47 protein-coding genes and 1 tRNA gene (1 of these 48 cut by a window edge) are annotated in these 57,099 nt (G+C 63.0%); 16 read left to right on the plus strand and 32 right to left on the minus strand.

The features are described 5' to 3' along the window. A protein-coding gene (locus OXH74_RS10430) for a LysR family transcriptional regulator (protein ID WP_375741143.1) crosses the window boundary here: on the minus strand, window positions 1–917 show its 5' portion. 7 nt of this gene lie to the left of the window's left edge; the window shows 917 of its 924 coding nt (coding positions 1–917); it begins with the start codon at window positions 915–917; its stop codon lies beyond the left edge, outside the window. Between the two features lie 111 nt (window positions 918–1,028). On the opposite strand from OXH74_RS10430, the gene OXH74_RS10435 reads away from it, so the two are divergent. Continuing rightward, the gene (locus tag OXH74_RS10435; protein ID WP_375741144.1) at window positions 1,029–2,108 is read left to right on the plus strand and encodes a polyamine ABC transporter substrate-binding protein; all 1,080 of its coding nucleotides are present in this window, start codon (window positions 1,029–1,031) and stop codon (window positions 2,106–2,108) included. Window positions 2,109–2,181: 73 nt separating this feature from the next. Then, window positions 2,182–3,144 carry an agmatinase gene (speB, locus tag OXH74_RS10440; protein ID WP_375741145.1) on the plus strand — a complete coding sequence of 321 codons (963 nt, stop codon included), beginning with the start codon at window positions 2,182–2,184 and terminating at the stop codon, window positions 3,142–3,144. 178 nt (window positions 3,145–3,322) lie between these two features. Here the strand turns inward: speB and OXH74_RS10445 are convergent, their stop codons facing one another. The 4 genes from OXH74_RS10445 to OXH74_RS10460 all read right to left on the minus strand — a co-directional run bounded on the left by OXH74_RS10445 (window position 3,323) and on the right by OXH74_RS10460 (window position 9,675). Beyond that, the gene (locus OXH74_RS10445; RefSeq protein ID WP_375741146.1) at window positions 3,323–4,582 is read right to left on the minus strand and encodes an OprD family porin; all 1,260 of its coding nucleotides are present in this window, start codon (window positions 4,580–4,582) and stop codon (window positions 3,323–3,325) included. A gap of 117 nt (window positions 4,583–4,699) precedes the next feature. Then, a complete protein-coding gene (locus OXH74_RS10450; RefSeq protein ID WP_375741147.1) occupies window positions 4,700–6,268 on the minus strand; it encodes an acyl CoA:acetate/3-ketoacid CoA transferase in 1,569 nt (522 codons plus the stop codon). Between the two features lie 160 nt (window positions 6,269–6,428). Further along, a complete protein-coding gene (locus OXH74_RS10455) occupies window positions 6,429–7,814 on the minus strand; it encodes a GntP family permease (RefSeq protein WP_375741148.1) in 1,386 nt (461 codons plus the stop codon). 397 nt (window positions 7,815–8,211) lie between these two features. After that, window positions 8,212–9,675, minus strand: coding sequence for a sigma-54 interaction domain-containing protein (locus OXH74_RS10460; RefSeq protein WP_375741149.1), 1,464 nt, complete (start codon window positions 9,673–9,675; stop codon window positions 8,212–8,214). A gap of 117 nt (window positions 9,676–9,792) precedes the next feature. Here OXH74_RS10460 and OXH74_RS10465 point away from each other — a divergent pair, with 117 nt between their 5' ends. After that, a complete protein-coding gene (locus OXH74_RS10465) occupies window positions 9,793–9,951 on the plus strand; it encodes a YqaE/Pmp3 family membrane protein (protein ID WP_003084988.1) in 159 nt (52 codons plus the stop codon). A gap of 105 nt (window positions 9,952–10,056) precedes the next feature. On the opposite strand, the gene OXH74_RS10470 is transcribed toward OXH74_RS10465, so the two are convergent. Further along, window positions 10,057–10,905, minus strand: coding sequence for an EamA family transporter (locus tag OXH74_RS10470; protein ID WP_375741150.1), 849 nt, complete (start codon window positions 10,903–10,905; stop codon window positions 10,057–10,059). Window positions 10,906–11,021: 116 nt separating this feature from the next. On the opposite strand from OXH74_RS10470, the gene OXH74_RS10475 reads away from it, so the two are divergent. Beyond that, window positions 11,022–11,888 carry a LysR substrate-binding domain-containing protein gene (locus OXH74_RS10475; protein WP_375741151.1) on the plus strand — a complete coding sequence of 289 codons (867 nt, stop codon included), beginning with the start codon at window positions 11,022–11,024 and terminating at the stop codon, window positions 11,886–11,888. Between the two features lie 184 nt (window positions 11,889–12,072). Here OXH74_RS10475 and OXH74_RS10480 read toward each other — a convergent pair whose 3' ends face one another. Genes OXH74_RS10480 through OXH74_RS10510 form a run of 7 tightly spaced genes read right to left on the minus strand, consistent with a single transcriptional unit; the run spans window position 12,073 to window position 19,390 of the window. Beyond that, the gene (locus OXH74_RS10480) at window positions 12,073–12,735 is read right to left on the minus strand and encodes a flavin reductase family protein (RefSeq protein ID WP_375741152.1); all 663 of its coding nucleotides are present in this window, start codon (window positions 12,733–12,735) and stop codon (window positions 12,073–12,075) included. A 12-nt stretch (window positions 12,736–12,747) separates the two neighbouring features. Then, window positions 12,748–14,250: an amidohydrolase family protein gene (locus OXH74_RS10485; RefSeq protein WP_375741153.1), complete on the minus strand. Its 1,503-nt coding sequence runs from the start codon at window positions 14,248–14,250 to the stop codon at window positions 12,748–12,750. Then, on the minus strand, window positions 14,247–15,443 hold the full coding sequence (locus OXH74_RS10490) for an amidohydrolase family protein (protein ID WP_375741154.1): 1,197 nt from the start codon (window positions 15,441–15,443) through the stop codon (window positions 14,247–14,249). Before OXH74_RS10490 ends, OXH74_RS10485 begins: the two co-directional genes overlap by 4 nt. Before the next feature lie 48 nt (window positions 15,444–15,491). Continuing rightward, a complete protein-coding gene (locus OXH74_RS10495; protein WP_375741155.1) occupies window positions 15,492–16,544 on the minus strand; it encodes an extracellular solute-binding protein in 1,053 nt (350 codons plus the stop codon). Between the two features lie 50 nt (window positions 16,545–16,594). Then, the gene (locus OXH74_RS10500) at window positions 16,595–17,386 is read right to left on the minus strand and encodes an ABC transporter permease (protein ID WP_215381176.1); all 792 of its coding nucleotides are present in this window, start codon (window positions 17,384–17,386) and stop codon (window positions 16,595–16,597) included. Then, complete coding sequence (locus OXH74_RS10505; RefSeq protein WP_375741156.1) at window positions 17,386–18,300, minus strand: ABC transporter permease; 915 nt, start codon at window positions 18,298–18,300, stop codon at window positions 17,386–17,388. Before OXH74_RS10505 ends, OXH74_RS10500 begins: the two co-directional genes overlap by 1 nt. A gap of 1 nt (window position 18,301) precedes the next feature. Further along, window positions 18,302–19,390 (minus strand): ABC transporter ATP-binding protein, encoded by a 1,089-nt coding sequence (locus OXH74_RS10510; protein ID WP_375741157.1) that lies wholly within the window; start codon window positions 19,388–19,390, stop codon window positions 18,302–18,304. 141 nt (window positions 19,391–19,531) lie between these two features. On the opposite strand from OXH74_RS10510, the gene OXH74_RS10515 reads away from it, so the two are divergent. After that, entirely contained in the window at window positions 19,532–20,221 is a 690-nt protein-coding gene (locus OXH74_RS10515) for a GntR family transcriptional regulator (protein ID WP_375741158.1), read from the plus strand. Between the two features lie 8 nt (window positions 20,222–20,229). Beyond that, the gene (locus tag OXH74_RS10520; protein ID WP_375741159.1) at window positions 20,230–20,991 is read left to right on the plus strand and encodes an aspartate/glutamate racemase family protein; all 762 of its coding nucleotides are present in this window, start codon (window positions 20,230–20,232) and stop codon (window positions 20,989–20,991) included. Here the strand turns inward: OXH74_RS10520 and OXH74_RS10525 are convergent. The 6 genes from OXH74_RS10525 to rpsU form a co-directional block, all read right to left on the minus strand. Continuing rightward, window positions 20,988–22,010, minus strand: coding sequence for a 1-phosphofructokinase family hexose kinase (locus tag OXH74_RS10525; RefSeq protein ID WP_375741160.1), 1,023 nt, complete (start codon window positions 22,008–22,010; stop codon window positions 20,988–20,990). The genes OXH74_RS10520 and OXH74_RS10525 overlap by 4 nt on opposite strands. A 57-nt stretch (window positions 22,011–22,067) precedes the next feature. After that, window positions 22,068–22,144 (minus strand) — tRNA-Ile (locus tag OXH74_RS10530). Window positions 22,145–22,159: 15 nt separating this feature from the next. After that, window positions 22,160–25,897 carry an EAL domain-containing protein gene (locus tag OXH74_RS10535; protein ID WP_375741161.1) on the minus strand — a complete coding sequence of 1,246 codons (3,738 nt, stop codon included), beginning with the start codon at window positions 25,895–25,897 and terminating at the stop codon, window positions 22,160–22,162. A 107-nt stretch (window positions 25,898–26,004) separates the two neighbouring features. Beyond that, window positions 26,005–27,858, minus strand: coding sequence for an RNA polymerase sigma factor RpoD (gene rpoD / locus OXH74_RS10540; protein WP_375741162.1), 1,854 nt, complete (start codon window positions 27,856–27,858; stop codon window positions 26,005–26,007). A gap of 67 nt (window positions 27,859–27,925) precedes the next feature. Continuing rightward, complete coding sequence (gene dnaG, locus OXH74_RS10545; RefSeq protein ID WP_375741163.1) at window positions 27,926–29,902, minus strand: DNA primase; 1,977 nt, start codon at window positions 29,900–29,902, stop codon at window positions 27,926–27,928. Window positions 29,903–30,094: 192 nt separating this feature from the next. Further along, window positions 30,095–30,310 carry a 30S ribosomal protein S21 gene (gene rpsU / locus OXH74_RS10550; RefSeq protein WP_003085057.1) on the minus strand — a complete coding sequence of 72 codons (216 nt, stop codon included), beginning with the start codon at window positions 30,308–30,310 and terminating at the stop codon, window positions 30,095–30,097. Window positions 30,311–30,516: 206 nt separating this feature from the next. Between rpsU and tsaD the strand changes: the two genes are divergently transcribed. Beyond that, entirely contained in the window at window positions 30,517–31,542 is a 1,026-nt protein-coding gene (gene tsaD, locus OXH74_RS10555; RefSeq protein ID WP_375741164.1) for a tRNA (adenosine(37)-N6)-threonylcarbamoyltransferase complex transferase subunit TsaD, read from the plus strand. 31 nt (window positions 31,543–31,573) lie between these two features. Here the strand turns inward: tsaD and plsY are convergent, their stop codons facing one another. Beyond that, on the minus strand, window positions 31,574–32,143 hold the full coding sequence (gene plsY, locus OXH74_RS10560) for a glycerol-3-phosphate 1-O-acyltransferase PlsY (protein ID WP_215380658.1): 570 nt from the start codon (window positions 32,141–32,143) through the stop codon (window positions 31,574–31,576). Window positions 32,144–32,194: 51 nt separating this feature from the next. On the opposite strand from plsY, the gene folB reads away from it, so the two are divergent. Next, on the plus strand, window positions 32,195–32,548 hold the full coding sequence (folB, locus tag OXH74_RS10565; RefSeq protein WP_375741165.1) for a dihydroneopterin aldolase: 354 nt from the start codon (window positions 32,195–32,197) through the stop codon (window positions 32,546–32,548). Continuing rightward, a complete protein-coding gene (gene folK / locus OXH74_RS10570) occupies window positions 32,539–33,081 on the plus strand; it encodes a 2-amino-4-hydroxy-6-hydroxymethyldihydropteridine diphosphokinase (RefSeq protein WP_375741166.1) in 543 nt (180 codons plus the stop codon). The genes folB and folK overlap by 10 nt, the downstream gene beginning before the upstream one ends. Here the strand turns inward: folK and OXH74_RS10575 are convergent. The 11 genes from OXH74_RS10575 to OXH74_RS10625 form a co-directional block, all read right to left on the minus strand. Further along, window positions 33,054–34,286, minus strand: coding sequence for a multifunctional CCA addition/repair protein (locus OXH74_RS10575; RefSeq protein WP_375741167.1), 1,233 nt, complete (start codon window positions 34,284–34,286; stop codon window positions 33,054–33,056). The genes folK and OXH74_RS10575 overlap by 28 nt on opposite strands. 506 nt (window positions 34,287–34,792) lie before the next feature. After that, window positions 34,793–36,358: a SpoVR family protein gene (locus OXH74_RS10580; RefSeq protein ID WP_375741168.1), complete on the minus strand. Its 1,566-nt coding sequence runs from the start codon at window positions 36,356–36,358 to the stop codon at window positions 34,793–34,795. Window positions 36,359–36,371: 13 nt separating this feature from the next. After that, window positions 36,372–37,643 carry a YeaH/YhbH family protein gene (locus OXH74_RS10585; protein ID WP_375741169.1) on the minus strand — a complete coding sequence of 424 codons (1,272 nt, stop codon included), beginning with the start codon at window positions 37,641–37,643 and terminating at the stop codon, window positions 36,372–36,374. A gap of 98 nt (window positions 37,644–37,741) precedes the next feature. Continuing rightward, the gene (locus tag OXH74_RS10590) at window positions 37,742–39,664 is read right to left on the minus strand and encodes a PrkA family serine protein kinase (RefSeq protein ID WP_375741170.1); all 1,923 of its coding nucleotides are present in this window, start codon (window positions 39,662–39,664) and stop codon (window positions 37,742–37,744) included. Between the two features lie 285 nt (window positions 39,665–39,949). Further along, a complete protein-coding gene (gene glpE / locus OXH74_RS10595) occupies window positions 39,950–40,279 on the minus strand; it encodes a thiosulfate sulfurtransferase GlpE (RefSeq protein WP_215380635.1) in 330 nt (109 codons plus the stop codon). Beyond that, window positions 40,272–41,099 (minus strand): symmetrical bis(5'-nucleosyl)-tetraphosphatase, encoded by an 828-nt coding sequence (locus OXH74_RS10600; protein ID WP_375741171.1) that lies wholly within the window; start codon window positions 41,097–41,099, stop codon window positions 40,272–40,274. Before OXH74_RS10600 ends, glpE begins: the two co-directional genes overlap by 8 nt. A 10-nt stretch (window positions 41,100–41,109) precedes the next feature. Further along, window positions 41,110–41,490, minus strand: a complete 381-nt coding sequence (gene apaG, locus OXH74_RS10605; protein ID WP_215380626.1) for a Co2+/Mg2+ efflux protein ApaG — start codon at window positions 41,488–41,490, stop codon at window positions 41,110–41,112. Between the two features lie 39 nt (window positions 41,491–41,529). Then, complete coding sequence (gene rsmA / locus OXH74_RS10610; RefSeq protein WP_375741172.1) at window positions 41,530–42,336, minus strand: 16S rRNA (adenine(1518)-N(6)/adenine(1519)-N(6))-dimethyltransferase RsmA; 807 nt, start codon at window positions 42,334–42,336, stop codon at window positions 41,530–41,532. Window positions 42,337–42,438: 102 nt separating this feature from the next. After that, on the minus strand, window positions 42,439–43,437 hold the full coding sequence (pdxA, locus tag OXH74_RS10615; protein ID WP_375741173.1) for a 4-hydroxythreonine-4-phosphate dehydrogenase PdxA: 999 nt from the start codon (window positions 43,435–43,437) through the stop codon (window positions 42,439–42,441). A gap of 83 nt (window positions 43,438–43,520) precedes the next feature. Beyond that, the gene (locus OXH74_RS10620; protein ID WP_215380617.1) at window positions 43,521–44,813 is read right to left on the minus strand and encodes a peptidylprolyl isomerase; all 1,293 of its coding nucleotides are present in this window, start codon (window positions 44,811–44,813) and stop codon (window positions 43,521–43,523) included. Continuing rightward, complete coding sequence (locus tag OXH74_RS10625; protein WP_375741174.1) at window positions 44,794–47,574, minus strand: LPS-assembly protein LptD; 2,781 nt, start codon at window positions 47,572–47,574, stop codon at window positions 44,794–44,796. Before OXH74_RS10625 ends, OXH74_RS10620 begins: the two co-directional genes overlap by 20 nt. 127 nt (window positions 47,575–47,701) lie before the next feature. Here OXH74_RS10625 and OXH74_RS10630 point away from each other — a divergent pair, with 127 nt between their 5' ends. From OXH74_RS10630 to OXH74_RS10640, 3 genes are read left to right on the plus strand one after another with little or no spacing between them, the layout of a single operon-like run. Then, entirely contained in the window at window positions 47,702–48,727 is a 1,026-nt protein-coding gene (locus tag OXH74_RS10630) for an aminoglycoside phosphotransferase family protein (protein ID WP_375741175.1), read from the plus strand. Continuing rightward, window positions 48,724–49,395 (plus strand): N-acetylmuramate alpha-1-phosphate uridylyltransferase MurU, encoded by a 672-nt coding sequence (murU, locus tag OXH74_RS10635; RefSeq protein ID WP_375741176.1) that lies wholly within the window; start codon window positions 48,724–48,726, stop codon window positions 49,393–49,395. Before OXH74_RS10630 ends, murU begins: the two co-directional genes overlap by 4 nt. 1 nt (window position 49,396) lies before the next feature. Then, the gene (locus OXH74_RS10640) at window positions 49,397–50,164 is read left to right on the plus strand and encodes a TerB family tellurite resistance protein (protein ID WP_375741177.1); all 768 of its coding nucleotides are present in this window, start codon (window positions 49,397–49,399) and stop codon (window positions 50,162–50,164) included. Between the two features lie 6 nt (window positions 50,165–50,170). Here OXH74_RS10640 and OXH74_RS10645 read toward each other — a convergent pair whose 3' ends face one another. Next, window positions 50,171–51,193, minus strand: coding sequence for an alpha/beta hydrolase family protein (locus OXH74_RS10645; RefSeq protein ID WP_375741178.1), 1,023 nt, complete (start codon window positions 51,191–51,193; stop codon window positions 50,171–50,173). 140 nt (window positions 51,194–51,333) lie between these two features. Between OXH74_RS10645 and OXH74_RS10650 the strand changes: the two genes are divergently transcribed. From OXH74_RS10650 to OXH74_RS10665, 4 genes are all read left to right on the plus strand, one after another. Then, complete coding sequence (locus OXH74_RS10650; RefSeq protein WP_375741179.1) at window positions 51,334–53,733, plus strand: PAS domain S-box protein; 2,400 nt, start codon at window positions 51,334–51,336, stop codon at window positions 53,731–53,733. Beyond that, entirely contained in the window at window positions 53,730–54,359 is a 630-nt protein-coding gene (locus OXH74_RS10655) for a response regulator (protein WP_375741180.1), read from the plus strand. The genes OXH74_RS10650 and OXH74_RS10655 overlap by 4 nt, the downstream gene beginning before the upstream one ends. 326 nt (window positions 54,360–54,685) lie before the next feature. Next, window positions 54,686–55,795 (plus strand): ABC transporter ATP-binding protein, encoded by a 1,110-nt coding sequence (locus OXH74_RS10660; protein ID WP_375741181.1) that lies wholly within the window; start codon window positions 54,686–54,688, stop codon window positions 55,793–55,795. 189 nt (window positions 55,796–55,984) lie between these two features. Further along, window positions 55,985–57,016, plus strand: a complete 1,032-nt coding sequence (locus OXH74_RS10665) for an ABC transporter substrate-binding protein (protein ID WP_375741182.1) — start codon at window positions 55,985–55,987, stop codon at window positions 57,014–57,016. Window positions 57,017–57,099: the final 83 nt, after the last annotated feature.

The following is a 57,099-nucleotide window of genomic DNA, read 5'->3' on the forward strand; positions in this document are numbered from 1 at the left end:
GAGAGGGCGGGGGAGAGGGCAGCCTCCCCGAATACCCCAATCAAGTCTTCCACGAACGCCACCTGCGCCTCGCTCGGCTGCCGGCCGCGATGGCGCGTCAGGTGGAATTGCACGCGAAATCCTGTCTGCTCCGGCAGCAAGGCCTGTAACCGTCCCGCAGCCTCCCAGGGCGCAGCGATGTGCTCGGGCAGATAGCCGATATGGGCACCGGAGAGGATGAATGCGAGGCAGCCTTCGACCTGCTCGGTGCGGGCGCTGCTGCTGGCGCTCTGGAAGGGTTCGTGGCTTTCGCCGAATCGGTAGGGGTGGTGCACGCGGTCGCAGGCGGCCAGATCATCCAGTTCGGCCGTTCCACGCCCGAACAGCGGATGCCCAACCCCGCAATACAATCGCTGCTGCTCACTGAACAGCGGCAGGTAGTCCAGCGCCGCCTGGCTGCCGGAGAAGTAGCCGATGGCCAGGTGCAACTGATCCTGCAGCAGCCGCCGTTCCAGCTCGGCGGGCATGGCGCTGATCAGCTCGAACTGCACCGCCTGGTTGCGCTGGCGAAAGCGCCCGATGGCCGCGCCCAGGCGTTGCAACACCTGATCGTCGAGCGATTCCGACAGGCCGATGCGCAGCTCCCCCAATAGCAGGTCAGCCATGCCTTGTGCCTCGCCCTTGAAGGTCTCGATGGCCCCGAACAGTCTACGCGTGGCGGCCAGCACCTGCTCGCCTTTGGGCGTCAGGCGGAAGCCCGCCTTGCCACGTTCGCAGAGGCGAAAGCCCAGGCGCGTCTCCAGCTTGGCCATCTGTGTGCTGATGGTGGACTGACCAATGCCGAGTTCGCCCTGGGCCGCACTGAAGCCGCCGCTCTCCGCCACACAGATGAAGATCCGTAACAGTTGCAGGTCAAGGTCATGGAGCTGGCTGAGCATGGTGACACCAAACATTGATGGCTGTAGATGCCAAAGTAGAACACTTCATATTTATTCAAAGCAAAGCCCGGCGCAGCATGGCTCCACCTGCCAGATACCAGGAGCTCCGCCATGCGTTTTCCCCTGTTGCTTGCCCTGTTCGCCTGCGTGCTGCCCGTGCACGCGGAAGACAAGGTCCTGAACCTCTACAGCTGGTCCGCCTACGTCCCGCCGCAGGCCCTGCAGCACTTCAAGGACGAGAGCGGCATCGAGGTGAAATACGACATCTTCGACAGTGCCGAAGCGTTGGACGCCAAGCTGCTGACCGGCGGCAGCGGCTACGACGTGGTCTTCCCCGCCAGCAGCGGCCTGGCCCGGGCGATCAAGGCCCAGGCCGTGCAACCGGTACAGCGCGAGCGGCTCAAGCACTTCGCCAACCTCGACCAGGAACTGCTGGCCAAGCTAGCCACGGTCGACCCGGATAACCGCTTCGGCGTGCCCTACACCTGGGGCACCGTGGGCCTTGGCATCAACAAGGACGCTGTGACCAAGCGTATCCCCGATGCGCCGCTGAACAGCCTCGACCTGCTGTTCAAGCCGGAATACGCCAGCCGCCTGAAGGACTGTGGCATCGCCGTGATCGATTCGCCGCAGGAGGTGATCAGCATTGCCCTGCATTACCTCGGGGAAGATCCCTACAGCACTGACAAGGCCGATCTCAAAGCCGTGCAGGCGCTGTTCGCCCAGTTGCAGCCGAACGTGCGCTACGTCGGCTCCGGCCGCCACATCAATGACCTGGCCAAGGGTGAGATCTGCCTGGCGCTGACCTACAACGGCGATGCCGCTATCGCAGCCGACCAGGCCCGCGAGGCGAAGATGCCGTTCGAGCTGATCTACCGCATCCCGAGTGAAGGCACGCTGATCTGGTTCGACACCATGGTGATCCCGGCCGATGCCCCGCACCCCGAGGCCGCCCATGCCTTCATCGACTTCATGCTGCGCCCCGAGGCCATTGCCGAACTGACCAACAGCCAGTTCTTCGCCAATGCGAACAAGGCGGCAACCCCGTTGCTCGACCCCGAGGTTTCCGGCGACCCGGACATCTACCCAAGCAAGGTCGTGCGCGACCGTCTGTTCAGCGAGCAGATCCAGTCGTTGAAAGACCAGCGCGCACGCACGCGGATCTGGACCAGTTTCCGTACCCAATATTGAGCAGCCTTCAATTACCTCGCACCACCCCACCCTTCGCCCTAGAGGGAGAGGGGAATCAATGGAGACCGATGAGATGGACCACGCCTTCGAAAACGACCAGGCCATTACCCGTGACAGCCTCTATGGCACGGCCGCCGAATCCACCTACGCCGGCATCACCAGCTTCATGCGCCGGCGCTACAGCCGCGACCTGCGCGGCGTCGACCTGGTGGTAAGCGGCGTGCCCTTCGACACCGCCACCACCAACCGCCCCGGCAGCCGCTTCGGGCCGCGTGCGATCCGCGCCGCCTCGGTGCAGATGGCCTGGGCTCGCCATTACCCCTGGGAGTTCGACCCCTTCGACCACCTCGCGGTGATCGATTACGGTGACTGCGCCTTCGACCATGGCACTCCGCAGGCCACCCCGGAAATCGTCCAGGCCCATGCCGCGCGCATTCTCGAGTCCGGCGCCGCCATGCTCACCCTGGGCGGCGATCACTTCATCAGCTACCCGCTGCTCAAGGCCCACGCTGCGAAGCACGGCCCGCTGTCGCTGATCCACTTCGACGCCCACAGCGACACCTGGCCGGACGAAGAGGTGAAGCGTATCGACCACGGCACCATGTTCTACCACGCCGCCCGCGAGGGACTGGTGGACCCGGCGCGCTCGGTGCAGATCGGCCTGCGCACCACCAATGACGACGTGATGGGCTTCCAGGTGCTGGATGCGCGCGAAGTGCACCGCCACACCCCGGAGCAGATTGCCGAACGTATTCGTGCGCGGGTCGGCGACAACCCGGTGTACCTGACCTTCGACATCGACTGCCTGGACCCCGCCTTCGCCCCCGGCACCGGCACGCCGGTGTGCGGCGGCCTCACCAGTCACCAGGCCCTGGAAATCCTCCGCGGGCTGCGTGGCATCAATTTGGTGGGGATGGATGTCGTGGAAGTGGCGCCGCCCTACGACAATGCCGAAGTCACCGCCCTGGCCGGCGCGACCCTGGCGATGGAAATGGTGTGCCTGTATGCGGCGCGGCATAAATTGGGGATGCGGTAGCGGCCATGCCGACGAGAATCACCCCTCTCCCTTTGGGAGAGGGGGCGGGGGTGAGGGCACTACGGATTGGCACGGTATTCCAAGTGAGGGGAAGCTGCCCTCATTCCAACCCTGGCTACGCGCCCCGCTCCTGAGGGAGTGGGAGCCGTCCGAGCCGCCGGCAAATTCAGATCCGGTCTCACCAAAGCGCCAACGTATAACTCAGGATCAACCGGTTCTCATCGATATCACTGCCGAAGTTGCTCCGCGTGCTCGCGTTACGCCACTTGATCCCGACATTCTTCAGCGGTCCGCTCTGCACCACGTAGGCAATGTCGGTGTTGCGTTCCCATTCCTCGCCTTCTCCGGCCACGCCGCGCAGGTCAACGTTGTCACCTGCCAAATAGCGGGTCATGAAGGTCAGGCCGGGAATCCCCAGGGCGGTGAAGTTGTAGTCGTAACGCGCCTGCCAGGAGCGTTCGTCTTCGTTGCCGAAGTCATTGATCTGCACCAGGTTCACCAGGTAGGCGTCGGTGCCGTTGATGTAGGCGAAGCCGGTGTCGCCGCTCATCCGCTGATAGCCGAGGCCGAACGCGTGGGCACCGAAGCTGTAGGTGAACAGCGCGCCGATTGCGGTGTTGTCCACGTTGCTGCCGCCATCGTCGGTGCTGCGTGCCCAGCGCAGGTCGGTCTTCAACGCCTGGCCATCGGCAATCGGCAACAGGTGGTTGAACGTCAGGTAATGCTGCTGGTAAAGGCCGTCGAGGCCGCCGTAGTGATAGGCGGTGCTGAGGTTCGGCGTCCACTTGTAGGTGGCGCCGGCGAAGTCGAACTGGTCGGTGGTCTTGGTCGAGCCCAGGGTAATGTTGCGGTTGCCGCCGTTGAAGACGGTCATCTCTTCGTTGTCGGAGGAGTTGCGCTGGTTGATGCGGTCGAAGCGGCCGAGGTCCAGGCTGAGGTTTTCCACCTCCGCCGAATTCAGCCAGGCGCCTCGGAAGGTCTGCGGCAGCAGGCGGCTGTCGTTATGCAGGGCCACCGGCAACTTGGGCAGCAAGGTGCCGACCTTCAGCGTGCTTTGCGAGGCGCGCAGCTTGGCGGTCAGGCCGAGTTCGCCATATTCGTCCTGGGCACGGTTGGGGGCTTCGCGGTCAGACTTCAGCAGCCCAGTGCCGACCCGGTCGGGGCTGGAGTCGAGCTTCAGGCCGAGCAGGCCAAGGGCGTCGGCGCCCACCCCGACCGGGCCCTCGGTGTACCCCGATTCATAGCGCAGCAGAAAGCCCTGGGCCCATTCTTCGGCCTTGTTCTGCTTGGCACCTTCCTGGCGGAAATCACGGTTGAAGTAGAAATTGCGTAGTTCGAGGCTGGCCTTGGAGTCCTTGATGAACTCCGCGCTGGCCGGGCCGCACAGGGCCAGGGCAGCGGTGCCGCAGAGGGCGAGGGTGAAGGGCTTGCGATCCATGGTGATTCCTCTTCTTGTTGTTTTGCGCACAGCGTTGCCCGCTCCGGCACGTGGCCAGAGGCGGAGATCAGGGAAAAAGACACGGGCTCAGAACGAGCCCGCGTTTCACGCTCAAACTCAGCTGAGGCTTTCGCCTCCGATCAGCCCGCGTAGGCCGAGGCGTTCCTCGCGGAACAGCCGCGAGTCCATCCGCTTCGGCTCCCGCACGATAGGAACGAAATCCATGCGGTCGAGGATGTCCCGTTCCAGGTCCACGCCCGGGGCGATTTCGATCAGTTCCAGGCCCTCAAGGGTCAGGCGGAACACGCAGCGCTCGGTGACGTAGAGCACCGGCTTGCCGGATTCGGCGGCGAGCCGGCCGGCGAAGGTGCGGTGCTCCACCTGGCGCACGAACTTGTGTACCGCGCCATCCTGGAGGATGCGCAGGGCGCCGTCTTCGATGCGGATGTCCTGCGGCCCGGCGGTGAACGTCCCGACAAAGACCACCGCCTTGGCGTTCTGGCTGATGTTGATGAAGCCGCCGGCACCGGCCAGTCGCGAGCCGAACTTGGAGACGTTGAGGTTGCCTTCTGCATCGGCCTGGGCCAGGCCCAGAAAGGCGATGTCCAGGCCGCCGCCGTCGTAGAAGTCGAACTGGTAGGGCTGGTCGATCAGAGCGGCGTGGTTGCTCGCTGCGCCGAAGTCCAGGCCGGAGGCCGGCACGCCACCGATCACGCCGGGCTCGGCGGTCAGCGTCAGCAGGTCGATCACGCCTTCCTCGGCGGCCACCGCGGCCACGCCTTCAGGCATGCCGATGCCGAGGTTGACCACGGCACCGGGCGGCAGCTCCAGAGCGGCCCGGCGAGCGATCAGCTTGCGCAGGTCCAGCGGCATCGGCGCCAGGCTGTCGGTGGGCACCTGCACCTCGGCGGCGAAGGCCGGGTTGTAAGTGGTGGCGAAGGTCTGCTGGTGGTTTTCCGCGCGAGCCACCACCACACAGTCGACCAGGATGCCGGGCACTTTCACCTCTCGCGGGTTGAGCGAGCCGCGCGCTACGACGCGTTCCACCTGGGCAATGACCAGACCGCCCGAATTGCGCGCGGCCATGGCGATGGCCAGGCTCTCGATGGTCAGTGCCTCGCGTTCCATGGAAAGGTTTCCGTCCTCGTCCGCGCTGGTAGCGCGGATCACTCCGACGTTGATCGGGAAGGTCTTGTAGAACAGGTAGTCCTCACCATCGATGGGCATGCGCCGCACCAGGTCGTCGGTGGTCCGCTCATTGAGCTTGCCACCGCCGAATGCAGGGTCGACGAAGGTGCCCAGGCCCACCTTGGACAGCTGCCCAGGCTTGCCCGCGGCGATGTCGCGGAACAGCTGCGAGATCACGCCCTGGGGCAGGTTGTAGGCCTCGATGCGGTTTTCCACCGCCAGCTTCTGCAGCCCCGGCACCAGACCCCAATGGCCGCCGATCACCCGACGCACCAGACCTTCATGGGCCAGGTGGTTGAGGCCGCGGCCTTTGCCGTCGCCCTGGCCTGCGGCATACACCAGGGTCAGGCCCTGCGGTGCTTGCTCGACCTGGAAGCGCTGCTCCAGGGCGATGGCGACTTCCTCGGCGAAGCCGATGCCAACGAAGCCGCCGCTGGCCAGGTTGGCGTTATCCGGAATTCGCGCCACCGCCTCGGCGGCGCTCATCACTTTGCTCATGGTTTACCTCGAGCGGATTGATCTGGGGATGAAGGCTCTGCTTTTCCTGTGGGGGCGATTTCAATCGCTAAGCGCTGCGCAGCGGCCCCATAAGGATCACAAGGGCAGCCCTTCGGCCTGCTTAGCGAATGAATTCGCCCCCACAAAGCCACAAAGCTGATCAGAAACTCCCGAACAGGCTGCCCAGGGTGATCACCACGGTGAGCGCCATCAGTGGGAAGATCACGGTGTTCATGAAGATGAATTTGTACGAGTCGCGGTGGGTCAGCTTGCAGATGGCCAGCAGCGAGATCACCGCACCGTTGTGCGGCAGGGTGTCCATGCAGCCGGAGGCCATGGCGGCAACGCGGTGCAGCAACTCGGGGCTGATGCCGGCGGCGTTGGCCATCGCCAGGTATTGCGCGCCCAGGGTCTTGAGGGCGATGGACATGCCGCCCGAGGCCGAACCAGTGATGCCGGCGAGGATATTCACCGCTACGGCTTCGGACACCAGCGGGTTGCCCGGCACGCTCAGCACCAGGTCGCGGATCACCACGAAGCCGGCCAGGGAGGCGATCACCGAGCCGTAACCCACTTCGGATGCGGTGTTGAGGATCGGCAGCATGGAGCCGAAGGTGCCTTCGTTGACGCTCTGCTTGAGGTCGACCCAGCGCTTCCAGTGCAGGCCGACCAAAAGCAACACGGCTGCCGCCAGGGCAACGATGATCGACCAGATACCGATCAGCGACTTGGCGTCCTGCAAGCCACCGAACTCGGGCTTGGCCAGGTAGCTGGTGTCGACGGTGGGCAGCACTTGCTTGGCCATCACGAAGTTCAACGCGATCACCAGCAGAATTGGCAGCAGGGCGATCCAGAAGCCGGTATTCGGCACCCCGGTCAGCTCCAGGGTGTCGTCCTTGTGGCTTCCGTAGCCCTCGCCGGCAGCCATCAGTTGCCGCGCTTGGGCGCTCAGCCACCAGCTGCCGAGGCCGAGCATCATCAGGCCGCCGATCAGTCCGAGGATCGGCGCGGCGAAGGCGTCGGTGCCGAAGAACGGGCTGGGGATGGCGTTCTGGATTGCCGGGGTGCCGGGCAACGCGGTCATGGTGAAGGTGAAGGCGCCTAGGGCAATGGCGCCCGGCAGCAGACGCTTGGGAATGCCCGCCTCGCGGAACAGCGCGGTACCGATCGGGTAGACCGCGAAGGCCACCACGAACAGCGAGACGCCGCCGTAGGTCAGCAGGCCGCAGGCCAGGACGATGGCGAGGATGGCCCGCTCGCGGCCCAGCTTGGTGACGATGCCTTGGGCAATGGCGCGGGCCGAGCCGGAGTCGTCCATCAACTTGCCGAAGATGGCGCCGAGCAGGAACAGTGGGAAGAACTGGATCAGGTAGCCGCCCAGGGCTTTCATGAAGACCTGGGTGTAGGTCGGCAGCATCAATGCAACGTCACCGGCGAAAAGCACGGCAAGCAGGGCCAGCAACGGGGCGAGAATCAGGACGTTGATGCCGCGGTAGGCGAGGTACATCAACAGCGCAAGCGAAATCAGGATACCTAGGGTGCCCATGGGGACTTCCTTCTTGTTGTTGTTTTCAGCCGCCTCGAGGCGGCCTGTTCAGCGGCCGCGCAATTCAGGCAGGTCGGCGGCCATGCAGGCATAACAGCGAAAGCTGTGCCAAGACGGATTACGACTTTGGTCGTAGTGGGAGAAAGGGCTGTGGATCGAGGGTTGTCGACGAAACTGGTGAATACTGGTCGAGGCGCGCTAGGGAATTGAGCTGTCCAGAATTCTGGACTGTGTCCAATTGTATGGACGCCTGTCCATACTTCTGGACAAATCCATTAGCCTTGATTGCTTTTCATGTGGGGGCGAATTCATTCCCAAAGCAGCCCATAGGCCTGCGCTTTTGGTCCTTCAGGGGCTGCTCTGCGGCCCTTTGCGAATGAATTTGCGCCCACACCTATCAAAGGCCATGCACCTGCAGCTTGTTGTACAGGCTCGCCCGGGCGATCCCCAGGCGTTCTGCGGCCTGGGTGCGGTTGCCATTGCAGGCGGCCAGGGCGTCGAGGATCGCCTGGCGCTCGGCGGCAGCAAGGCTTTCGGACAAAGGCCGGACCTCACGGGTCGGCGCTACGGGAGTGGCCAGGGCTGCTGCTGGCGCGCTTGCAGCAGGCACCGGGTCCACCAGCAGCGGGCGGATGGCGCGGGTGCCCAGCGGGCCGCTATCGCTGCTCATCTGCGCCCGTTCCAGCAGGTTGCGCAGCTCGCGCACATTGCCCGGCCAGGGCTGGGCCTGGAGGAGTTGCAGGGCGTCGTCGGCTAGTTCCAGCGGCGGCTGGCTGGAGCGGTTGGCGATGTCGTCCAGCAGGTGCTCGATCAGCGCGGGCAGGTCTTCGCGACGTTCGCGCAGCGGGGGCAGGCGCAGGGTGAGGACGTTGAGGCGGTAGTAGAGGTCTTCGCGGAACTGCCCGGCCGCCACCTTGGCTTCAAGGTCCACGTGGGTAGCGGCGATCACTCGCACGTTCAGCGCTTTCACCTGGTTGGAGCCCAGAGGTTCCACCTCCTGCTCCTGCAACACGCGTAGCATCTTCGCCTGCAGGGGCAGCGGCAGGTCGCCGATCTCATCGAGGAGCAGTGTGCCGCCATCGGCCAGCTCGAACTTGCCAGCACGAGCGCGGCGCTCGGCACCGGTGAAGGCGCCCGGAGCGGTGCCGAAGAGTTCGGCTTCCACCAGGGATTCAGGAATCGCCGCCACGTTCACCGCAACGAAAGGCCCGTTGGCGCGCAGCGACAGGTTGTGGATGCCCTGGGCCAGCAGCTCCTTGCCAGTGCCGGTTTCGCCGCGCAGCAGCACCGTGGCGTCGAGCTGCGCGGCGCGGCGTGCCTGGCGTTTCACTTCGCTGGCGGCGGCGCTGGTGCCGATGAACCCTGCGATGGTATAGCGTGCGCGGCGGGCCTTGGCCAGTTCGCGCTGGGTGGCGGCCAGTTGGGTCTGCAACTGGTTGTACTTGGCCATGAGCGGCTGCAGGTGGCGGGCGCGGTCGAACAGCACGAAGCCCAGTGCGCCGACCAGGGTGCCGTCCGCGTCGCGCAGTGGAATGCGGGTGACCACGAAGTGCTCGTCACCGAAGGCCATCAGGTCGAGCATGCTCGGCTGGCCGCTCTGCACCACTTCGCGCAGGCGGCTGGCCGGCAGCACTTCCTCGATTTCCTTGCCGAGTACGCTGCGCGGGTCCGTGATGCCGACCTTGGCGGCGTACTTGTCGTTGATCCAGACGATGCGCGCCTGGCGGTTCACCGCGATGGTGCCCTCGCACTGGGCATCGAGGTGGTCGAACAGCAGCGGCATCGCCACTTCGCGGAAGCGCTCGGGGGAGACGCCGATGATCAGGCCGTGCTGGTCGAGGTCTTCACAGGCGATGGGCATGGCAGGGGCATCCGGCTGAAACATCAGGCAGCGATTATGGGGGCCTGTCGTAATGAACGCCTAGCCTGTAGGACTGTCGATAGCTGGGCAGATGACCTTTCCCACAAGGAGTGTTCCATGGACCTGATCCGCATCCTCATCGCCATCCTCCTGCCGCCGCTGGGCGTCTTCCTCCAGGTCGGCTTCGGCGGCGCCTTCTGGCTCAATATCCTGTTGACTCTGCTCGGTTACATCCCCGGCATAGTTCATGCCGTGTACATCATCGCCAAACGCTAGGTGCGGGCCCGCCCCGTAGGATGGATTGAGCCTGCGATACCCATCAATCGAAGCATCCACCATCGATGGGAATCGCTTCGCTCGTCCCATGGTGCGGGCAAATGCTTAATCCACCATCTTGATCAGGAGGATGCCGGCGGTGACCACGCAGGCCGCGAGGATGCGGCGGATGCCGAAGGGCTCCTTGAACACCAGGCTGGCGATGATGGCAGCGATGATGACGCTGCTCTCGCGCAGGGCCGCGACCTTGGCCACGTTGTCCAGGGTCATGGCGTAAAGCACCAGGCCGTAGGCCACGCAGTAGTTGAAACCGCCGAACAGCCCGACTTTCCAGTTGGCCTGGGCGAAGCGCAGCACCAGCGAGCCACGGCGCATCCAGGCCACCACCGGGATGGTCATGCTCTGCATCAGCGTCAGGTAGACCACGAACTGCAGCACGTTGTCGGCACGACGCACGCCCTGGGCATCGATCAGGGTGTAGAGCGCCACCCCGGCGCCGGCCAGCGCGGCGCAGCCCAGAGCTTTCAGGGCTCGGGATTCCAGGCGGGTGGAGAGCAGGCTGAGGATGCCAAGTGAGATCAGCACAATGCCCAGCTGCATGGCTCCGGACAGGTGCTCGCCGAACACCAGCCCGGCGCAGAGCGCCACAAGCAGCGGCGGTAGGCCGCGCACCACCGGGTAGACCTGGCCGAAGTCGCCGAACTGGTAGGCACGGATCAGGAGCAGCCGGTACAGGGTATTCACCACCACCGACAGGCCGATCAGGCCCCAGACTACCGGCGGCGGCGGACTTACCAGCGGCAGCAGGGCAATGCTGAAGCAGAAGGCTACGCCGTCCACCAGGGCCATGGAGGAGAGGCGGTCGCTGCCAGCCTTGATCACCGCGTTCCAGGAGGCGTGCATCAGGGCGGAAAGCAGGACCACCAGGGTGGCGAGATCGGTATCCGACAACACGTGAAATCCCCTGCCGCAAGAGGCTGTAAGTGTGGTGCCAAGGGTGCGGGTTCATCGAGACATCATTCAAATCGTTTATCGTTATCCGTCGAATAACTCTCACTGATGGCCTGCCCATGAATCTCTTCCAGCTTCGCGCGTTCGATGCGGTGGTCCGCGAAGGCAGTTTCACCCGTGCGGCCGAGCGGCTATGCATCAGCCAGCCGGCGGTGACCGGGCACATAAAGGCACTGGAAGAGCATTACCAGGTGCGTCTGCTGCGGCGCACCGCCCGGCAGGTGGAACCGACCGAATTGGGTCGGCGGCTGGCGGCCATCAGCCATGCCCTTTTCGCCCTTGCCGACCAGGCTGAAGACCTGCTGGACAGCAGCCAGGCGCTGGTTTCCGGTCGCCTGGAGCTTGCCGCCGACAGCCCGCACCTGGTCATGCCGCTGCTGGCGCGGATGCGCGAGCGCCATCCCGGCGTGCGCATCAACCTGCGTCTGGGCAACACCCAGGAGACGCTGACCGCGCTGAACGGCGAGCGGGTCGACCTGGCGGTGATCAGCGATATCTCCGAGCGCCCAGGCCTGCTCCTTCAGCCATTGGGAGAGGCGCGCCTGTGCCTGTTGTTGCCAGCCAATCACTCGTGGGTGGGAACGCGGGAGGAGGTGGCGCTGCATGAGCTGCGCGGCGAGGTGCTGCTGCAACGCGAGCCGGCCTCGCTGACTCGTCGAACCTTCGAGCGCGCCTGCTTGGACCTGGGCCTGGAACTGCGTGCCGAACTGGAGCTGAACAGCCGCGAGGCGGTGATCGAGGCGGTCGCAGCGGGGCTTGGGGTGAGCATCATCTATTCGCTCGAGGTCCCCCGCGATTCGCGTGTGCGGGCGCTGCCCTTGCAGGGCGAGGGGCTGGTGAGCCGGCATTTCCTGGCGTGCCTGGAGCGCCATGCGGAGCTCAGAGTGGTGCAGGCGTTCTTCGAGGTGGCGGCAGACGCTCACTAATCCAACTCCTCTCCCTGAAGAGGAGACTCGTGTCTGCAAAGCAGGATGTTGCCGGAAGCTCGGGGTGATGCCTTACCACAGGGGCCAGCTCCCCTCTCCCGTTGGGAGAGGGGCTGGGGGTGAGGGATGCTCCAAGCCAGCTCGGTGTCCGCCAATGCTGTTCTTCGCTGCATTCAGCAACAATCTACGACTCCGCAGGCCATACCCTTTCCCCACCTCCCGGCTGTTCCTTCCACGCCTGCAGCGATCGCGTCGGCAGATCGAAATAGTCCCGCGTCCGTGCATAGCCATGCCCGCCCATGCGGCCGATGGCATCCAGCCCGAGCTGGTCGATATTCAGCGTCTGCGGGTCGATCAGCTCTTCGCGCACGTGGGCCATCAGCACTTCGCCGAGGATGATTTCCCGCGATTGGCCGATGGACAGGCCCATCATGCGCCGACATTCCAGGGCCACAGGCGCTTCCTTGATCCGCGGGCAACCGACGCGGCTGCCAGGGATGGCGGTCAGCCCTGCAGCAATCAGTTCGTCGAAGCCCGGTTCGAAGGGCACGGCGCAGACGTTCATGGCTTCCACCAGCGCATCGCTGACGATGTTCACGGTGAACTCCTGGTTCAGCAGGATGTTACGCGTGGTGTCCTTGGGGCCGAGGTCGGCGTGGTTCTCCACCCCCAAGGCAAGGATCGGCGGGTCGGCGGAGAGGGCGTTGAAGAAGCTGAAGGGAGCGGCATTTGCGCGTCCTTGCGCATCCACCGTGGTGACCAGGGCGATAGGCCGGGGCACCACGCTGCCGATGAGGATCTTGTATTTCTCACGGGGGCCCAGTTGGGCGAAGTCGAAGCTCAGCATGGCGTGTTCTCTTTATTGGTCGGGCGCGCTGGCGAGGGTGCAGAGCGGCCGCGCTTCGCTCCAGGCATCGGCGAAGGGGATGGCCGGTTGGAACAGACTGCGCCAGTCGGGCTGGCCGAAGGCGCGTGTGGCGTGACTCCGCATCAGCGCGTGGAACTGCTGCTGGGCCTGGTGCTGGAGACTCGCGTAGTCGACGCCGTTCACCTGGCCGTCGTGCATCACGCAGCGGCCGTCGATCCAGCTGGCGATGCAGTCGTCGCCACGGCCGGCGAGGATCAGGTTCTTCAGCGGGTCGAACAGCGGGCCGAGGTGCATGCCAGCGAGGCTGAACACGGTGATGTCGGCACATGCCCCCGGCGCCAGGCGGCCGAGGTCGTCGCGACCCAGGGCCTTGGCGCCACCGAGGGTGGCAGCGTTGTAGAGGTCGAGGGCGCTGGTCTGTGCGCTGCCGCCTTCCTTGAGGCGGGCGATATTCAGGCCCTGGCGCATGTTGTCCAATAGGTCCGCCGGCCAGGTGTCGGTACCGAGGGCGAAGTTGACACCGTGGGCGCGGTAGCGGCCGAAGGAATCCAGCGCTTCGCCGTCGCGGGCGAACACCACCGGGCAGTGGACCAGGCTGGAGCCGTTTTCCGCTAAGCGCGCGAGGTCGTCATCGCCTTCGATGTAGATACCGTGGGGCAGCACGCTGCGCGGCCCGAGCAGCTCGAGGTGTTCCAGCCAGGCCAGCGGCGCCAGGCCACGCAGTCGTTTGACCCGCTTCACTTCACCGGGGCCCTGGCAGCAATGCAGGCGCACCGGGGCGGCCAGTTCGCAGCTGAGGGCGGCGGTGCGTTGCAGCAGCGCCGGAGTGCAGGTCTGGATGCGATCGGGCAGCAGGGCGCCACGGATCAGGCCGCCGTGGCTGCCATCGAATTCGCGGAAGAAGCGCTCGGCAGCGTCCAATCCGGCCAGGCCGCGGGGTTCATCCCAGTGCTCGGCGAGGGTGCCGTCGGCGCGTAGGTATTGCATGCCGCTCATGTAGCAAGGGCCGAGGTAGGCGCGCAGACCCAGTTCGGCCGCCACGCCGGCCACGGCGGCGAACTCGTCGAAGGTCTCCGCCCACTCGCGGTAGTACATAGAGGTGATCGGCATGGCCGTGGTGATGCCGTTGCGGATCAGTTGGGTGAAGGCGTAGCGGTACTTGAATACTTCTTCGTCGAAGCTATAGCTCTCACGCGGTCCCTTGGCCAGGTACTCTGCCGACCACATGCGGCCCATGTCGCGCTCGTCGCCGTTGTCGAGGGTGAGCACGGTGGAGTCGAGATCGCCTAGGGCGTCGAGGTCGATGAAACCTGGGCCGAGCAGGGCGTTGCCGTAGTCGATCCACTGGTCGACCGGGCCGGGAAAGCCGCGGCCGACGAAGAGAATGCGCGCGCCTTCGATGACCACCTCGCCATCGCGCCAGAGCACGTGGCGACTGCCGTCGAAGCCGACCACGCAGCTGGCCTTGAGGCCGATGCGGCGCGGCGCGGTCACAGGCGGCTCTCCAGCAGACGGCCCGAATCGGCGACCAGCCGGCCGGCACGGAACACCTGGCGTTGCGGTCGGGCGACGACCGCTTCACCCAGGCTCTGCGCGGGCAGCAGCAGGAAGTCGGCGCGCTGGCCGGGCACAAGGCAATTAACTTCACGACCCAGCGCCATGGCGCCGTGGCTCGAGGCGGCCTCGAAGGCTGCGACCAGTTCTTCGTCCTTGTTCAGGTCGAAGCGGAAGGCCAGAAGCATTGCACGTTCGAGCATGTCGCCGTTGCCCATGGGCGACCAGGCATCGCGGATGCCGTCCGAGCCCAGGCAGAGGTTCACGCCCGCCTCATGCAGGGCGAGGAAGGGTGGCACGGCGCAGTCGGCCGGTGCCGAACTCATCAGGGAGATTCCGAGGGCGGCCAGGCGTTCGGCCAGCGGCCGCACTTGCCCCCAGGGCGCCATCCCTAAGCAGTAGGCGTGGCTGATCATCACCTTGCCCTGACGGGCGAAGCGTTCGGTGTAGTCGGCGATGCGGGCGATCTGCCAGAGGCCGAGTTCGCCTTTGTCGTGCAGGTGAATGTCGACCCCACGGTCGAACTCGGCAGCGAGACCAAAGACGATGTCGAGCTGGGTGATGGGGTCGTTGTCGATGCCACAGGGGTCGAGACCGCCGACGTTCTCCACGCCCAGGCCGAGGGCTTCACGCATCAGCTCGGCGGTACCAGGGCGGCTGACCAGCCCGGTTTGCGGAAAGACCACCAGCTCCAGGTCGATCAGGTCGTGGTAGCGCGCCTGCAAGGCCTGCATGGCTTCGACATGGCGCAGGCCGAATTCGGGATCGATATCCACATGGCAACGCATGGTCAGCGAGCCAAGGGCGATGCAGTTTTCCAGCAGGGCGCCGGCGCGCTCGGCGATGGGCGCGGTGACCTCGCGTAGTACGCGGCGCTCGTTGGCGATGTAGTCCTTGAGTGTCGGGCCGGCGCTATTGGGGCGCCAGGGTTGGCCCCAGAGGGTCTTGTCCAGGTGGATGTGGCTTTCCACCAGGGCAGGGGTCATGAGCCGGCCTGCGCCGTCGATATCGCCGGCTACGTCTGGTCCAGTAGAGGCCGGGCGGCGCTCGACAAGCAAGCCGTCACGGATCAGGAAGTCTTCGGCTGCGCCGCCCAAGGGGCGGACGTTGCGCAGCCAGTAGCTATCAGCCATGGGAACCTCTGAAGCAGTGTGGTGGCACGATGTGTTCCCGTAGGAGCGTCAGCCCTTGAGCTTGGACCAGATGCGGTCCTGCAGCTCGCGCGCCTGGTTGCTGCATTCCTTCTCGGGACGCAGGCGTTCGGTGTATTCGTCGGGCATGTTGATGGCGTCCGTCACTTTCCACTTGGCGTCGAGAAGCTTGTCGCTGTCGATGCCGTTGGCGTAGGCAATCGCGTTGGACACGGCGGCAGCGTTTTCCGGTTTCATCATCCAGTCGATGAAGATCTTCGCGTTGCCCGGATGCGGCGCGCTTTTCGGCACGGCGAAGTTGTCTTGGAACATGGCCACGCCTTCACGCGGATAGACGTATTTGATGGTGCTCTTCTGCAGGGTGGCGCGGGCGGTGGAGCCGTTCCAGTTCTGCATCATGATCACCTCGCCCGAGGCCATGCGGTCCACGGTGTTGTCGGAGCTGTACATCTTCAGGAAGGGCTTTTGCTTCTGCAGCAGCTCGAGGATGCGCTTGGCGTCCTGCGGATTCTCACTGCACTCATCCACGCCCAGGTAGTGGCTGGCGGCGTTGATCACACTGCTGGGAGTGTCCAGCGCGGCGAGCTGGCCCTGCAGTTCGGGACGCGGCTCGAAGAACTCCTTCCAGGAGTCATCCAGCTTGCCGCCCGGCACCCGTGCGCTGTCGTAGGAGAAACCGGTCGTGCCCCAGAGGTAGGGCGCCGAATACTTACGGCCGGGATCGAAATCAGGGTCGCGGAAGGCCGGTTTCACATGCACGAAGTTCGGCAGGCTGGAGGCGTTGATTTCCTGCAGGTAGCCCTGCTTGATCAGGGTGCGCATGATTGAGTGCGACGGCACGATCACGTCGTACGCGGCGCCGCCGGCCTGCAGCTTGGCCAGCAGGGTTTCGTTGCTGTCGTAACCGTCCATGGTGACCTTGATGCCGGTCTCCTTCTCGAATTTTGCCAGCAGCTCCACCGGGTAGTAGTCGGTCCAGTTGTAGAAGAACAGTTCCTTGGGCTCATCCGCCTGGGCGAAGCTCGCGGCGAAACAGCTCAGGGCAAAACCGGCTACCCCATGACGCAATGCTTTCAACTTCATTGTTTTTCTCCGGGTTGAATAACAGGGTTGGGCAGTAGTGAAGCGATGGATCAGGTGGTGGGTTTGCCACGCTGGCCGAGCCAGTACGACAGGACCACCAGCACGATCGAGATCGCCAGCATCAGGGTCGAGATGGCGTTGATCTCGGGAGTCACCCCGGCCTTGATGGCCGAGAAGATGTAGACCGGCAGCGTCGTCGAGCCGGGGCCAGCGACGAAGAAGGTCATGATGAAGTCGTCGAGGCTGACCACGAACGCCAGCACCGCGCCGGACAGGACCGCCGGGAAAAGCAGCGGCAGGGTTACTCGGCGGAAGGTATGGAAGGGGTTGGCGTAGAGGTCGTTGGCAGCCTCCAGCAGGCTCTTGTCCAGGTCGTTCAAGCGTGCGCGGATCGGTAGGTAGGCAAACGGGATGCAGAAGCCGACGTGGGCGATGATCACCGTCAGCAACCCGAGCTTGATGCCGAGCGCCATGAACAGCAACAACGTGGCTACGGCGGTGACGATCTCCGGCAGGATCAGCGGCAGGTTGATGCCGCCTTCCACCATCTTCTGGCCGTAGAACGGCCGGTAGGTGGCCAGGGCCGCCAGTAGGGCAATGGCGGTGGCGCACACGGTGGCGATGCCAGCGACGATTACCGAGTTCAGAGCCGCTGCCTGGATCGACGGGTTGGCCAGGATGCGCCCGTACCAGGCGAAGGAGAACTCGGTCCAGACGGTGGCGGTGCGGTTGGCGTTGAAGCTGTAGGCGATCAGCACCAGGATCGGCAGGTACAGGTAGGCCAGGACCAGCAGGCTGGTTTCGCGGGTCAGCGGCAATTTCTTCAGATGGTTGGCGATCATCAGCGGGCTCCCTGGCGGACGGCTTTGGCGACCTTGCGGCTGTAGAGGGCGTAGAAAACCAGAGCGAGCAGCATCAGGCCGAGCAGGAGGAACGACAGCGAGCTGCCCAGCGGCCAGTTGCGTGCGGTGCCGAATTGCTGCTGGATCAGGTTGCCGATCATCAGTGTCTTGCCGCCACCGAGGATCGCCGGGGTGATGAAGGCACCCAGGCTCGGCACGAACACCAGCAGGGAGCCGGCCACCACGCCGGGCATGGAGAGCGGCAGGATCACCCGGCGTAGGGCTTTGACGCGGTTGGCACCGAGGTCATAGGCAGCTTCCACCAGGCGCCAGTCGAGCTTCTCCAGAGTGGAGTAGATCGGCAGGATCATGAACGGCAGGAAGCTGTAGACCAGGCCGATCACCACGGCGAAGTCGTTGTACAGCAGGGTGATGCCTCCGGCCTGCGGGAACAGCGCGTTGAGACTCTGCGCCAGCCAGCCGTGCTCACGCAGGATGATCAGCCAGGCGTAGTTGCGGATCAGCAGGTTGGTCCAGAAGGGGATGGTGATCAGCAACACCATCAGGTTGCGCGAGCGCTCGCTGAGGCTGCTCATCCACAAGGCTACGGGGAAGCCGAAGAGGAAGCACAGCAAGGTGGTACCGCCGGCCTGGAGCACCGAGCGCAGCAGCGCCTGGGCGTAGACCCAGTTGAGTTCCAGATTGCCGTCGAAGTCCTCCTGGAAGAACAGCTGCACATAGCTCTGCCATTGCCAGTCGGCGCTCCAGTCTACGCCGCCGTAGAGGTTGCGCGGCAGCAGGCTGATGTAGCCCATAATGCCGAGCGGAATGGCGATCAGACAGACCAGGGTGAGCAGCACCGGGGAGAGCAGCAGCAGGCGGTTGAGGCTCGGGGGAGTGGCGCTGACGCTCATCTCAGGCCTCCATCAGCAGGCAGGCGTGGGGTGGCAGATGCACCGCCACTTGCGAGCCGACTGCACGGGCGCTGGAGCCGCCCTCGTTGCTTTCGCGCAGCATCACCTTCGCGTCATTGGGGAGCCGGCACTGGTAGAGGGTGGCGGTGCCGACATAGAGCACCGCCTCGATCACGCCGCGCAGGTGGTGTGGCTGGTTCGGTTCCACCAGCTTCGAACGCTCGGGGCGGAAAGCCAGTTGCATCTTGCCGCTGTCGGCACGTTCGCCGAGGTTGCAGGGGATTTCCACCTGCAGGCCCTCAGGCTGGAACAGGCTGCCGTTCTGTGGGCATTGGCGCAGGTTACCGGGCAGGAAGTTGATGTCGCCGATGAAGTGCGCGACAAACCGGTGCTGCGGGCGTTCGTAGATTTCGTTGGGGCTGCCGACCTGGAGGATCTTGCCGGACGACATCACTGCGATACGGTCGGAGAGCGTCAGCGCTTCTTCCTGATCGTGGGTGACGAAGATGAACGTGATGCCCGCCTCCTGCTGTACGCGCTTGAGCTCGACCTGCATCTCCTTGCGCAGCTTCAGGTCCAGCGCCGACAGTGGCTCGTCCAGCAGTAGCACGTCGGGCTTGGGCGCCAGCGCTCGGGCCAGGGCCACGCGCTGCTGCTGGCCGCCGGACAATTCGGCGGGGCGACGCTTGGCCAGGTGCTCCATCTGCACCAGCGCCAGCATTTCCTTGACCCGCCCTGGGATGGCCCCGCGATCCTGCCCCTGCATCTCCAGGCCGAAGGCGATATTCTCCGCCACGCTCATATGCGGGAAGAGTGCGTAATTCTGGAACACGGTATTGACCCGGCGCTTGAACGGCGGCAGGTCGTTGACCCGTTGTCCGCCGATGCGGATATCGCCGGAAGTGACCTGCTCGAAACCGGCGATGGACCTTAGCAGCGTGGTCTTGCCGCAGCCCGAGGGGCCGAGGAGGGTGAAGAATTCGTTGTGCTGGATGGTCACCGAGACGTCATCGAGCGCAGGGCTAACCTCGGGGTCGTCCGTGTAGCGCTTGCTGACGTGTTGCACCTCGATAGTCGATGCATGCTTCATAGTGGTGCATTCCTCTTGTTTTTGTATGCAAAAATTGAATGCAATCTAGAAATACTCGGATTATGCTGACAGCGCAACCGGGTTTTTTTGCGGGCTTGTTTCCGCTTGAAACGGTTTGCACACGGAATTACGGAGTCACGAATGGCAGACAAGAAGCTGGAAACCACGGTGGACCGTGTTTACCAAGGGGTTTACCAGGCCATCAGCAATCGCTCGTTGCGCCCGGGGATGAAACTGGGCGAGGCCTCGCTGGCCGAGTTGTTCAACGTCAGCCGCACCTCGGTGCGGGCGGCGCTCAAGCAACTGGAAGCGGATGGGCTGGTGTCCACCGAGCCAAATAAAGGTGCCTGGGTCTCACTGCCCAGTGACGAAGAGATCCGCTCGCTGTTCGAAACGCGGCGGCTGATCGAGATCGGGATCGTCACCGAGCTTTGCCGGCGCCGGGACAGCGCGGCCATGCGCGACTTGCGCGATCACCTGCTGCTGGAAGAAGAGGCCAGGCGCGAGCACGATCACCAACGGCTGATCCACTTGCTCGGCGAGTTCCATATCAAGCTGGCCGAGGCCCTTAATAACCCGGTGCTGCTGGACTGGTTCCGCAAGCTGATTTCCCGCGCTTCGCTTTACGCCGCTGCGCTGGACGACGACCGTCATGACGTGTGCCGCGACGACGAGCACCTACGGCTGATCGAGTTCATCGAGGCTGGCAACCAGAACGCCGCCATTGAACTGACCTGTATTCACCTGGCGGGTATCGAAAACGCCATCCTCGACGTGGCCGGCAAGCTCAAGGCGAACTACCACCCGCTAAAACACCTGATCGAGACCTGACCTCGGCCATGAAGATCCAGCTGATCAACCCGAACACCAGTGCCGCCATGACGGCCAGCCTCGCTGATGCGGCGCGGCAGGTGCTGCACCCCGGCAACCAGTTGCTGGCGGTGACCAATAGCGCCGGCCCAGCCTCTATCGAAGGCCACTACGATGAAGCGCTGAGTGTGCCAGGGTTACTCCAGGCGATCCGTGACGGCGAGCGCAACGGTGTTCAGGGCCATGTGATCGCCTGCTTTGGCGACCCCGGCCTGCTGGCCGCGCGGGAGATCGCCCGGCACCCGGTGATCGGCATCGCCGAAGCTGCCATGCACCTGGCCACATGGGTCGCCACCGGTTTCAGCATCGTCACCACCCTCGGTCGCACCAAGGTCATCGCCCGTCATCTGGTGGAACGCTACGGCTTCCACCAGCATTGCCGGGGCATCCACGCGGTGGAAATTCCGGTGCTGGCGCTGGATGACGACCCCGAGGACCTGCTGCGTAGCATGCGCGCGGCCTGCGCCGGAGCATTGGAGCGGGACGAATCCGGCGCCATCGTGCTCGGCTGCGCCGGCATGAGCCACCTGGCCGCTGAGCTGACCGAGGCGCTGGGCGTGCCGGTCATCGACGGCGTAAGCGCGGCGTTGAAAATGGTGGAAATGCTCGGGGAACTGAAGCTGAGCACCAGCAAACGGGGGGACTTGGATTATCCGCTGGCCAAGCCCTATGCGGGGTACTTGCAGGGGTTTGCCTGGCCTGCCCTCACCCCCGCTTCCTCTCCTCTTTAAGGAGCGGGGGCGCCCTGCAGCCACCCAAACAATCGATCCGTCTCTTCCAACCGGCACAACTCGCTGCCTTCGGTCATGATCGCAGCCGTCCCCGCGGCCACGCCGTAACGCGCCGCCTCCAGCCACCCGGCTCCCGCCGCCAGCTTCAGCGTGACCGCCGCGACCAGGCTGTCGCCCGCGCCGACCGTACTGCGGCGCGGCACCGTCGGCGCCGGAATGCGCTCGATCAGCGAGTCGGTCACCAGTAGCGCGCCTTGTGGCCCCAGGGACACCAGGACACCCTCACAGCACCCCGCCTCCACCAGCCCGCGCGCCAGTTGTGCCAGTTGTTCCGGCCCGGCGATAGCCACCCCGGCCAGCGCGCTCAGTTCCTCCAGGTTCGGTTTGATCAGGAACACGCCGCCCACATCCAGCGCTTGGCGCAGGACTGGGCCGGTGCTGTCGACCACGCAGCGTACCCCGTGTCGCACGGCTCCCTGCAGGAGGCGCGGCAGAAAGTCCGCCGCCAGTCCCTCCGGCAGGCTGCCGCTGATCACCAGGTAATCTGGGGCTGGGATCGCCGCCAGTGCGGCGAGCAAGGCTTCCTGCTCTGCCGGCGCGAGCCGGGCGCCGGGCATGACGAAACGGTACTGCTGCCCGTCGGATTGGTTCGTCACGTTAATGCACTCGCGCGTCCACTCCGCAATCGGCACCACCCGATTCGCCACGCCCTCGGCATTCAGCCGCTCCACCAAGTGCTGCCCCGTCGATCCACCGGCCGGAAACAACGCAAACGCCTCGCCCCCCAGCCGGCGAATCGCCCTGGCCACATTGATCCCACCCCCGCCAGGCGCATATATCGGCGTGCTGCAGCGCAGCTTGTCATTAGGACAAAGCCGCGGGATGCCGGTGGCAAGGTCCAGTGCTGGGCTCAAGGTCAGGGTGACGATGCGGAAAGTGGTGGCCATGCTGCGGACCCTGCTTGGTGGAGGAAGGGCATACAGGATCAGCGTAGGCGAGTGCTGACTTGGGATCAGCAAGGAAGCGATCAGCGTCAGACAGAAACGCAAAAGCCGCGCACTGCGCGGCTTTCGATTTGGTGGGCCCACACGGACTCGAACCGTGGACCAAAGGATTATGAGTCCTCTGCTCTAACCGACTGAGCTATAGGCCCCAGAAGGCCGGCGGATTATACAGGCGCCTTATGTTGAGCGCCAATCGTCGGCAGGGGGCTTAGGAATTTTCGGGCGAAGGCCTCGGCCGGCAGGGGAGAGCTGACGATGAACCCCTGGATCTGCTCGCAGCCTTCCTGGGCCAGGAAGTGTTCCTGGGCAGTGGTTTCCACTCCTTCGGCGATTACGGTCAGTTGCAGGCTGCGGCCCAGGGCAATGATGGCGCGGGTGATGGCGGCGTCGTTGGCGTCGTCCGGCAGGCCGCTGACGAAGGATTTGTCGATCTTCAGAGTGTCCAGCGGCAGCCGCTTGAGGTAGCTGAGCGAGGAGTAGCCGGTGCCGAAGTCGTCGATGGCCAGTTGTACGCCCAGGGCCTTGAGGTCGTGGAGCACGCCCAGGGCCTCTTCGGCCTGGCTCATGATGAAGCCCTCGGTGATTTCCAGTTGCAGGCGCTGCGGGTCGAGCCCAAGGCTCTGAAGCAGCTGCTGCAGGCGATCCGCGAGGGTCGTTTGACGCAGTTGCGCGCCGGCCAGGTTGACCGAGATTGGGCCGAAGGGTGCGTGCTGCTCCTGCCATTGCTGCATCTGCTCGCAGGCCTTCTGCAGGACCCAGTCGCCCAGTGGAAGGATAAGGCTGCATTCTTCGGCGAGTGGGATGAAGCGTTCGGGAGGGATCTCGCCGAGGATGGGGTGGTTCCATCGGATCAGAGCTTCAGCTCCAACGAGGCATCGGGTGCCGAGGCAGAGTTTGGGTTGATAGACAAGGTAGAGCTGGTCGCGCTCCAGGGCGCGGCGCAGTTCGTTCTCCAGGGCCATGCGCTCGGTGGCCTGGAAGGTCAGGTCGCGGGTATAGAGCTCGACGCGGTTGCGCCCGCACGCCTTGGCCCGGTACATGGCAGCGTCAGCATTTTTTACCAGCGTTGCGACGTCTGTACCGTGCTCGGGGAACAGGCTGATGCCGATGCTGGCGCTGATGAAGAACTCATGATTCCCTGCGGGAACCGGGGCATCGAAGCAGGCGAGGAGTTTGTTGGCGACCGCTTGGGCATCGCCTGCGTTATGCAGGCCTGGCAGGAGGATGATGAATTCGTCGCCGCCTAGGCGGGCAACGGTGTCGATGTCGCGTAGCTGGTCACGTAGACGGTTGGCGATGCCCTTCAACAGTTGGTCGCCGACCGGGTGGCCGAGGCTGTCGTTGATGTGTTTGAAACGATCCAGGTCGATGAACAGGACGGCGCCATGGTGGTTGTCGGCCGTGGCATCGTTCAGGGCCAGTTGCAGGCGGTTTTCGAAGAGCAGCCGGTTGGGCAGGCCGGTGAGTGGGTCGTGGTGAGCCTGGTGGTCGAGGCGCGCTTGGGCGTGCTTTAGTGGCGAGATGTCGGCAAACACGCCGACGTAGTGGGTAACGCCCTGGCTATTATCACGGACTGCGTTGATGGTCAGCCATTCTGGGTACTGCTCGCCATTTTTGCGACGGTTCCAGATTTCACCTTGCCAGTGGCCATCCTGCTCGAGCTGGTACCACATGGCGGCAAAGAAGGCGCTGTCGTGGTGGCCAGAGGCGAGCAGGCGAGGAGTCTCGCCGAGGGCTTCGGCTTCGCTGTAGCCGGTGATTTCGCTGAAAGCCCGGTTGACCGCCGTGATGCGTTGCTCGGCGTCGGTGATCATCACCCCTTCGGCGGTGCTTTCGAAGACGGTGGCTGCCTGCTGGAGTTTCTCCTGCATCTGCTGGCGTTCGGTGATGTCGCGGGCGATGGTGAGGATGCAAGGTTCGCCGTTGATCGGTATGGGCTGGGCAGAGAGTTCGCACAAACGAATCTGGCCGTTCTTCTGGCGAATAGGCGCAGTGAAGTGGTGCAGGCTGCCTTGCTCGCGCAGCACGCTGACCATGTAATCGCGATCTTCCGGGTTGGCCCAGAGGCTGAGTTCGAGGGTCGAGCACTCGGTGGCTTCCTGGGCGCTGTATCCGGAAATGCGGCTGAAGCCTCGGTTGGCTTCGATCAGCTTGCCATCGCTCAGGCGAGTAATCAGCAGGCCATCAGGCGACGCATGGAAGGCGCGGGCAAACTTTTCCTCGGAAACCTGTAACAGCTGTTGGGTCTGTTTGACCTGGGTGATGTCGCGGACGACCACGACCAGGGCCGGCGCGTCATCCAGCTGGATGGTCTGGGCTGAGATGAGGCCGGTGAAAATCGCGCCGTTGCGGCGGCGGAAGGGCATTTCCAGATTGTGCAGCGGGTTGCCTTGCTGCAGGCGCTGGAGCAGCGTCGGACCTATGCCGGGGATACCCCAGATGTCGAGGCTGGTTGCGGAGCGGCCGAGGGCATCCTGCGCGCTGATGCCTATCTGTTGTTCGAAAGTGTGGTTTACCGCCAGCAGGGTGCCGTCCGAGCGCCGTGCGATGACGATGATGTCGGGGCAGTTGTGGAAAACCGAGGCGAACTTCTGTTCCGAGAGTCGCAGCGCCTGTTCGGTCTGCTTGGCCTCGGTGATGTCGACCATCAGGCCGCGCATGATCAGGCCGTCGCGGTGTGGGATGAGGGTGACGATGTCGTGTATCCAGAGTACCCGGCCGTCGGCTGCGAGCATGCGGTAGTCGAGGCTGTGGTCACGCTCTGCGCGGGTTTCCTCGAGACAGTAGCGCTCGGCCCGGACAGCATCGTCCGGGTGTAGGGTGCGTTGCCAGAAGCCGGGCTCGAGCCAGGCGGACAGCGGGTAACCGAGGAGGCGTTCGGCATGGGGCGAGACGTACTTGTAGCAGAGGTCGGATACGCGCATCTCCCAAGAGACGGCGTTGAGGCTTTCCACCAGTCCGCGGTAGTGCTGCTCGCTGCTGCGTAGTTCGACTTCCAGGGCAGCCCGGTTGGTCATCTCTGCGCTCAGGCGGCGATTCACCCGCAGGACGTAGACGAGAATGCCCAGCACTGCGAGCAAGGCCGGCAGGCCGTAAAGGAGCACGCGCGGCCAGTCGGTTGGCTGGTACACGGCTCCGCCGACCCAGCGCTGCTGGATCGCGGTGGCCTCTTCGCTGCTGATGTCGGCGAGCGCCTTGTCGAGGATGCTGGCGAGCAGGGGATTGCCGCGCGGCGTGGCCATCGCCAGCTGGTAGCGGTAAGACGTTTCGCCACTGATGGCGATGCCATCGAGTTTGAGCTGGCGCAGGCTCCAGACGCTGGAGGCGAGATCGCCGACAAAAGCGTCGACTTTGGCAGTCGCCAGCGCTTGCAGTGCGGCGGCAACGCTGGGGTAGGCTTGCAGGCTGAGGTCCGGGTTGCGATTGCGCAGCAGTTCGTGGGGGGCATAGTCCTTCACCACGGCGACCTTGAGGCCATAGAGCTGTTTGACTTCGCGCGGTTGCACGCCCTTCTCCCGGGATAGGATGACGATCGGGAAATCGAGGTAGGGGCGGGTGAAGAGCAGATGCTCCTGGCGCTCTGGGGTGGACATGATGCCCGGAAGCAGCTCCAGCTTGCCTTTGCGCGCCTGTAACAACACCTCGCTCCAGTTACTGGGTTCGATGGGTTTGAACTGGACGTTGAGGCGCTTGCGGACCTCTGCGAGGTAGTCGGCGGCCAGGCCCTGATGGGTGCCGTGTTCATCGCGAAATTCGAAGGGTGGCCAGGAAGTGTCGATGCCAAGCCGCCATTCCCGGTGCGCGTCGAGCCAGGCGCGCTCTTCCGGCGTGAGCGTCAAGGCGCTGGCCGAAGCTGCCCAGAATGCGATGCAGAGCAGGAGGATGGCCGGCAGTCGCGCCATGGCGGCCTCATTCGTTGAGGGATGACAGTGGGCAGTGTAGACGTGGCTACAGGTCAGTAGGAAGCAGAAAGCAGAACCCCCGGACTGGCCGGGGGTTCTGGGAGGGCTTATTCGTCGAGGAAGGAGCGGAGATGCTCGCTTCGCGACGGGTGACGCAGCTTGCGCAACGCCTTGGCTTCGATCTGGCGGATACGCTCTCGGGTCACATCGAACTGCTTGCCGACTTCCTCGAGGGTGTGGTCGGTATTCATGTCGATGCCGAAGCGCATGCGCAGGACCTTGGCTTCACGGGCGGTGAGGCCGGCCAGTACTTCGCGGGTCGCTTCCTTGAGACTTTCCACGGTGGCGACGTCGATCGGGGACTGCATGGTGGAGTCCTCGATGAAGTCACCCAGATGCGAGTCTTCGTCGTCGCCGATCGGGGTTTCCATGGAGATCGGCTCTTTGGCGATCTTCAGGACTTTGCGGATCTTGTCCTCAGGCATCTCCATGCGCTCGCCCAGTTCTTCCGGCGTGGGTTCGCGGCCCATTTCCTGCAGCATCTGGCGGGAAATACGGTTCAGCTTGTTGATGGTCTCGATCATGTGCACCGGGATGCGGATGGTGCGCGCCTGGTCGGCGATCGAGCGGGTAATCGCCTGACGAATCCACCAGGTGGCGTAAGTCGAGAACTTGTAACCGCGACGGTATTCGAACTTGTCTACCGCCTTCATCAAGCCGATGTTGCCTTCCTGGATCAGGTCGAGGAATTGCAGGCCACGGTTGGTGTACTTCTTGGCGATGGAGATCACGAGACGCAGGTTGGCCTCGACCATTTCCTTCTTCGCCCGGCGAGCCTTGGCTTCACCGATGGACATCCGGCGATTGATGTCCTTGATGTCGTTGACCGTCAGGTCGACTTCCTTCTCAAGGTCCACCAGCTTCTGTTGGTTGCGCTTGATGTCGTCCACCAGGCGGCCGATGGCTTCGGCGTACTTGGCTTTGCCCTTGGCCAGGCTGTCGGCCCAGGTCAGGTCGACTTCGTTGCTCGGGAACAGGCGCAGGAAGTCGGCGCGCGGCATGCGTGCGTCGCGGACGCAGAGCTGCATGATGGCGCGTTCTTGGGCGCGGACACGGTCCAGTGCACCGCGGACCTTCTCCACCAGGGCGTCGAATTGCTTCGGCACCAGCTTGATCGGCATGAACAGTTCAGCCAGGGCGAGCAGTTCTTCAGTCGCTTGCTTGCTGCCGCGACCGTGCTTCTTCAAGGCCTTCTTGGCATTTTCCAGCTGGTCGGATACGGCCGTGAAGCGGCGCAGGGCCTCTTCCGGGTCAGGACCACCGTCGCCTTCTTCCTCGGCGTCGTCGCTTTCGCCTTCTTCCTCTTCGTCCTCGTCCTTGTCTTTGGCCGCGGCGGCGTTGTCCTTCAGCTCGACAGGCTCGACTTCTTCTGCCGGCAGGGTGCCGTCATCCGGGTCGATGTAGCCGCTGAGAACGTCGGAGAGGCGGCCACCTTCAGTGGTGACGCGCTGGTACTCGGAGAGAATGCCGTCGACCGCCCCTGGGAAGTGAGCGATTGCGCTCATCACCTCGCGGATGCCTTCCTCGATGCGTTTGGCGATTTCGATTTCGCCTTCGCGGGTCAGCAGTTCCACGGTACCCATTTCACGCATGTACATGCGCACAGGGTCGGTGGTGCGGCCAATATCGGTCTCGACAGCAGCGAGGGCGGCTGCAGCTTCCTCGGCTGCGGCTTCGTCGGTGTCGGCTTCGGCCAGCAACAGGGCATCCGCATCCGGAGCACTCTCGAATACGTTGATCCCCATGTCGTTGATCATGCGGATGATATCTTCCACCTGTTCCGGATCGGAAATATCCTCCGGCAGGTGGTCGTTGACCTCCGCGTAAGTCAGGTATCCCTGCTCACGGCCACGGGCGATCAACTCTTTGAGGCGAGACTGCTGTTGCGCTTTTCCGGACATGGCACCCTATCCACTTAAGGTCTTGGCGGGCTGAAAACAAGCCGAGGATTATACCTGATCCGGGGCCTTACGCGCCAGTTGAGGTCGGAGTCAGGGGAGACGTGTTGCGGTTGAGGAGGTCGCGCAGCTGATCTTTCTCTTCTGCGCTGAGTTCACTTTGCCGCGCTTTCCGCAGCAGATTTTCCAAGCGGCGTTCCCGCTGGCGAGCCGACAACCTAGTTATAGTGTCGAAAAACTGTTGTTCAAGGTTATCGCTGGAAATCAGCCATTCCTTTTCCGCCAGGGCGCGCAGCAGTCGGCCCTGTTCGGTGCCGTGCCAGCGGGCAATCAGCTGCAGCGAACGCAGCTTCGGGTTCTTCTGGACGGCCTCCACCAGTGACACCATCAGTTGGGCGTAGGTGTCGTCTTCTGCCGCGAAATGGCTAGCATCTTCGACTTTCTGCGCCAGTGAGGGGTGGTGAAGAAGGGTACGAAGTGCAGTGAGTGTGGGCGATTCGACACTGACTTCGGTGCGTGGCGGGCGCTTGAAATCTCCGCGTCCCGACTTGTCCCACTTCTTGCCATCCTTCTTCCAGCTGTCCTTGCGCCGTTCGTCTTTTTTCCAGTTTCCCTGGGGCTCGGCGGGCGATTCGAAGTACTGGGGCGGGGTCGGTTCGTGATAGTCGCTGTAGCCGGAGATGCTGTCGTAATAGCTGTCGTCCGACGTCTGGGGCTCACTGCTGGTGGGGGTGCTGGCGGTGGTTCTCGCCATGCGACCGAGGGTGTCGTTGTTGAGCCCGGTGATTTCCGCCAGGCGCTGGCGCATCAGGGCGCGCAGGTTGGCACCGGGCACGCGCTCGATCAGCGGAGCGGCAAGGGTGGCCAGGTGTGCCTTGCCTTCCAGTGAGCTGGGGTTCGCTTCTTCGGTCAGTTGCTGGAAGAAGTAATCCGCCAGGGGCTGGGCATGCTGGGTGATGCGGGCCAGGAAGGCGTCAGTGCCCTCCTTGCGGACTAGGCTGTCGGGGTCTTCGCCTTCGGGGAGGAACAGGAAGCGCGCACGGCGACCGTCTTCCAGGCTTGGCAGGGCGGCTTCGAGCGCACGCCAGGCGGCCTTGCGACCGGCTTGGTCGCCGTCGAAGCAGAACAGGATGCTCGGCACCAGGCGGAACAGGCGCTTGATGTGCTCTTCGCTGGTGGCGGTGCCAAGGGTGGCGACGGCATTGCGCAGGCCTTGTTGGGCGAGGGCTATGACGTCCATGTAGCCTTCTACGACCATGATTTCGTCGAGGCTGCGGTTGTGCTTGCGCGCTTCATAAAGGCCGTACAACTCCTGGCCTTTGTGGAACACCGGCGTTTCCGGGGAGTTGAGATACTTGGGCTTGTCGTCGCCCAGCACCCGGCCGCCGAAAGCGATGATCCGCCCGCGGCTGTCGCGAATGGGGAACATCACGCGGTCGCGGAAGCGATCGTAGCGTTTGCCGGTGTCAGCATTTTCGATCAGCAGGCCGGCATCGATCATGCTTTTCTGCTGAAGGCTGTCACCGCCCATGTGCTTGAGCAGGTTGTCCCAGCCGGGCGGGGCGAAGCCGAGGGCAAAGTCACGGGCGATTTCGCCCGTGAGTCCGCGCCCTTTCAGGTACTCGACCGCAGCCTTGCGGGTCGGGTGGTTTTTCAATGCCTGGCGATAGTAGTCAGAGGCCGCCGTCAGCAGGGGGTAGAGCGGGGAGTCGGTCGGCTGGCGGGGCTTGTTGCTGCGCCCGCTCTCTTCTCGCGGTACATCCAGCCCGGCGCGCTTGGCCAGATCCTCGACTGCCTGGGGGAAGTCCAGGTGGTCGTGGTCCATGATGAAGCCAAGGGCGTTGCCGCCGGCACCGCAGCCGAAGCAGTAGTAGAACTGTTTGTCCGGGCTGACGCTGAAGGACGGTGTCTTCTCGTTGTGGAAGGGGCAGCGCGCGGTGTAGTTCTTGCCAGCCTTCTTCAATTGGATGCGTGAACCCACCACGTCGACAATGTCGGTGCGGTTCAGCAGATCATCGATGAAGCCTTGGGGGATCAGGCCGGCCATAAGGTGCTCGGGGCGCTTTGAGGTTCGAAGCATACTCCCCGTTCGGTGGGCGAAACAGGGGGCGAGCGGCGTGCGCTAGAAAGCAAAAAACTCCGGCTATCGCCGTAGCGAAGCGGAGTCTTCTGTGCTGCTTAAATGCACTCGCCCGGCCGCGGCCGGGCGATGCTAGAGCGTGCTGCGGAGCCTGTTAACTCAGTACAGGCGCTCGCGGCGGCGCTGCTCGCGCTGCACTTTCTTGGCGTGACGCTTAACTGCAGCAGCAGCTTTGCGCTTACGCTCGGCAGTGGGCTTCTCGTAGAACTCACGGCTGCGAACTTCGGCCAGTACGCCGGCTTTTTCGCAGGAGCGCTTGAAACGACGCAGGGCTACGTCGAAGGGTTCGTTCTCTTTTACTTTGACGGCTGGCATCCAGGTCGTACCTTCATCAATTACCGAATGGTCGACGCATTCCGGCAAAAAGTAGGCTCGGTGGCGCGTCGGATTTCAAGGGCTGCGGATATTAACGCCTCGGGCCCTGGAATGCAAAGCCTTCAGTCGAAAACCACTGGTCGGGGCGAGGGGCGGCGATTATGATTCGCGCCTTCTTGTTTGGCTAGGCCTGAAGGCTCATACCCATGCTAGTGCTGGGGTTGGAAACCTCCTGCGACGAAACCGGCGTCGCACTCTATGACAGCGAACGTGGCCTGCTGGCCGATGCGCTGTTCAGTCAGATCGACCTGCATAGGGTCTACGGCGGCGTCGTGCCTGAGTTGGCGTCACGCGATCACGTCAAGCGCATGCTGCCCTTGCTGCGCCAGGTGCTGGACGAAGCCGGCTGCGTGCCCTCCGATATCGATGGTATCGCCTACACCGCCGGCCCCGGGCTGGTAGGTGCATTGCTGGTCGGGGCGTCCTGCGCCCAGGCCATGGCGTTTGCCTGGGGCGTGCCGGCGCTTGGCGTTCACCATATGGAGGGCCACCTGCTGGCGCCCATGCTGGAGGAGCAGCCGCCGGAGTTTCCGTTCGTCGCTCTGCTGGTTTCCGGCGGTCACACGCAGTTGGTGCGCGTCGATGGCATCGGCCGTTACGAGTTGCTTGGCGAATCGGTGGACGATGCGGCCGGCGAGGCGTTCGACAAGACTGCCAAGCTGATCGGCCTGGGCTATCCCGGCGGGCCTGAGATCGCTCGCCTGGCGATGAGTGGTACCCCTGGCCGTTTCACCTTTCCTCGACCGATGACGGATCGCCCGGGGCTGGATTTCAGCTTCAGTGGCCTGAAAACCTTCGCGCTCAATACCTGGCAGCAGTGCCGCGGTGCTGGGGACGACGGTGAGCAAACCCGTTGCGACATCGCTCTGGCGTTCGAGCAGGCAGTGGTGGAGACTCTCACCATCAAGTGCAAGCGCGCCCTCAAACAGACCGGGCTGAAGCGTCTGGTCATCGCTGGTGGTGTCAGCGCCAATCAGGCACTGCGCCAGGCCCTTGCCAAGATGCTGGGTGAGCTGAAGGGCGATGTGTTCTACGCGCGTCCACGGTTCTGCACGGATAACGGGGCCATGATCGCCTATGCGGGCTGCCAGCGTTTGCTGGCAGGGCAGCATAACGGTCCGGCGATTGCCGTGCAGGCGCGCTGGCCGATGGAGAGCTTGCCAGCGGTTTGACTGCTGGCTGAGCCCCATTCACTCATCGGATTCAGAAATGTCGTTCGCGCCCGGCGAAAAGGTCGCGTAGATTGCCGCGATGACGCCAGACGATGAGTCCGGTCAGCAGGGTCATCGGCAATAGGGCGCCGGGTTGCTGCCAGGCCAGTAGCGGCAGGGTCAGTGGCGTGGCGATCAATGCCGCCAACGAGCTGGTGCGGGTCAGGTAGAAGGTCAGCATCCACGCGGCAATGGCCAGCAGTGCGGCGGGTGGGTAGAGCCCGAGCAGCATGCCTGCAGCCGTAGCGACCCCTTTGCCGCCGCGGAAACGGAAGTACAAGGGATAAAGGTGTCCAAGCACCGCGGCAAGGCCTATCCAGGCTTGCTGCTGGATGCCCAGGCCCAATAGCGAGGCGACCAGCACCGGCGCCAGGCCTTTGGCCAGGTCTCCGAAAAGGGTCAGGATCGCAAGTTTCTTTCCTGCCACCCGCAGCATGTTGGTGGCACCGGGGTTGCCGGAACCCTGGGCACGCGGGTCGACCGTGCCAAACAACCGGCTGAGCAGAATGGCGAAGGACAACGATCCGAGCAGGTAGGCGAGAGTCGCCAGCAGCCAAAACATGGTATCCATTCCGGGGCGAGGAAGTCCCGATTCTAGCGGGGCAGCACTGACGTGGACACGGTTTTCATCGAGGGTCTGGAGGTCGATACGGTCATCGGCGCCTATGACTGGGAGCGCAGCATTCGCCAATGCTTGCGGCTTGACCTGCAACTGGGGTGGGACAATCGTCCAGCAGCGGCCGGCGACGACCTGACCCAGGCCCTTGACTATGCCTCTGTTTCCCAGCGTATCCAGGCATTCGCCACTGAAAGCCAGTTCCTGCTGGTGGAGACTTTTGCCGAGCGCTTGGCCGCGCTACTGATGGCCGAATTCAATATTCCGTGGTTGCGATTGAAGCTGCACAAGCCGGGAGCGGTACCGGCGGCCAGCAGTGTCGGCGTGGAGATTGAGCGCGGATGTCGCTGATACCTGTTTTTCTGGGCCTTGGCAGCAACGTTGAGCGCGAGCGCAACCTGACCGCAGGGCTTGAGGCCTTGGCTGAGTTCCTCCACGACATTCGTTGCTCTCCGGTGTTCGAGAGCCAGGCAGTGGGGATCAAGAGCGGGCACTTCTTCAACCTGGTGGTATCCGCTCGCACCGATCTGCCGTTACATGAACTGGACCGTCGACTGAAGGTGATCGAGGCTGACAATGGCCGCTATGCGCCGGGCCGCAAGGGCCTGCCGCTGGACATCGATGTCCTGCTGTACGGCGACCGCGTCGGAAATTTCGACGGGTTGGTTCTTCCGCGTGCCGAAGTGCTGAAGAACGCCTTTGTCCTCTGGCCGCTGTCGCTGCTGGCCCCCGATCTGGCTCACCCGGTGGATGGGCGCACCTTCGCCGAACTCTGGCAGGCGGCGCAGATCCAGCAATCGCTTTGGCCGGTGTCGTTCCTGTGGCGCGGTGCCGAGCTTACCCCGGCACCGCTGCGTCAGGCATTCCCGCCAGATTCCTTGTGAATCTTCAGCGCCTCGAGGCGTTCTGCCTTGAGCGCCTCACCCAGTTCCGCTCCCTTCAGGCCTCGCTCCAGTAGCGGCTGTACTGCGACCGCACGGGCGACGGTTGCTGCGCTGCGCAGGTAATCGGCCTGAGGGTAGGCACGCTGTTCAAGCCCGCTGCGGCCGCGGGCATCCATCTCGCAAGCTGCGATGAAGGCTTCGAATCGCTGTGGGCGCCTGTAGACATCGAACCGCTGTAACAGGTCCAGCAGGGTCGAAGCCTTGAGCTCCAGGGCTCGATGGGCGTGGGTGTGAAATTCGCCCACTAGAACGGCCAGTTCCTGGCAGTCGCGCGGGGCCTTGCAGCGTTCATTGACCGCCTGGATCAGACGTATGCCGCGTTTTTCGTGGGCGATGTGTTGTGGCCATTCCGCTTCCGGGGTGAGGCCTTTGCCGAGGTCATGCAGCAGGCAGGCCCAGCGCACATCCAGCGGTTGTTCGTGCATGGCGCATTGGCGCAGCACTGCGAGGATATGAATGCCGGTGTCCACCTCCGGATGGTGCTGGGCCGGCTGTGGGACGCCGAACAGGTTGTCCAGTTCCGGGAGCCAGGCCTTGAGCGCGCAGCAATCGCGCAGGACTTGGATGAACACATCCGGGCTGGGCTCCATGAGCGCACGGGCAATTTCCTTCCAGCTGCGTTCGGGGGTCAGCGCGTCGAGCTCGCCGGACTCGGCGATCTGACGCATCAGTTCCAGGGTTTCCTCGGCCACGCGGAAGCCGAGTGGGGCGTAGCGTGCAGCGAAGCGGGCGACTCGCAGCACCCGCAGCGGGTCTTCAGCGAATGCGGGGGAGACATGGCGCAGCAGCCTGGCTTCGAGGTCGCGCTGGCCGCCGTAAGGGTCGATGACTTGGCCCTCGTCGTCTTCAGCCATGGCGTTGACGGTCAGGTCGCGGCGGATCAGGTCTTGTTCCAGGGTGACGTCCGGGCTGGTGAAGAAAGTGAACCCGCCGTAACCCCTACCGCTTTTGCGCTCGGTGCGGGCGAGGGCATATTCCTCGCCGGTTTCTGGGTGCAGGAACACGGGAAAGTCGGCTCCGACCGGGCGGAAGCCCTTTTCCAGCATTTCTTCGGCCGATGCGCCCACCACGACCCAATCGTTCTCGAGGACCGGGCGTCCCAACAGGCGATCACGTACTGCGCCACCAACTTTGTATATCTGCATGCATGCCTCCGTGGATGCGGAGGATAGCAGCCTGGCTGTTGAAACAGAGGAGTGCTGAGATCCGTCGTGGGAGCGAATTCATTCGCGAACGGGCCTGGGGCCTGTCGTGCTGGCTTCAAACTGTTTCCTGCCAGGGGCCGCTTTGCGGTCCTTCGCGAATCAATTTGCTCCCGCCGGGGCAGGCTATTGTGCCTGCGGGGTCTGATCGATCCGTCTGCGGACCGCGCTTTCCAGTAGTTCAGTGCTGTAGCGGGAGGGGCTGAGGGCTGTGCTGGCGAGCCCTTCCAAGAGAAATTCGCCGTCCACGGCCTGTTCGGGGGGGCGAACAGTTCGAAGCTGCTGCGCCCGGAGCGTTCGGGGCCGGCTGGCTGCAGGACGCGGATCTGCGGGATGGGGCTGGAGCAGGTGGCCGGGCACAGCAGCAGGATGGAGAAGAGGCGCATCTGAGGACGCTCCCTGGGGAGATGACCGCATGCTCGGTGGGCGTCGGGCATGCGGTCAACCGATCAAATGGGTGGAATGATCAGGTCCAGGCGTGGGTACTCCCCGTCCTCAGTGCGCTCCCCCTTTGGGGGAATATGGTGGCTCCCGGTGATTTGCTCGCCTTGACGTGTTTCCAGGTGGATATCGAATCCCCAGAGTCGGTGCAGGTGCTTGAGTACTTCGTCGGTCGATTCGCCCAGTGGCTTGCGGTCGTGTTGCTGATGGCGAAGGGTGAGGGAACGGTCACCGCGACGGTCGACGCTCCAGATCTGGATGTTGGGTTCGCGATTGCCGAGGTTGTATTGCGCGGCGAGCGTTTCGCGGATCAGACGGTAGCCCTGTTCGTCATGGATCGCGGGCACCAGCAGTTCGTCCTTCTGGTCATCGTCCAGGACGCTGAACAGCTTGAGGTCACGGATCACCTTGGGCGAGAGGAACTGCAGGATGAAGCTCTCATCCTTGAAGCTCTTCATGGCGAACTTCAGGGTCGACAGCCAGTCGCTGCCGGCGATGTCGGGGAACCAGTGCTTGTCCTCCTCGGTGGGCTCTTCACAGATGCGCCGGATGTCGCGGTACATGGCAAAGCCCAGCGTGTAGGGGTTGATGCCGCTGTAGTAAGGACTATCGAATGGGGGCTGATAGACGACGCTGGTATGTGACTGCAGGAATTCCATCATGAAGCCGTCGGTGACCAGGCCTTCGTCATACAGGTCGTTCATCAGCGTGTAGTGCCAGAAGGTAGCCCAGCCTTCGTTCATGACCTGAGTCTGGCGCTGCGGGTAGAAGTACTGAGCGATCTTGCGCACGATACGCACCACTTCGCGCTGCCAGGGTTCCAGCAGTGGTGCATGTTTTTCGATGAAGTAGAGGATGTTTTCCTGGGGCTCACTGGGGAAGCGCTGATTGTCCCTGTCCCCTCCCTTGCCGGAGCCTTTGGGGATAGTGCGCCACAGGTCGTTGATCTGTTTCTGCAGGTGCTCTTCGCGATCCTTCTGTCGACGCCGTTCCTCCTCGGCGGAGATGGGATACGGACGCTTGTAGCGGTCGACGCCGTAATTCATCAGCGCGTGGCAGGAGTCCAGCAAGTCTTCCACGGCATCGATGCCGTGGCGCTCCTCGCACTGGTTGATGTACTGCTTGGCGAATACCAGGTAGTCGATGATCGAACTGGCGTCGGTCCAAGTGCGGAACAGGTAATTGCCCTTGAAGAAGCTGTTGTGGCCGTAGCAGGCGTGGGCGATCACCAGCGCCTGCATGGTGATGGTGTTTTCTTCCATCAGGTAGGCGATGCAGGGGTCGGAGTTGATGACGATCTCGTATGCCAAGCCCATTTGTCCCCGGGAATAGGACTTCTCGGTGCTGAGGAAGTGCTTGCCGTAGGACCAGTGGTGGTAGCCGAGCGGCATCCCGACCGAGGCATAGGCATCCATCATCTGCTCGGCAGTGATCACCTCGATCTGGTTCGGGTAGGTGTCCAGTGCATAGCGCTCGGCAATCCGTCCGATTTCACGGTCGTAGGCGCGGATCAGATCAAAGGTCCACTCGGAACCGGTGGAGATCGGCTTGCGTTCCTTTTTGCTGGCAGTCATGTCACGCCTCCAATCAGGTCACTAGCCGGCGATGGAAGAGCTCTCGGAACACCGGGTAGATATCCGCCGCCGAGACGATCTGCTGTTGGGCGAAGGTATCGTCGAAGGACTCGCAGACTTGCTCGTACTCGTACCACAGCGCCTGGTGCTCGCGTGGGGTGATCTCGACGTAGGTGTAGTACTGCACGAACGGCATGATCTGCTTGATCAGAATATCCCTGCAGATGGGGGAGTCGTCATTCCAGTTGTCGCCGTCCGACGCCTGGGCCGCATAGATGTTCCACTCATTGATGGGATATCGCTCGGCCATGATTTCCTGCATCAGCTTGAGTGCGCTGGAAACGATGGTCCCGCCGGTCTCCCGGGAGTAGAAGAATTCTTCCTCGTCCACTTCGCGGGCGCTGGTGTGGTGGCGGATGAACACCACCTCGATCTTGTCGTAGTTCCGCTTGAGGAACAGGTACAAGAGGATGAAGAAGCGCTTGGCGATGTCCTTGGTGGCCTGGGTCATGGAGCCGGACACGTCCATCAGGCAGAACATCACGGCTTTGGATGACGGATTAGGCTGTTTCACCAGCAGGTTGTATTTGAGGTCGAAGGTGTCAAGGAACGGAACGCGCTCGATCCGCGTGCGTAGTTTGGCGATTTCCGCTTCGAGCTCCTGAATATCGCCGAAGTTATCCGGTTCTTCGCGCTTGAGTCGTTCGAGTTCGGCCTTCGCCTCCTTGAGTTTGGTGCGACTGCTGCCCGACAGGGCGATGCGCCGTGCGTGGGCTGAACGCAAGGTGCGGACAATGTTGATGCGCGACGGGCTGCCCTCGTTGCTGATGCCGGCCCGAACGGTCTTGAAGGTGTCGGCGCCGGTTAGGTGACGCTTGACCAGGTTCGGCAGCTCCAGGTCCTCGAACATGAAGTCGAGGAACTCTTCCTGTGTGATCTGGAATACGAAGTCGTCCATGCCTTCGCCGGAGTTGCTGGCCTTGCCGCCGCCCCGTCCACCGCCACCGCCGGAAGGGCGAGGGATACGGTCGCCAGCAGTGAATTCCTTGTTGCCAGGATGGACGGTGGTTTGCCGCCCACCACGCCCATGATGAAGGATCGGTTCGTCGATATCGCGACCGGGGATGCTGATCTGCTCGCCATGCTCCATGTCGGTGATCGAGCGACGGCTGACGGCCTCCTCCACCGCCTTCTTGATGTGCTCACGGTAACGCCGCAGGAACCGCTGGCGGTTCACCGTGCTCTTGTTCTTGCCATTCAAACGCCTGTCGATGACATAGCTCATAGGCCCCTCCGGGGAGCTTCAGGCTGCAAGCTGCAGAAGGCGCCGCGTGGGGCGGCGCCTCCCGACTGCTTGCTTCGGGCTTGCAGCTTGAGACAGTTTTACTGCGACTTGCGTACCCGCAGGTACCATTCGGACAGTAGGCGTACCTGCTTCTCCGTGTAGCCGCGTTCGACCATGCGTTTGACGAAGTCGTTGTGCTTCTGCTGTTCCTCCTTGCTGCCCTTGGCATTGAAGCTGATGACCGGCAGAAGGTCTTCGGTGTTGGAGAACATTTTCTTCTCGATCACCACGCGCAGCTTCTCGTAGCTGAGCCAACTCGGGTTCTTGCCATTGTTGTTGGCACGAGCGCGCAGGACGAAGTTGACGATCTCGTTGCGGAAGTCCTTCGGATTGCTGATGCCCGCCGGCTTCTCGATCTTCTCCAGTTCTTCGTTGAGGGCCACTCGGTTGAGAATCTCGCCCGTTTCCGGGTCGCGGTATTCCTGATCCTGGATCCAGAAGTCCGCGTAGAGCACATAGCGGTCGAAGATGTTCTGACCGTACTCGCTGTAAGACTCCAGGTAGGCGGTCTGGATTTCCTTGCCGATGAACTCGATGTAGCGCGGCGCCAGGTATTCCTTGATGTAGCGAAGGTAACGCTCGCGTACCTCGGCCGGGAACTGTTCCTGTTCAATCTGCTGTTCCAGCACATAGAGCAGGTGGACCGGGTTGGCCGCGACTTCGTGCGGATCGAAGTTGAACACCTTGGAGAGGATCTTGAAGGCGAAACGGGTCGACAGGCCGTTCATGCCTTCGTCGACGCCCGCGGAATCGCGGTACTCCTGGATCGACTTGGCTTTCGGGTCGGTATCCTTGAGGTTTTCGCCATCATAGACGCGCATCTTCGAATAGATGTTGGAGTTCTCCGGCTCCTTCAGGCGAGACAGGACCGAGAACTGCGCCAGCATGCGCAGGGTATCGGGAGCGCAGTGCGCGTGAGCAAGCGAACTACCGACCAGCAGCTTGTCGTAGATCTTGATCTCGTCAGTGACGCGCAGGCAGTAGGGCACCTTGACGATGTAGATCCGGTCTATGAATGCCTCGTTGTTCTTGTTGTTACGGAAGCTGTGCCATTCCGATTCGTTGGAGTGGGCCAGGATGATGCCGCTGAAGGGCAGTCCACCAAGGCCTTCGGTACTGTTGTAGTTGCCCTCCTGGGTTGCGGTCAGCAGCGGGTGCAGCACCTTGATGGGTGCCTTGAACATCTCGACGAATTCCATCAGGCCCTGGTTAGCCCGGCACAGAGCGCCCGAGTAGCTGTAGGCGTCGGCGTCGTTCTGCGGGAATTCCTCGAGCTTGCGGATATCCACCTTGCCCACCAGCGCGGAGATATCCTGGTTGTTCTCATCGCCTGGCTCGGTCTTGGCGATGGCGATCTGGTTGAGGACCGAGGGGTAGAGCTTGACCACGCGGAACTTGCTGATATCACCACCGAACTCATTGAGTCGCTTGGTCGCCCAGGGCGAGATAACCGTGCGCAGGTACCGTCGCGGGATGCCGTACTCTTCCTCGAGGATGGCGCCATCTTCGTCGGCATTGAACAACCCCAGGGGCGACTCGAAGACTGGCGAACCCTTGATTGCATAGAAGGGCACGCGCTCCATCAATTGCTTCAGCTTTTCCGCAAGAGACGATTTGCCGCCACCGACCGGACCCAGCAGGTAGAGGATCTGTTTCTTTTCTTCCAAACCTTGGGCGGCATGGCGGAAGTAGGCAACGATTTGGTCGATGCATTCCTCCATGCCGTGGAAGTCGGCGAAGGACGGGTAGCGGCGGATCACCTTGTTGGAGAAGATCCGCGACAGTCGGGGGTCTAGCGAGGTATCCAGCAATTCCGGTTCGCCGATAGCCAGGAGCATGCGTTCCGCCGCGCTGGCATAGGCACTACGGTCCTGCTTGCACAGGTCGAGATATTCCTGGAGGGAATATTCCTCCTGGCGAGTCGCTTCGAAGCGTTGTTGGAAGTGGCTGAAAATGCTCATGACGTCACCTCGCTGGAAACAGGAAGCCGGCGCGGGGTCGGTTGTGCGGGTGCGGGCAGTCAGCCGAAAGCTGGCTGATGGAACATCCCCCAAAACACCTAAATGGTCGCTGCCGATGGCCCGGAACCGGTGGACCGGCTCTCCCCTTTTTTGGATGGCCTGAGCTAAGAGTAGTTCGTTATCGGCAAGATCAAGGATGGCGGAACGATAACAAGAGATAACCGTTCGTCGGAGAGTGGCGCTAAGCCAGAGATGGTGCGGCCTAGCGCCTTGCTGAAAATTTTTTTACTCGACGCTTCCCTGGGCCACTTCCGCAGGATAGACGCTGCGCCAGAGCTCGAACCCGCCATCCAGGCTATACACCTCGCTGAAACCCTGGTGGGCAAGGTAGGCGGCGGCACTTTGACTGGAGTTGCCATGGTAGCAGGCGACGATCAGCGGTTTGTCGAAATCGGCCTGTGCGATGAAATCCGGTAGCGAATGGTTGTCCAGGTGCCTGGAGCCGGCAATGTGGCCGAGTGCAAAGCTCTGCGGGTCGCGGATGTCGACCACCTGGGCGCCTTGTTCGCGAAGGGTCTGGGCCTGCTCAGGGGCGATACGTTGGAATTCACTCATGGCGGTTCTCCTCGCAGCTGCAGTTGAAACGCTCGCCGCTGTCGATATTCAAAAGGGTCATGGCGCCACCCCAGACGCATCCGGTGTCGAGGGCGTACAGGCCGGGTTCATTGCAGTTGCCCTCCAGGGCCGCCCAGTGGCCGAAAATAATCTTCTGTCCACGCGTCTTGCGACCTGGGTGGCTGAACCAGGGGGCGTAGCCAGGCGGTGCTGTGTCCAGGCCTTCCTTGGACTTCAGGTCCAGGGTGCCATCGGGCGTGCAGAATCGCATGCGGGTGAAATAGTTGGTGATGACTCGCAGGCGTGTGACGCCATGCAGGTCGCCGTCCCACTTGGCCGGTTCGTTGCCGTACATGCCTTCCAGGAACAGTGGCAGGCGGGCATCGTCGCGTAGAACTTCCTCGACTTCTGCCGCTCGCTTGAGGGCTTTCCTGAGTGTCCACTGCGGGGGGATGCCTGCATGCACCAGGGCGATGTCACGCTCTTCATCGTAATGCATCAGCTTTTGTAGGCGGAGCCAGTCGACCAGGTCCGCACAGTCGGGCGCCTCGATGATCTCCCTCAGCGTGTCGGCCTTCTTCAGGCGCTCGATGTTATTCACGACAGCCAGCAGGTGCAGGTCGTGATTGCCAAGCACGCAGGTCACGGACTCGCGTATGGAGAATAGGTAGCGCAGGGTTTCCAGGGATTGCGGTCCACGATTGACCAGGTCACCTACCAGCCAGAGGCGGTCCTTGGCGGGGTCGAACGCCACCCGGTCGAGCAGGCATCTGAGCGGGCGAAGGCAGCCCTGGATATCGCCGACCGCATAGACCGTCATCCGGATGCCCTCAGTGAAGCGCGCCAGGCATGGCCAGGCGGAAGGGGGCAATGATCGCGTCGAACTGTTTGCCGTCCTCGGCGACCATCTGGTAACTGCCCTGCATGCTGCCAACTCGCGTGGCCATCACGGTGCCGCTGGTGTAGGTGTGGCTCGCGCCGGGGGCAATCAGTGGTTGCTGGCCGACCACGCCGGCGCCGCGGACTTCCTGCACATGCCCATCGCCGTCGGTGATGATCCAGTGACGGCTGACCAGCTTGGCTGGCAACTCGCCGTTGTTGTGGATGGTCACGGTATAGGCGAAGGCAAAGCGGTTCTCGTCCGGCTGTGATTGCTCGGCGAGGTAACGGGTGATGACGCTGACGTCGATCTGATAGCGGGAGTCGGTCACGCGGTGGCTCTCGAGAAGCTGGAAAGGAAGTCTAAGGCTTCAGACGGTGCTTGTGCGCAGGGCCAGCTGATCGGCCAGGCGAACAAACGCGGCCAGGTCCAGCTGTTCCGGACGCAGGCTGCCATCGACGCCGGCTGCCTCGATGTCGGCGGCATCGAGCAAACCCTTCAGTGTGTTGCGCAGGGTCTTGCGCCGCTGATTGAAGGCTTCGCGCACCACGCGTTCGAGCAGGTGGACATCCTTTGCAGGGTGCGGAAGTTCGGCGTGGGGTACCAGGCGCACGATCGCCGAGTCCACCTTGGGCGGTGGGTTGAAGGCTCCGGGACCGACGTTGAACAGGTGCTCTACCCGGCAGTGGTACTGGACCATGATCGAAAGCCGGCCCCAGTCGCCGCCACCAGGTTCCGCCGCGAGTCGCTCGACCACTTCCTTCTGCAGCATGAAGTGCATGTCACGGATCAGGTCCGCGTGGTCTAGCAGGTGGAAAATCAGCGGGGTGGAGATGTTGTAGGGCAGGTTGCCTACCACCCGCAGGCTGTGCGGCTCGCGACTGAGCTGGCGGAAGTCGAACTTCAGCGCATCGCCCTGGTTCAGGCGAAAGCGCGGCTCATGACCGAATTTCGCACGCAGGATCGGGATCAGGTCGAGGTCCAGCTCGATCACGTCGAGTTGCGCGCCGCTGCCCAGAAGCCCTTCGGTGAGCGCGCCCTGGCCAGGGCCGATCTCGACCAGATGCTCACCTTCACGGGCATGGATGCCCCGCAGGATACGGTGGATGACGCCGGCGTCATGCAGGAAGTTCTGGCCGAAGCGCTTGCGTGCGCGATGTTGGTACTGTTCGGACATCAAAGGCTCCAAGCCTTGGGCGCCAGCCCGATGGCTGACGCAGGATTGCAAAAGGCGGAGTTTATCAGGCAGGAGGGTTGCAAGCCTAAGGTCGCCGGGTGGTCAGTGGGTTTTCGTGCGGGCGTCGGCCATCTGGTAGGCCGTTTCGAGCGCGACTTCCAGGCTACCGCAATCGATCTTTCCGGTCGCCGAGAGGTCGAGGGCAGTGCCGTGGTCCACCGAGGTGCGAATGATCGGCAGGCCGAGGGTGACGTTCACTGCGGCACCGAAACCCTTGTACTTGAGCACGGGCAAGCCTTGGTCGTGGTACATGGCGAGGACTGCATCGCAATGCTCCAGGTGCTTCGGGGTGAAGAGCGTGTCGGCGGGCAGTGGTCCGATGAGGTCCAGTCCCTCGCTACGTAGCTGCTCCAGCGCCGGCTCGATGACTTCGATCTCTTCGCGTCCCAGGTGTCCGCCTTCTCCGGCGTGGGGGTTCAGGCCGCAGACCAGGATACGTGGCCGGTCGATGCCGAACTTGTCGATCAGGTCCCGATTCAGGATACGAGCGACACGCATCAGTCGCTCGCCGGTGATGGCCGCAGCGACATCCTTGAGGGGGAGGTGGGTTGTCACCAAGGCCACACGCAGCCCGCGGGTCGCCAGCATCATCACGACTTGCTGGGTGTTAGTCAGCTCCGCGAGGAACTCGGTGTGGCCGGAGAAGGCAATACCGGCTTCATTGATCACGCCCTTGTGTACCGGCGCGGTAATCATTCCGGCAAAGGCACCTTCCAGGCAGCCATTTCCGGCGCGGGTCAGAGTCTCCAGTACATAGGCAGCGTTCGCTTTGTCCAATCGCCCAGGGCTGACAGTGTTGCGCAATGGGGTATCCCAGACATATAGGCTGCCAGCCTCTGCGGGGGCATCGGGCCAGGAAGCTGCAGAGACCGGGATCAGGTTAATCGCAAGGCCAAGCTGTACGGCGCGCTGCTCAAGCAGGTCGCGGCTTGCGATGGCAATCAGAGGAAAGGCCTGGGCGTTGCGGGAGATCAACAGGCAGAGGTCGGGGCCGATGCCTGCGGGTTCACCGGGGGTGAGGGCGAAGCGGAGAGCGGTCATGGTGAGTCCTGTGCGGGATTGCGTGGTAGCCAGCGCGCTGGCGGCAATTGTACCGCCAGTGCGCTGCCCGCGACTCGATCGGGTTACAGCTTGGTTTCGACGTAGGCCTCGTCGCGAATCTGTCTCAGCCAGGCCTGCAGTTCCTCGTCGTACTTGCGGTTACGCAGGACATTGAGGGCCTGTTGCTCGCGGAACTGGCTGCTGCTATCGGTTGCACGGCGGCCCAGTACTTCCAGGACATGCCAGCCGTAGGGGCTCTTGAATGGCTGGGACAGCTGACCAGCCGGGGTTTGGGCCATGACCTGGCGGAACTCCGGAACCAAAGCGTTGGGGTCGATCCAGTTCAGGTCGCCACCATTGAGGGCTGAACCCGGGTCTTCCGAATAGCTTTTTGCCAGTTCAGCGAAATCATCACCAGACTGGATTCGGTCATAGATGCGTTGGGCTAGGCGGCGAGTTTCTTCCTCGCTGCGAATTTCGCTGGGCTTCAGAAGGATATGGCGTACATGGACTTCGTCGCGCACGAGGGTTTCGCCGCCGCGCTTGTCGAGCAGCTTGAGAATGATGAAACCGCCTGGCGTGCGCACCGGTTCGGTAACGTCGCCAACGGGGAGGGCGCCGATCATGCCGTCGAAAGGGGGCGGCAGCTGGGCTGCCTTGCGCCAGCCGATCTCGCCGCCTTCCAGAGCGGTTTCACCGGCGGAGCGGGAGATGGCCAGCTGCGCAAAGTCTGCGCCCTGCTTGAGTTGTTGGTAGAGGTCCTGGGCCTGGCGCTCTGCGGCCTGGATGGTACTGGGCGAAGACCCTTCCGGCACCGGAATCAGGATGTTGGCAAGGCGGAACTCTTCCGACAGTTGCATCTTGCCCAGGTCGGAAGCCAGGAAGTTCTGTACCTCCTGGTCGCTGACCTGGATGCGCTCCGCAACACGGCGCTGGCGAACCCGGCTGATGACCATCTCGCGGCGAACCTGCTCGCGGGCGTCCTCATAGGATAAGCCGTCCCGGGAGAGGGCGCCGCGGAACTGCTCGACCGTCATGCCATTGCGCTGGGCGATGGCTTCGATGGCCTGATTGAGCTCCTCGTCGGTGATGCGAATGCCCGAGCGGTCACCGATCTGCAGCTGGATGTTCTCGATGATCAGGCGCTCCAGCACCTGCTGGCTGAGCACATGCTCCGGGGGAAGCGAAGCACCACGCTTGGCGATGGTCTGCTGCACTTCGCGCAGGCGCTGGTCGAGCTGGCTTTGCATGATCACGTCGTTGTCGACGATCGCCACCACCCGGTCGATGGGGCGCACTTCGGCCTGCACGCAGCTGCCGAGTAGCAGGGCGCCCAGCAGCAGCGGGCGCAGACAATCAGAGAGCTTGGTCTTCACGTTCACGGTAACCTTGAATGCCTTTATCGAGGAAGCCTTCCACCTTGTTGCCGACAACGCCGCCAAGGCCCTTCAGGACGATCTGCAGGAAGATCCCGCGGTCGCCGCTGTCGTTGGAGGTGGTGGGCGTCTGGTCAAACTCGTCGTAGTCGACCCAGTAGCGGTTGATCAGGCGCAGCTTCCAGCAGCAACTGTCGTACTCGAAACCACCGAAGGCTTCCAGCGTACGGTCGCGGTTGTAGTCATACTGCCAGCGTCCAATGGCGCTCCACTGCGGCACCACCGGCCAGATGAACGAGAAGTCGTGCTGGCTGATCTTGTAGTAGTCCTTGATGAAGCCCGGTTGACCCTCGACGCCGAAGTCGCTGTCACCGACTTTCCACTGGCCGGTGGATTGGTCGTAGTGGATGGTGTCATTGCGGTAGCGATAACCGGCGTTGACCACCTTGTTCGGGTTGTCTTCAGGCTGATAGTGGAACATCGCACTGCCGGAACGGGTGCGATGTGAGTCCGGGTCCCAGTTGAAGTCGGAGCTCAGTCGCCAGTCCCGGTTGAAGCGATACAGGTACTCCAGGGCATAGGGAGATGTGGAGGCCTGCGCATCGGCGCGGGTGCGATAGTCGATACCAGGTAACTGGACCTTGCGATCCTCGAAGTAGAAGGCCTGGCCAACGCTAACGGTCTGACGCTCGAAGCCGTTCGACTCGACCCAGCGGTTGGTCACGCCCAGGGATACCTGGTTGGCGTCGCCAATCCGGTCGCGGCCGGAGAAGCGGTTATCCCGGAACAGCGAGGAGTAGTTGAAGGTGCTTTCGCCGGTGTCGAACAGCGGAATATCGGTCTGATCTTCTTCCGGAACGTAGAGGTAGAAAAGCCTGGGTTCCAGGGTCTGGGTGTAGTTCTTGCCGAAGAACTGGGTCTTCCGGTCGAAATACAGTCCACTGTCGACACTATAAATCGGCACCTGGCGGTCCTGGCTGCCGTGGAAGGTCTGCTCAGCAAGCAGGGTGTTCTTGCCCTGCTGGTCCAGATCCAGTTCGTATTGGGTGTAGGCGTACTTCACCTGCGGCTTGAGGAAGCCCCAGCTCCAGTTCATGGGGAGGCTGGCCACGGGCTCCAAGTGCGTACGATCGCCATTGGCGCGAGCCAGGCCCAGGACGTTGTTGTCGTACCAGGGAGAGGCTTCGCCATCCTCGTTGATGAAGTCGCCTTCGCGCAGGTTGCGGTCGAAGCGTACGAATTCGGTGCTGTAGCCGAAGTTCAGCCCACCGGGCTGGTAGGGCAGTACGCCATCCAGGGTGATCTGTGGCAGCCGGTCGTACGGGGTGATATCGGAGATCGTTGCCAGTTCATACGCGTGCGCGTTCAGTTTGGCAGTGTAGCTGTCGCCCCGATAGGTCAGGGTGCCGCGCTGGTTGACGTAGGTTGGCGTATCGATGCTGAGGTCGCTGTCCAGATCCTCGAAATAATACGGATCGCTGATGTCGGTGTAGTCGACTTCGGTCAGCAGACGGGAATCCAGGCCGCCTGTGTGTTTCCAGTTATAGAGCCAGCGCTTTTCCTCGTAGTCGGACATGAGCTTGCGCTCATCTTCCTTGTCGTCCAGATAGGCAGCGCCCAACTGGCCTTCGCTGCTGGGGGTCAGGTAGCGGAATTCACCCTCCATCAGCAATCCGCGTTTGGCCATGTAGCGCGGGTAGAGGGTGGCGTCGTAGTTCGGCGCGAGGTTCAGGTAGTACGGAGTGACCAGCAGGAAACCACTGTCGCTACTGCTGCCGATAGTCGGTGGCAGGAAGCCGGATTGGCGACGGTCGTCGATCGGGAAATAGATGTACGGCGTGTAGAAGACCGGAATGTCCTTCACTCGCAGCGTCACGTTGGTCGCTGTGCCGAAGCCGGTAGCTGGATTCAGGGTGACATTGTTGCCCTTCAGATGCCAGGCGTTGTTGCCTGGCTCGCAGCGGGTATAGGTGCCGTCCTTCAAGCGGATGACAGCGTCTTCCTGGCGCTTGGCATATAGCGCGTTACCGCGCGTATGGGACTGGTGCAGGACGTACTCGGCGTTTTCGATCTTCGCTTCGCCGTTGTCCAGCTGCAGTTCGGCCTGGTCGCCGACGACCAGCGCGCCGTTGTCGCGCAGCTTGACGTTGCCTTTCAGCTCGCCACGGTTTTCCGCCTGATGCAGGTTGGCCTCGTCGGCTTCGACCTGCATGCTGCCTTGACGCAGAACCACGTCACCGGCGAGGGTCGCGATCTGCTTTTCCTGCTCGTAGCGCGAGGCCTTGGCGGAAATGTAGGTCGGGGCGTCTTCCAGCGGTGTGTCGTCGTCCATGCCGGGGCGCAGTGGCTCGACATAGGTACCAGCACAGTAAGGACCGGTCTCGGCCAGTTGGGCAGGAGTGAGCTGGTCACGCGGTACCCAGTCCAGATGGCTGTAGTCAGCGCTGCGGGAAGCTAGCCCCTTGCCGCCCGCTTCGGTCACCAGGGTCGCCTGGCTCCCTTCGGCCGCACCTTGGCCGTCAACGGCCTGGGGGGCGGCGCCAATGGTGGAGCTCACGGCACTCTCGCTATGCACCGGACGCGGTGGCAGACTCTCAGTGCTGGCCTTGGGCGCGCACGCCCAGCCGCCGCTGGCAGAGGCCTGGCAATCGAATTGTTCTGCGGCGACGACATATGAAGTGGCTACTGGCTGCAGTGCCAGCAGGCTGCCGGTCACCAGCAGAGGGAACTTTCTACGAAACGCGGGGGATCTTACTGCCATCTTGTTAGTCCGGGCTTCCTGCGCGCCTTCGGCCCGCTGGGCCGCACGCCTCTCGATGGGCTGAAAAAGATGCTGGATAATAAAGCATGACCCGCACAACGGCTAGCGCCGCCGGAGACCCCACGTAATGCACGAAGAAGACCTTCGCCTTCAGCAGCTGAGCCATTGGCTGGACCAGCAGTTGCCGACCCTGTTCGCTGCCCAAGGCTGGGGCCCTGTGCCCGTCGCCAACCTGGTTCCTGCCAGTAGCGATGCCAGCTTTCGCCGTTATTTCCGCTGGGAAGGGGGCGACCGTACCTTGATCCTGATGGATGCGCCGCCACCGCGCGAGGATTGCCGACCGTTCGTCAAGGTGGCCGGCATGCTCGCCGAGACTGGTGTGCATGTGCCACGGATCCTCGCCGCCGATGTGGAGCAGGGCTTCCTGATCCTCGACGACCTGGGGCACCAGACTTACCTGGACGTGATCCACGCCGACAATGCGGATCGTCTCTTTGAAGACGCCGTCCAGACGCTGCTGGCTTTCCAGAAGCGCTCTCTTGATGAGCCCATGCCGTCTTACGATGACGCCCTGCTGCGTCGGGAACTGCAGTTGTTTCCCGAGTGGTACCTGCAGCGCCACTTGGGTATCGAACTGGACGGCGAGAGGCTAAGCGCCTGGCAGCGCATCTGTGACCTGCTGGTAGCCAGCGCCCTGGCGCAGCCTCAGGTGCTGGTACATCGCGATTTCATGCCGCGCAACCTGATGCTGAGCACGCCGAATCCGGGAGTGCTGGACTTCCAGGATGCCGTCTATGGTCCGGTAACCTACGATGTCACCTGCCTGTTCAAGGATGCCTTCCTCAGCTGGCCGGAGGAGCGTGTGCGGGGATGGCTGGAGCGCTACTGGACCCAGGCCCACGAAGCGGGGATTCCGGTGCAAGGCGAGCTCGACGCGTTTCTCCGTGCCAGCGACCTGATGGGCGTGCAGCGCCATCTCAAAGTCATCGGCATCTTCGCACGTATCTGCCACCGCGATGGCAAACCGAGATACCTGGGCGATGTGCCGCGTTTCTTTGCCTATATAGACGCTGTGATTGCCCGTCGACCCGAATTGGCCGAGCTGGAAGTGCTGCTGGCCAGCCTGCCGCAGGTCGAGGTCCCCTGCGTATGAGGGCGATGATTCTCGCTGCGGGCAAGGGCGAACGGATGCGGCCCTTGACTCTGCACACGCCGAAGCCGCTTGTCCGAGCTGCAGGTACGCCACTGATCGAATTTCACCTGCGCGCGCTGGCTGATGCCGGTTTTCGCGAGCTGGTGATCAACCATGCCTGGCTGGGGCAGCAGATTGAAGATCACCTGGGCGACGGTGCACGCTTCGGCCTGAGTATTCGTTACTCGGCTGAGGGGGAGCCATTGGAGACCGGTGGGGGCATTTTCCGGGCCTTGCCTATGCTGGGGGGTGAACCCTTCCTGGTGGTCAATGGCGATGTCTGGACCGACTTCGATTTCTTGCACTTGCGGCGGCCTCTCGATGGGCTGGCCCATCTTGTCCTGGTGGATAACCCGGAGCACCATCCGCGTGGTGACTTCTGCCTCGATGCGGGGATGGTCCACGATGCCGTCGCGGGAAAACCGAGCCTTACCTACAGCGGCATTGCAGTGCTTCATCCGCGTTTGTTTGCAGGATGTCAGTCAGGTGCTTTCAAGCTGGCGCCGTTGCTGCGTCAGGCGATGGCAGAAGGCCGGGTGAGCGGCGAGTACTTCAGTGGGCGCTGGGTAGACGTCGGTACCCATGAGCGCCTGGCCGATGTCGAGCGCTTGTTGAAGGCGGAGGCCTGAGATGGCCTGGCCGGCCACATTCCTCGGCGCGGCGGCTGGGCTAGCTCTGGCGAGCATTCCGGGCGCGCTGCTGGGCGGTTTGCTGGGGCATGTGCTCGACCGGCGTCTGGGGCTGGACTCCTGGGCGAGCCTGAAGGCCCGGCTGCAAGGTGAGCCGCCGATCCTGGAGCAGGATCTGCTCTTCGTGCTGCTTGGGCGCCTTGCCAAGAGCGAGGGGCGGGTCATGGAGCTGCATATCCAGCAGGCCCGCGCCGAGATGCGCCGACTTGGGCTGGATGAGGCGGGCACACGTCGCGCGATCGAGGCTTTTACTCGCGGTAAGCAAAGCGAGAAGGGCATCCAGGTATCGCTCAAGCGTCTGCAAGGGCGCCGTCCAGCGATCGAGCGTCTGCTGCGCAGTTGCTGGCAGATGGCTGCTGTAGATGGCCGGATTGGCCAGCGCGAGCGGGAGCTGATACTTCAGTGGGGACGCTGGCTTGGTTGCTCGACCGAGCAGGTGGAGTCCCTGGGGGCCGGTTTCGACACCCCGCAAGGCCTGCCGCCGACGTCGCGTAACAGCTACAAGGACGCTTTGGCGTTGCTGGGGGTGACCGCGGATTGCGAACCGGCGGTGATCAAGCGGGCCTACCGGCGCCTGCTCAGCCAGAATCACCCGGACAAATTGGCCGGTTCAGGCGCGACGCCCGCTCTGGTGCGGGCTGCTACCGACAAGACGCGTGAACTGCACAACGCCTACAACCTGATTCGCGAGCGCCACGGTTTCCGCTGAGGCGCGTCATCTGCCGGGTGACGCGCCGGCTTGCAGTTGTAGGCTCAGCCACCCGCGAATGCGCCGTACCAACTGCTCCTGCTCGGTCGCCCTGTCGCCGGGAAGGCCATTCATGGCGACCTGGATGTAGGTCGGATGTTTCTGACGTTTGCTGGCCTGGAGTCTCTCCTGCGCCGCACTGCGGTCCGCCGGCGCCTCTCGGTAATAGAAGTCGCCGGTGGCCAACTTCAGTTCAGGCAGTAGCTTATCCAGGACAGGGTCATAGCCTGCAGGCTGTTGCGCGTCTACCAGCAGCAGGTTGCGGATATCTGTCGGCTCTTCCGCTGCGAGGTACTGGGCCGCCCAGTAGGCGCCAGTGCCGTGGCCGAGGAAGACGATGGTGGTGGGTTTGCTCTGGCGGGCAAAGGTGAGCGCCGCCTGGATACGGGCAGACACTCGGGTGCTATGGGCCTTGCGGATGCCTTCGGTGGATAGTGCCGGGGGAGCTGGATCCGTGTTTGGCTCTGCACTGCCGGCTTGCTCTGTCGTGGAAGGGCCATCCTCTGCCGCTTTTTCGGCGCTGACGACAGGCTCGCTGCGGTCGATTTTCGACGGTTTCTCAGGACGAGGAGGTGGCTCGTCGCCCTTTGGGTCGGGCAGGCTCAGACTCAGGGTGCTCCAGCCGGCATCCGGCAGTTTGCGCCGTAAGGGGCCGACCGCCAGGGGCCAGTCCGCGTTTTCCCCATCGCCCGGCAGCAGAATAACCAGACCCTCGGGTTCGCCGACGTTGGCAGGCCGCCATAACGCGAGGAAGGTCTCGTCGCCTGCCTGTAGCTGCTGCTGTTCGTTTTCTGGCAACTGGCGCTCCAGGCCAGCCGCTTCGACTTGGCTACGTTCCTGGAGTGGGGCGCGTGTAACCGCGGGCATTTCCTGGGAGTTATCGGCGGCGTCTTGCTTGGCGGGTGTGGCATCGGCAGCGAGGGCCGGGAGCCCGCACGTCAGGAAGGCGAAGCAGAGGGCTGCGAGAGTCGGGCGTGGTGCTCGGTGCATCTGATCATTCCTGATGGAACAGAAGCTGGCAGCCTAATGGCTTGCCCGTTTTTTGTCAGGCCAGCCTTCGCATGGTCCTGCTTGCCTGGAGTAAGGTATAGCGGCCGTTCATCACAAGTCTTCGCCCGCGGTAGCTCTCAATGACCCGTTCGTTGCTCACGCTGTTCTTCGCCCTGTGCCTGGCTTTTCCGCTTGTGGCGGCCCCGGCCTCGCCCAACCTGCAGCTGAGCGAGCCACAACGCCAATGGCTTGAGGCCCATCCGCAATTGCGCGTCGGGCTGGTCTTGCAGGCGCCCTATGCGCAGCTCGACCGTCGCTTGCAGCAACTTTCCGGGGCGAATGTCGAGCTGGTGAAGTGGCTGGGGGCTGCCATGCAGGTGGAATGGATCTGGCGTACCTATGACAGCGTTGGCGAACTGGAGCAGGCGCTGCGGTCCGGGCAGATCGACCTAGCGCCAGGGTTGGTGCAATCGCCCGCTGGCTTGCGCTTGTGGCTGTATTCCGACCCCTATATGCGCGTCTCCCAGTTGCTGGTCGGCGAGCGCGAGGGGAACGCCTCGGTCGACCTGGAGCAACTCGACGCCAGCGCTCCTGTGGCGGTTCGTCAGCCCAGCCCGGTTGGCGATTATCTTCGCGCAACCTACTCGAACCTTCAGCTTTTGCCGGTGGCGGGGGAACGCCAGGCATTGCGCGCCCTGCTCGAAGGTAATGTCCGCTTTGCGGTGCTGGACGAGGCGCAGCTCAGTCGCTTGTCTCGCGAGCAGGAATTCGCCGGACTGGCCGTGGTGGGGGACATCGGCTTCCCTCAGCTGCTGCGAGTCGCCTCGCGCCGCGATTGGCCTGAGTTGGGCTCCATCCTCGATATCGCCCTGCGCAGTCTGCCGCCCAAGGATCTCGACCAGCTCCATGAGCGCTGGTTGCAAGCGAGTTACCCACGGCTGGGCGATTCGGCGGGATTCTGGCAGAACCTCTCGATGCTCCTGGGGGTGCTGCTGGTGGCTGCGGGCGCCATCATTACCTGGCTGCGGCGCCAGCGTCGCTCCCTGGAGCGCCAGCTCCTTGAGGCCCGGCACATGATGCAGATTCGCGAGGCCGCAGAGGAAGCCTTGCGCCTCACGCAATTCTCCATCGACCACAGCACCCTCGGCGTTCTCTGGGTCAATTGGGACAGCCATGTGCGCTACGCCAACCGCGCAGCGGAGCTGATGCTCGGTCATGAGCCGGGCGCCCTGACCGATCGCCCTTTGGCCGATTTCCAGCCTGGGATGGATATGGACCGCTGGCTGAACCTGTGGCGCCGGGCTCGCAATAGCGACGAAGGGCCACAGAGTTTCGAGACCCGTTGCCGCCGTGCCGATGGCAGTTGGCTACCGGCTGATATATCGCTGAGCTTCCTGCGATTCGGCACGTCGGAGTACCTGGTGGTTTTTCTGGCCGATGCAACCGAGCGCCGCAAGGCTCGCGAGGCGCTGGAGGAAAGCGAGGCGCGCCTCAAGGGCATTGCTTCCAACGTGCCCGGGTTGGTATTCCGCCTGGAACGCCCGCAGGTTGGGGCCCAGACGAGCTTCGCTTTCATCGGCGAGGGTAGCGAAGCCGTCGTGGGCTACAGCGCCAGTGAGTTGCTGGATACTGGCCGAGGTATCCGGGGATTGGTCCACCCGGAGGATCGGGACAGCTACTTGGTCAGTCAGTCAGCCGCATTGGAGGCAGAGCGGGACTGGCATTGGCAAGGGCGCATCCTCACCCGAGACGGGCAGGTTCGCTGGGCAGATATCAAGGCCAGCGCGCGAATCTTCGATGATGGCCGGGCAGTCTGGGATGGCGTGGTCTGGGATATCACCGAGAACAAGCAGATTGAACTGGCTCTAGCCGATTCACGGGCACAGTTGCGCCAGTTGTCGGCTCACCTTGAGAGCGTGCGGGAGGAGGAGAAGGCGCGCATCGCCCGCGAAGTCCACGACGAACTGGGTCAGGTGCTCACGGTGCTCAAGCTGGAAACTTCGATGTGCGAGCTGGCTTATGCTGACCTCGATACCGGGTTGAAGGAGCGCCTGGAGAGCATGAAGCGCCTGATCGCTCAGCTATTCCAGCTGGTCCGTGATGTGGCGACCGCGCTGCGTCCGCCGATTCTTGATGCTGGCATTGCCTCGGCGATCGAGTGGCAGGCCCGGCGTTTCGAGACCCGCACCCATATTCCGTGCCTGGTTGAGGTGCCTGAGTACCTGCCGCGCCTGTCCGATGCCAAGGCGGTAGGTTTGTTCCGGGTGCTGCAGGAGGCATTGACCAATGTCATGCGGCACGCCGAAGCGCATACTGTGGCGGTCCGTTTGAGCGTTGAGGACGGCATGCTGTGCTTGCGCATAAGTGATGACGGCCGCGGGTTCGATGCTCAGGAAAGCCAGCGCGGCGGTTCGTTCGGTCTCGTCGGTATGCGCGAACGGGTATTGATGCTCGGTGGTAACTTGAAGATCGAGAGTCAGCCGGGTGAAGGGACGACCCTGTGCGTACAGGTCGCATTGGATAAGGAGAAGGCAGCGTGATTCGAGTCCTGGTCGCAGAAGACCACACCATCGTCCGCGAAGGCATCAAGCAGTTGATCGGCCTGGCCAAGGATCTCAGCGTTGTTGGTGAGGCTTCCAATGGAGAGCAACTCCTCGAGACCCTGCGCCACACACCCTGCGAGGTGGTGTTGCTGGATATCTCCATGCCGGGTGTTAACGGCCTGGAGGCCATCCCCCGAATCCGCGCTTTGAACAATCCGCCTGCGGTGCTGGTGTTGTCGATGCATGACGAGGCACAGATGGCTGCGCGGGCGCTGAAGATCGGAGCCGCCGGCTACGCTACCAAGGACAGTGACCCGGCCCTGTTGCTCACGGCCATTCGCAAAGTGGCCTCCGGTGGCCGCTATATCGATCCGGACCTCGCCGACCGCATGGTCTTCGAGGTGGGGCTGACCGATGCGCGACCGGCCCATACGCTGCTGTCCGAACGTGAGTTTTCGGTGTTCGAGAGGCTGGTAAGGGGGGAAGGGGTCAACGAGATTGCCCATCAGCTGGCAGTCAGCAGCAAGACGGTCAGCACCCACAAGGCACGCCTGATGCAGAAGCTCAACCTGCACTCAGTGGCGGACCTGGTCAAATACGCAGTGGAGCACAAGCTGCTCTGAGTGGCTGCACGGCCTGCTTCGCGCAGGTCAAGGCTTGTTATGTTCATGACCCCAGTGTCGCCCCTGCGGGGCGCTTGGCGAACGAATTCGCCCCTACAGGGTTTGTGAGGTCGCGCGCGATCACGACGCCGCGCTTGGTCTAGCTGCGGCTAACGGGATCATCACCAACCCCTGAATGTCCGATATTGGCGCTCGGATTTGTAGGGCGATTCCTACAAGAGATCCTCTCCTACCCTTATAGCAATCTGTCATACCGCCCGATTTGCGTGGCTTGCCGGCTTCTCTAGGCTTTGTCCTACGGCAGACACAAAAACAAAGGTGCGGTTATGGCCGAGACTCAAGGCAGTGACATCCTCGTCAGCTTTCGCGGCGTACAGAAGAGCTACGACGGCGAGACGCTGATCGTCAAAGACCTCAATCTGGACATTCGCAAAGGCGAGTTCCTTACCCTGCTCGGGCCGTCCGGCTCCGGCAAGACCACCAGCCTGATGATGCTCGCCGGGTTTGAAACCCCAACCAACGGCGAAATCCTCCTGGCCGGTCGCTCCATCAACAACGTCCCTCCGCACAAGCGCGACATTGGCATGGTGTTCCAGAACTATGCGTTGTTCCCGCACATGACGGTGGCCGAGAACCTGGCGTTCCCCCTCTCGGTGCGCGGCATGAGCAAGACCGACGCCAGCGAGCGGGTCAAACGTGCGCTGTCCATGGTGCAACTCGACAGTTTCCGCAATCGCTACCCGGGTCAGCTCTCCGGCGGCCAGCAGCAGCGTGTGGCCCTGGCCCGCGCGCTGGTCTTCGAGCCGCAGCTGGTGCTGATGGACGAGCCGCTGGGCGCGCTCGACAAGCAGCTGCGCGAGCACATGCAGATGGAGATCAAGCACATCCATCAACGTCTCGGTGTGACCGTGGTCTACGTGACCCACGACCAGGGCGAAGCCCTGACCATGTCCGATCGCGTGGCCGTGTTCCATCAGGGTGAGATCCAGCAGATTGCACCGCCACGAGAGCTCTACGAACTGCCGCACAACACCTTCGTGGCCAACTTCATCGGTGAGAACAACCGGCTCAGCGGCGAGTTGGAAAGCCACAGCGGAGAGCGATGCGTGGTGCGCCTGGCCCGCGGCGAGAAAGTCGAGGCGCTGGCGATCAACGTCGGCAAGCCTGGCGAGCCCGTTACCCTGTCCATCCGCCCCGAGCGCGTGCGCCTGAACGGCCACAGCGAAAGTTGCGTCAATCGCTTCAACGGTCGAGTGGAGGAGTTCATCTACCTGGGCGACCACGTGCGAATTCGCCTCGAGGTCTGCGGCAAGCCCGATTTCTTCGTCAAGCAACCTATTGCTGAGCTCGACCCCGCACTGGCGGTAGGCGATGTGGTGCCGCTCGGCTGGCAAGTGGAGCACGTTCGCGCGCTGGATCCGTTGACGACGGAATGAGCGGCGGCGCCAAGCATTAGGCACTGTACGAAAAGTGCCTGCGCTCGGTGAGGCGTCGTTAAAAAACGGTTCGGAATGCTCATTTACAGCTCGTAAATTCCGCATCCTCACCGATTTTTGCCTAGCCTGACCTTCGCTCGACGACTTTTCGTACAGACCTAGCAACCCTGCACTGTGGAGAAAACAACAATGTCGAAATCCCTGAAACTCACCGCCATGGCCCTGGGCCTGGCCTGCGCCGTACCAGCGTTGGCAGCCGACCTGACTGTGGTCTCCTTCGGTGGCGCCAACAAGATCGCCCAGACCAAGGCGTTCTACGCTCCCTTCGAAAAGGCCACCGGAAACAAGATCATCGCCGGCGAATACAACGGTGAGATGGCCAAGGTGAAGGCCATGGTCGACACCAACAGCGTGTCCTGGAACCTGGTCGAAGTGGAGTCGCCTGAACTCTCCCGTGGCTGTGATGAAGGCATGTTCGAGGAGCTCGATCCGGCCCTCTTCGGCAATGCCGAGGATTACATCCCAGGTGCCATCCAGCCGTGCGGTGTTGGCTTCTTCGTGTGGTCTACGGTGCTGGCGTACAACGCTGACAAGCTGAAGAGCGCACCGACCAGTTGGGCGGATTTCTGGGACGTGAATAAATTCCCGGGCAAGCGCGGCCTGCGCAAGGGTGCCAAGTACACCCTCGAGTTCGCCCTGATGGCCGATGGTGTGGCACCGAAGGATGTCTACAGCGTACTGGCTACCCAAGAGGGTCAGGACCGTGCCTTCAAGAAACTCGACCAGATCAAACCGAGCATCCAGTGGTGGGAAGCCGGCGCCCAGCCGCCGCAGTTCCTGGCTTCCGGTGACGTGGTCATGAGCTCTGCCTACAACGGCCGTATCGCCGCCGTGCAGAAAGAGAGCAATCTGAAAGTGGTATGGAACGGCGGCATCTACGACTTCGACGCCTGGGCCATCCCGAAGGGTGCCAAGGACAAGGAAGCCGCGCTGCAGTTCATCGCCTTCTCGGTCAAGCCTGAGCAACAGAAAGGTTTCTCTGAAAACATCGCCTACGGTCCGGCGAACAAGCAGGCCGTTCCGCTGCTGGACAAGGCAGTACTGAAGGACATGCCGACCACACCTGAAAACATCGCGAACCAGGTCGCCATGGATGTCACCTTCTGGGCTGACTACGGTGAGCAGCTGGAGCAGCGCTTCAACTCCTGGGCGGCCAAGTAAGGCCGCCGCCCCGCCCCTCTCCTTCTGGGAGAGGGGCTGAGGGCGAGGGATGTTCCTCGCCCAGCCCCTCGGGGCCGCAAGTC

It is taken from the genome of Metapseudomonas boanensis (genome assembly GCF_042232855.1).
Lineage (GTDB): Bacteria > Pseudomonadota > Gammaproteobacteria > Pseudomonadales > Pseudomonadaceae > Metapseudomonas > Metapseudomonas boanensis.

Excerpts from the sequence above, each read along its gene's own strand:
- OXH74_RS10510 (WP_375741157.1), bottom strand. The coding sequence starts at position 19,390 with ATGAAGCATGCATCGACTATCGAGGTGCAACACGTCAGCAAGCGCTAC.
- OXH74_RS10575 (WP_375741167.1), bottom strand. The coding sequence starts at position 34,286 with ATGCAGATATACAAAGTTGGTGGCGCAGTACGTGATCGCCTGTTGGGA.
- rpoD (WP_375741162.1), bottom strand. The coding sequence starts at position 27,858 with ATGTCCGGAAAAGCGCAACAGCAGTCTCGCCTCAAAGAGTTGATCGCC.
- OXH74_RS10660 (WP_375741181.1), top strand. The coding sequence starts at position 54,686 with ATGGCCGAGACTCAAGGCAGTGACATCCTCGTCAGCTTTCGCGGCGTA.
- glpE (WP_215380635.1), bottom strand. The coding sequence starts at position 40,279 with ATGAGTGAATTCCAACGTATCGCCCCTGAGCAGGCCCAGACCCTTCGC.
- OXH74_RS10640 (WP_375741177.1), top strand. The coding sequence starts at position 49,397 with ATGGCCTGGCCGGCCACATTCCTCGGCGCGGCGGCTGGGCTAGCTCTG.
- tsaD (WP_375741164.1), top strand. The coding sequence starts at position 30,517 with ATGCTAGTGCTGGGGTTGGAAACCTCCTGCGACGAAACCGGCGTCGCA.
- OXH74_RS10495 (WP_375741155.1), bottom strand. The coding sequence starts at position 16,544 with ATGAAGTTGAAAGCATTGCGTCATGGGGTAGCCGGTTTTGCCCTGAGC.
- OXH74_RS10465 (WP_003084988.1), top strand. The coding sequence starts at position 9,793 with ATGGACCTGATCCGCATCCTCATCGCCATCCTCCTGCCGCCGCTGGGC.
- OXH74_RS10475 (WP_375741151.1), top strand. The coding sequence starts at position 11,022 with ATGAATCTCTTCCAGCTTCGCGCGTTCGATGCGGTGGTCCGCGAAGGC.
- pdxA (WP_375741173.1), bottom strand. The coding sequence starts at position 43,437 with ATGACCGCTCTCCGCTTCGCCCTCACCCCCGGTGAACCCGCAGGCATC.
- OXH74_RS10535 (WP_375741161.1), bottom strand. The coding sequence starts at position 25,897 with ATGGCGCGACTGCCGGCCATCCTCCTGCTCTGCATCGCATTCTGGGCA.
- murU (WP_375741176.1), top strand. The coding sequence starts at position 48,724 with ATGAGGGCGATGATTCTCGCTGCGGGCAAGGGCGAACGGATGCGGCCC.
- OXH74_RS10585 (WP_375741169.1), bottom strand. The coding sequence starts at position 37,643 with ATGAGCTATGTCATCGACAGGCGTTTGAATGGCAAGAACAAGAGCACG.
- OXH74_RS10600 (WP_375741171.1), bottom strand. The coding sequence starts at position 41,099 with ATGACGGTCTATGCGGTCGGCGATATCCAGGGCTGCCTTCGCCCGCTC.
- OXH74_RS10490 (WP_375741154.1), bottom strand. The coding sequence starts at position 15,443 with ATGGCTGATAGCTACTGGCTGCGCAACGTCCGCCCCTTGGGCGGCGCA.
- dnaG (WP_375741163.1), bottom strand. The coding sequence starts at position 29,902 with ATGGCCGGCCTGATCCCCCAAGGCTTCATCGATGATCTGCTGAACCGC.
- OXH74_RS10450 (WP_375741147.1), bottom strand. The coding sequence starts at position 6,268 with ATGAGCAAAGTGATGAGCGCCGCCGAGGCGGTGGCGCGAATTCCGGAT.
- OXH74_RS10665 (WP_375741182.1), top strand. The coding sequence starts at position 55,985 with ATGTCGAAATCCCTGAAACTCACCGCCATGGCCCTGGGCCTGGCCTGC.
- OXH74_RS10625 (WP_375741174.1), bottom strand. The coding sequence starts at position 47,574 with ATGGCAGTAAGATCCCCCGCGTTTCGTAGAAAGTTCCCTCTGCTGGTG.
- OXH74_RS10500 (WP_215381176.1), bottom strand. The coding sequence starts at position 17,386 with ATGATCGCCAACCATCTGAAGAAATTGCCGCTGACCCGCGAAACCAGC.
- OXH74_RS10455 (WP_375741148.1), bottom strand. The coding sequence starts at position 7,814 with ATGGGCACCCTAGGTATCCTGATTTCGCTTGCGCTGTTGATGTACCTC.
- OXH74_RS10520 (WP_375741159.1), top strand. The coding sequence starts at position 20,230 with ATGAAGATCCAGCTGATCAACCCGAACACCAGTGCCGCCATGACGGCC.
- OXH74_RS10590 (WP_375741170.1), bottom strand. The coding sequence starts at position 39,664 with ATGAGCATTTTCAGCCACTTCCAACAACGCTTCGAAGCGACTCGCCAG.
- OXH74_RS10645 (WP_375741178.1), bottom strand. The coding sequence starts at position 51,193 with ATGCACCGAGCACCACGCCCGACTCTCGCAGCCCTCTGCTTCGCCTTC.
- rpsU (WP_003085057.1), bottom strand. The coding sequence starts at position 30,310 with ATGCCAGCCGTCAAAGTAAAAGAGAACGAACCCTTCGACGTAGCCCTG.
- OXH74_RS10630 (WP_375741175.1), top strand. The coding sequence starts at position 47,702 with ATGCACGAAGAAGACCTTCGCCTTCAGCAGCTGAGCCATTGGCTGGAC.
- OXH74_RS10650 (WP_375741179.1), top strand. The coding sequence starts at position 51,334 with ATGACCCGTTCGTTGCTCACGCTGTTCTTCGCCCTGTGCCTGGCTTTT.
- speB (WP_375741145.1), top strand. The coding sequence starts at position 2,182 with ATGGACCACGCCTTCGAAAACGACCAGGCCATTACCCGTGACAGCCTC.
- OXH74_RS10515 (WP_375741158.1), top strand. The coding sequence starts at position 19,532 with ATGGCAGACAAGAAGCTGGAAACCACGGTGGACCGTGTTTACCAAGGG.
- OXH74_RS10480 (WP_375741152.1), bottom strand. The coding sequence starts at position 12,735 with ATGCTGAGCTTCGACTTCGCCCAACTGGGCCCCCGTGAGAAATACAAG.
- OXH74_RS10460 (WP_375741149.1), bottom strand. The coding sequence starts at position 9,675 with ATGCCCATCGCCTGTGAAGACCTCGACCAGCACGGCCTGATCATCGGC.
- OXH74_RS10580 (WP_375741168.1), bottom strand. The coding sequence starts at position 36,358 with ATGACTGCCAGCAAAAAGGAACGCAAGCCGATCTCCACCGGTTCCGAG.
- plsY (WP_215380658.1), bottom strand. The coding sequence starts at position 32,143 with ATGTTTTGGCTGCTGGCGACTCTCGCCTACCTGCTCGGATCGTTGTCC.
- rsmA (WP_375741172.1), bottom strand. The coding sequence starts at position 42,336 with ATGTCCGAACAGTACCAACATCGCGCACGCAAGCGCTTCGGCCAGAAC.
- OXH74_RS10505 (WP_375741156.1), bottom strand. The coding sequence starts at position 18,300 with ATGAGCGTCAGCGCCACTCCCCCGAGCCTCAACCGCCTGCTGCTGCTC.
- OXH74_RS10445 (WP_375741146.1), bottom strand. The coding sequence starts at position 4,582 with ATGGATCGCAAGCCCTTCACCCTCGCCCTCTGCGGCACCGCTGCCCTG.
- folK (WP_375741166.1), top strand. The coding sequence starts at position 32,539 with ATGTCGCTGATACCTGTTTTTCTGGGCCTTGGCAGCAACGTTGAGCGC.
- OXH74_RS10435 (WP_375741144.1), top strand. The coding sequence starts at position 1,029 with ATGCGTTTTCCCCTGTTGCTTGCCCTGTTCGCCTGCGTGCTGCCCGTG.